The 57,671-nt window shown below is 40.9% G+C and carries 49 protein-coding genes, 2 tRNA genes, 1 other RNA gene and 1 pseudogene (2 of these 53 only partly in view); 25 read left to right on the forward strand and 28 right to left on the reverse strand.

Features of this window, described 5'->3' with window-relative positions; translation table 11 throughout:
* On the reverse strand, positions 1-983 hold the 5' portion of the coding sequence (locus tag KJA62_RS03555) for a glycine hydroxymethyltransferase (protein WP_213318646.1). The gene continues 511 nt to the left of window position 1, outside the view; 983 of the gene's 1,494 nt are visible here — the first part of the coding sequence; its start codon is at positions 981-983; the stop codon falls past the left edge of the window.
* A 323-nt stretch (positions 984-1,306) separates the two neighbouring features.
* Between KJA62_RS03555 and KJA62_RS03560 the strand changes: the two genes are divergently transcribed.
* The 3 genes from KJA62_RS03560 to rnpB all read left to right on the forward strand — a co-directional run bounded on the left by KJA62_RS03560 (position 1,307) and on the right by rnpB (position 3,389).
* The gene (locus KJA62_RS03560; protein ID WP_213318647.1) at positions 1,307-1,987 is read left to right on the forward strand and encodes a uroporphyrinogen-III synthase; all 681 of its coding nucleotides are present in this window, start codon (positions 1,307-1,309) and stop codon (positions 1,985-1,987) included.
* 229 nt (positions 1,988-2,216) lie between these two features.
* On the forward strand, positions 2,217-2,978 hold the full coding sequence (cdsZ, locus tag KJA62_RS03565; protein WP_213318648.1) for a zinc ribbon domain regulatory protein CdsZ: 762 nt from the start codon (positions 2,217-2,219) through the stop codon (positions 2,976-2,978).
* Between the two features lie 7 nt (positions 2,979-2,985).
* Positions 2,986-3,389: RNase P RNA component class A (rnpB, locus tag KJA62_RS03570), an RNA gene on the forward strand.
* A gap of 1 nt (position 3,390) precedes the next feature.
* On the opposite strand, the gene KJA62_RS03575 is transcribed toward rnpB, so the two are convergent.
* The 6 genes from KJA62_RS03575 to KJA62_RS03600 form a co-directional block, all read right to left on the reverse strand.
* Positions 3,391-4,395 carry a KpsF/GutQ family sugar-phosphate isomerase gene (locus tag KJA62_RS03575; RefSeq protein ID WP_246481893.1) on the reverse strand — a complete coding sequence of 335 codons (1,005 nt, stop codon included), beginning with the start codon at positions 4,393-4,395 and terminating at the stop codon, positions 3,391-3,393.
* A 26-nt stretch (positions 4,396-4,421) separates the two neighbouring features.
* A complete protein-coding gene (locus KJA62_RS03580; protein WP_213318649.1) occupies positions 4,422-5,645 on the reverse strand; it encodes a dihydrolipoamide acetyltransferase family protein in 1,224 nt (407 codons plus the stop codon).
* Positions 5,646-5,648: 3 nt separating this feature from the next.
* Positions 5,649-6,896, reverse strand: a complete 1,248-nt coding sequence (locus tag KJA62_RS03585; RefSeq protein WP_213318650.1) for a dicarboxylate/amino acid:cation symporter — start codon at positions 6,894-6,896, stop codon at positions 5,649-5,651.
* The gene (gene lpxK / locus KJA62_RS03590; RefSeq protein WP_213318651.1) at positions 6,893-7,978 is read right to left on the reverse strand and encodes a tetraacyldisaccharide 4'-kinase; all 1,086 of its coding nucleotides are present in this window, start codon (positions 7,976-7,978) and stop codon (positions 6,893-6,895) included. The genes KJA62_RS03585 and lpxK overlap by 4 nt, the downstream gene beginning before the upstream one ends.
* A 239-nt stretch (positions 7,979-8,217) precedes the next feature.
* The gene (locus KJA62_RS03595) at positions 8,218-9,027 is read right to left on the reverse strand and encodes a TrmH family RNA methyltransferase (protein WP_213318652.1); all 810 of its coding nucleotides are present in this window, start codon (positions 9,025-9,027) and stop codon (positions 8,218-8,220) included.
* Positions 9,012-9,839, reverse strand: coding sequence for a class I SAM-dependent methyltransferase (locus KJA62_RS03600; protein ID WP_213318653.1), 828 nt, complete (start codon positions 9,837-9,839; stop codon positions 9,012-9,014). Before KJA62_RS03600 ends, KJA62_RS03595 begins: the two co-directional genes overlap by 16 nt.
* A gap of 284 nt (positions 9,840-10,123) precedes the next feature.
* Between KJA62_RS03600 and nrdR the strand changes: the two genes are divergently transcribed.
* From nrdR to KJA62_RS03630, 6 genes and pseudogenes are all read left to right on the forward strand, one after another.
* The gene (gene nrdR, locus KJA62_RS03605; RefSeq protein WP_213318654.1) at positions 10,124-10,588 is read left to right on the forward strand and encodes a transcriptional regulator NrdR; all 465 of its coding nucleotides are present in this window, start codon (positions 10,124-10,126) and stop codon (positions 10,586-10,588) included.
* Positions 10,589-10,602: 14 nt separating this feature from the next.
* On the forward strand, positions 10,603-10,977 hold the full coding sequence (locus KJA62_RS03610; protein WP_213318655.1) for a TraR/DksA family transcriptional regulator: 375 nt from the start codon (positions 10,603-10,605) through the stop codon (positions 10,975-10,977).
* A 3-nt stretch (positions 10,978-10,980) separates the two neighbouring features.
* Positions 10,981-11,529: a signal peptidase II gene (gene lspA / locus KJA62_RS03615; protein ID WP_213318656.1), complete on the forward strand. Its 549-nt coding sequence runs from the start codon at positions 10,981-10,983 to the stop codon at positions 11,527-11,529.
* Between the two features lie 61 nt (positions 11,530-11,590).
* Positions 11,591-12,940 carry an amino acid carrier protein gene (locus KJA62_RS03620; protein ID WP_213318657.1) on the forward strand — a complete coding sequence of 450 codons (1,350 nt, stop codon included), beginning with the start codon at positions 11,591-11,593 and terminating at the stop codon, positions 12,938-12,940.
* Between the two features lie 156 nt (positions 12,941-13,096).
* Entirely contained in the window at positions 13,097-13,450 is a 354-nt protein-coding gene (locus tag KJA62_RS03625; RefSeq protein WP_213318658.1) for a hypothetical protein, read from the forward strand.
* A gap of 25 nt (positions 13,451-13,475) precedes the next feature.
* Positions 13,476-13,682: pseudogene (locus KJA62_RS03630) on the forward strand (YtxH domain-containing protein); the annotation flags it as partial.
* A gap of 30 nt (positions 13,683-13,712) precedes the next feature.
* On the opposite strand, the gene KJA62_RS05235 reads toward KJA62_RS03630, so the two are convergent.
* Positions 13,713-13,841: a hypothetical protein gene (locus KJA62_RS05235; RefSeq protein WP_425513841.1), complete on the reverse strand. Its 129-nt coding sequence runs from the start codon at positions 13,839-13,841 to the stop codon at positions 13,713-13,715.
* A 205-nt stretch (positions 13,842-14,046) separates the two neighbouring features.
* On the opposite strand from KJA62_RS05235, the gene KJA62_RS03635 reads away from it, so the two are divergent.
* The 4 genes from KJA62_RS03635 to KJA62_RS03650 all read left to right on the forward strand — a co-directional run bounded on the left by KJA62_RS03635 (position 14,047) and on the right by KJA62_RS03650 (position 24,068).
* The gene (locus KJA62_RS03635; RefSeq protein WP_213318660.1) at positions 14,047-16,863 is read left to right on the forward strand and encodes a polymorphic outer membrane protein middle domain-containing protein; all 2,817 of its coding nucleotides are present in this window, start codon (positions 14,047-14,049) and stop codon (positions 16,861-16,863) included.
* A 204-nt stretch (positions 16,864-17,067) separates the two neighbouring features.
* On the forward strand, positions 17,068-17,658 hold the full coding sequence (locus KJA62_RS03640; protein ID WP_213318661.1) for a hypothetical protein: 591 nt from the start codon (positions 17,068-17,070) through the stop codon (positions 17,656-17,658).
* Between the two features lie 78 nt (positions 17,659-17,736).
* The gene (locus KJA62_RS03645) at positions 17,737-19,131 is read left to right on the forward strand and encodes a hypothetical protein (protein WP_213318662.1); all 1,395 of its coding nucleotides are present in this window, start codon (positions 17,737-17,739) and stop codon (positions 19,129-19,131) included.
* Between the two features lie 164 nt (positions 19,132-19,295).
* Entirely contained in the window at positions 19,296-24,068 is a 4,773-nt protein-coding gene (locus KJA62_RS03650) for an autotransporter domain-containing protein (RefSeq protein WP_213318663.1), read from the forward strand.
* 14 nt (positions 24,069-24,082) lie between these two features.
* Here KJA62_RS03650 and KJA62_RS03655 read toward each other — a convergent pair.
* Positions 24,083-24,169: transfer RNA gene (locus KJA62_RS03655), tRNA-Ser, on the reverse strand.
* Positions 24,170-24,499: 330 nt separating this feature from the next.
* Between KJA62_RS03655 and KJA62_RS03660 the strand changes: the two genes are divergently transcribed.
* The 3 genes from KJA62_RS03660 to KJA62_RS03670 are packed head-to-tail and all read left to right on the forward strand — an operon-like array spanning position 24,500 to position 26,872.
* Entirely contained in the window at positions 24,500-25,321 is an 822-nt protein-coding gene (locus KJA62_RS03660; RefSeq protein ID WP_213318664.1) for a metal ABC transporter solute-binding protein, Zn/Mn family, read from the forward strand.
* The gene (locus KJA62_RS03665; protein WP_213318665.1) at positions 25,318-26,025 is read left to right on the forward strand and encodes a metal ABC transporter ATP-binding protein; all 708 of its coding nucleotides are present in this window, start codon (positions 25,318-25,320) and stop codon (positions 26,023-26,025) included. Before KJA62_RS03660 ends, KJA62_RS03665 begins: the two co-directional genes overlap by 4 nt.
* A gap of 10 nt (positions 26,026-26,035) precedes the next feature.
* Positions 26,036-26,872: a metal ABC transporter permease gene (locus tag KJA62_RS03670; protein ID WP_213318666.1), complete on the forward strand. Its 837-nt coding sequence runs from the start codon at positions 26,036-26,038 to the stop codon at positions 26,870-26,872.
* Here the strand turns inward: KJA62_RS03670 and obgE are convergent.
* From obgE to KJA62_RS03690, 4 genes are all read right to left on the reverse strand, one after another.
* A complete protein-coding gene (gene obgE / locus KJA62_RS03675) occupies positions 26,830-27,834 on the reverse strand; it encodes a GTPase ObgE (protein WP_213318667.1) in 1,005 nt (334 codons plus the stop codon). The genes KJA62_RS03670 and obgE overlap by 43 nt on opposite strands.
* 103 nt (positions 27,835-27,937) lie before the next feature.
* Positions 27,938-28,195, reverse strand: coding sequence for a 50S ribosomal protein L27 (rpmA, locus tag KJA62_RS03680; RefSeq protein WP_213318668.1), 258 nt, complete (start codon positions 28,193-28,195; stop codon positions 27,938-27,940).
* Positions 28,196-28,212: 17 nt separating this feature from the next.
* On the reverse strand, positions 28,213-28,536 hold the full coding sequence (gene rplU, locus KJA62_RS03685; RefSeq protein ID WP_213318669.1) for a 50S ribosomal protein L21: 324 nt from the start codon (positions 28,534-28,536) through the stop codon (positions 28,213-28,215).
* A 142-nt stretch (positions 28,537-28,678) separates the two neighbouring features.
* Positions 28,679-28,751 (reverse strand) — tRNA-Phe (locus tag KJA62_RS03690).
* A 253-nt stretch (positions 28,752-29,004) separates the two neighbouring features.
* On the opposite strand from KJA62_RS03690, the gene ispF reads away from it, so the two are divergent.
* Complete coding sequence (gene ispF / locus KJA62_RS03695; protein ID WP_213318670.1) at positions 29,005-29,520, forward strand: 2-C-methyl-D-erythritol 2,4-cyclodiphosphate synthase; 516 nt, start codon at positions 29,005-29,007, stop codon at positions 29,518-29,520.
* Here the strand turns inward: ispF and KJA62_RS03700 are convergent.
* The 6 genes from KJA62_RS03700 to KJA62_RS03725 all read right to left on the reverse strand — a co-directional run bounded on the left by KJA62_RS03700 (position 29,517) and on the right by KJA62_RS03725 (position 35,114).
* Positions 29,517-30,581 carry a ferredoxin reductase domain-containing protein gene (locus KJA62_RS03700; RefSeq protein ID WP_213318671.1) on the reverse strand — a complete coding sequence of 355 codons (1,065 nt, stop codon included), beginning with the start codon at positions 30,579-30,581 and terminating at the stop codon, positions 29,517-29,519. The genes ispF and KJA62_RS03700 overlap by 4 nt on opposite strands.
* A gap of 29 nt (positions 30,582-30,610) precedes the next feature.
* Complete coding sequence (gene rpsJ, locus KJA62_RS03705; RefSeq protein ID WP_213318672.1) at positions 30,611-30,928, reverse strand: 30S ribosomal protein S10; 318 nt, start codon at positions 30,926-30,928, stop codon at positions 30,611-30,613.
* A gap of 10 nt (positions 30,929-30,938) precedes the next feature.
* On the reverse strand, positions 30,939-33,023 hold the full coding sequence (gene fusA, locus KJA62_RS03710; protein ID WP_213318673.1) for an elongation factor G: 2,085 nt from the start codon (positions 33,021-33,023) through the stop codon (positions 30,939-30,941).
* Positions 33,024-33,050: 27 nt separating this feature from the next.
* Entirely contained in the window at positions 33,051-33,524 is a 474-nt protein-coding gene (gene rpsG, locus KJA62_RS03715; RefSeq protein WP_213318674.1) for a 30S ribosomal protein S7, read from the reverse strand.
* 62 nt (positions 33,525-33,586) lie between these two features.
* Entirely contained in the window at positions 33,587-33,958 is a 372-nt protein-coding gene (gene rpsL / locus KJA62_RS03720; protein WP_213318675.1) for a 30S ribosomal protein S12, read from the reverse strand.
* A gap of 151 nt (positions 33,959-34,109) precedes the next feature.
* A complete protein-coding gene (locus KJA62_RS03725) occupies positions 34,110-35,114 on the reverse strand; it encodes a hypothetical protein (RefSeq protein WP_213318676.1) in 1,005 nt (334 codons plus the stop codon).
* A gap of 203 nt (positions 35,115-35,317) precedes the next feature.
* Between KJA62_RS03725 and KJA62_RS03730 the strand changes: the two genes are divergently transcribed.
* Positions 35,318-35,605, forward strand: coding sequence for a hypothetical protein (locus KJA62_RS03730; RefSeq protein ID WP_246481894.1), 288 nt, complete (start codon positions 35,318-35,320; stop codon positions 35,603-35,605).
* A gap of 138 nt (positions 35,606-35,743) precedes the next feature.
* The gene (tsp, locus tag KJA62_RS03735) at positions 35,744-37,687 is read left to right on the forward strand and encodes a tail-specific protease Tsp (protein ID WP_213318966.1); all 1,944 of its coding nucleotides are present in this window, start codon (positions 35,744-35,746) and stop codon (positions 37,685-37,687) included.
* Positions 37,688-38,085: 398 nt separating this feature from the next.
* On the opposite strand, the gene KJA62_RS03740 is transcribed toward tsp, so the two are convergent.
* Positions 38,086-39,750: an OmcB family cysteine-rich outer membrane protein gene (locus KJA62_RS03740; protein WP_213318677.1), complete on the reverse strand. Its 1,665-nt coding sequence runs from the start codon at positions 39,748-39,750 to the stop codon at positions 38,086-38,088.
* Between the two features lie 173 nt (positions 39,751-39,923).
* Positions 39,924-40,181: a small cysteine-rich outer membrane protein gene (locus KJA62_RS03745; RefSeq protein ID WP_213318678.1), complete on the reverse strand. Its 258-nt coding sequence runs from the start codon at positions 40,179-40,181 to the stop codon at positions 39,924-39,926.
* 267 nt (positions 40,182-40,448) lie between these two features.
* Here KJA62_RS03745 and KJA62_RS03750 point away from each other — a divergent pair, with 267 nt between their 5' ends.
* Entirely contained in the window at positions 40,449-40,727 is a 279-nt protein-coding gene (locus KJA62_RS03750; RefSeq protein WP_213318679.1) for a hypothetical protein, read from the forward strand.
* A 13-nt stretch (positions 40,728-40,740) separates the two neighbouring features.
* Here the strand turns inward: KJA62_RS03750 and gltX are convergent, their stop codons facing one another.
* The 6 genes from gltX to KJA62_RS03780 all read right to left on the reverse strand — a co-directional run bounded on the left by gltX (position 40,741) and on the right by KJA62_RS03780 (position 52,317).
* On the reverse strand, positions 40,741-42,234 hold the full coding sequence (gene gltX, locus KJA62_RS03755; protein ID WP_213318680.1) for a glutamate--tRNA ligase: 1,494 nt from the start codon (positions 42,232-42,234) through the stop codon (positions 40,741-40,743).
* A gap of 166 nt (positions 42,235-42,400) precedes the next feature.
* On the reverse strand, positions 42,401-42,940 hold the full coding sequence (locus KJA62_RS03760; RefSeq protein WP_213318681.1) for a helix-turn-helix domain-containing protein: 540 nt from the start codon (positions 42,938-42,940) through the stop codon (positions 42,401-42,403).
* A gap of 445 nt (positions 42,941-43,385) precedes the next feature.
* The gene (locus tag KJA62_RS03765; protein ID WP_213318682.1) at positions 43,386-44,981 is read right to left on the reverse strand and encodes a CPn0927/CPn0928 family alpha/beta hydrolase fold protein; all 1,596 of its coding nucleotides are present in this window, start codon (positions 44,979-44,981) and stop codon (positions 43,386-43,388) included.
* 7 nt (positions 44,982-44,988) lie between these two features.
* The gene (gene recJ, locus KJA62_RS03770) at positions 44,989-46,731 is read right to left on the reverse strand and encodes a single-stranded-DNA-specific exonuclease RecJ (RefSeq protein WP_213318683.1); all 1,743 of its coding nucleotides are present in this window, start codon (positions 46,729-46,731) and stop codon (positions 44,989-44,991) included.
* Positions 46,732-46,813: 82 nt separating this feature from the next.
* Complete coding sequence (gene secD / locus KJA62_RS03775; RefSeq protein WP_213318684.1) at positions 46,814-51,046, reverse strand: protein translocase subunit SecD; 4,233 nt, start codon at positions 51,044-51,046, stop codon at positions 46,814-46,816.
* 125 nt (positions 51,047-51,171) lie between these two features.
* Positions 51,172-52,317: a hypothetical protein gene (locus KJA62_RS03780; protein WP_213318685.1), complete on the reverse strand. Its 1,146-nt coding sequence runs from the start codon at positions 52,315-52,317 to the stop codon at positions 51,172-51,174.
* Positions 52,318-52,695: 378 nt separating this feature from the next.
* Here KJA62_RS03780 and uppS point away from each other — a divergent pair, with 378 nt between their 5' ends.
* The 5 genes from uppS to argS are packed head-to-tail and all read left to right on the forward strand — an operon-like array spanning position 52,696 to position 57,418.
* Positions 52,696-53,472 carry a polyprenyl diphosphate synthase gene (gene uppS / locus KJA62_RS03785; protein WP_213318967.1) on the forward strand — a complete coding sequence of 259 codons (777 nt, stop codon included), beginning with the start codon at positions 52,696-52,698 and terminating at the stop codon, positions 53,470-53,472.
* A 3-nt stretch (positions 53,473-53,475) separates the two neighbouring features.
* On the forward strand, positions 53,476-54,387 hold the full coding sequence (locus KJA62_RS03790) for a phosphatidate cytidylyltransferase (protein ID WP_213318686.1): 912 nt from the start codon (positions 53,476-53,478) through the stop codon (positions 54,385-54,387).
* A 36-nt stretch (positions 54,388-54,423) separates the two neighbouring features.
* Positions 54,424-55,071, forward strand: coding sequence for a (d)CMP kinase (gene cmk / locus KJA62_RS03795; protein ID WP_213318687.1), 648 nt, complete (start codon positions 54,424-54,426; stop codon positions 55,069-55,071).
* On the forward strand, positions 55,071-55,715 hold the full coding sequence (locus tag KJA62_RS03800; protein WP_213318688.1) for a lysophospholipid acyltransferase family protein: 645 nt from the start codon (positions 55,071-55,073) through the stop codon (positions 55,713-55,715). The genes cmk and KJA62_RS03800 overlap by 1 nt, the downstream gene beginning before the upstream one ends.
* Positions 55,715-57,418, forward strand: a complete 1,704-nt coding sequence (gene argS / locus KJA62_RS03805; RefSeq protein WP_213318689.1) for an arginine--tRNA ligase — start codon at positions 55,715-55,717, stop codon at positions 57,416-57,418. The genes KJA62_RS03800 and argS overlap by 1 nt, the downstream gene beginning before the upstream one ends.
* A 43-nt stretch (positions 57,419-57,461) precedes the next feature.
* On the opposite strand, the gene murA is transcribed toward argS, so the two are convergent.
* Positions 57,462-57,671, reverse strand: partial view of a UDP-N-acetylglucosamine 1-carboxyvinyltransferase gene (gene murA, locus KJA62_RS03810; RefSeq protein WP_213318690.1) — the final stretch only. 1,143 nt of this gene lie beyond the right edge of the window; only the last 210 of its 1,353 coding nucleotides appear in the window; its start codon lies beyond the right edge, outside the window; the stop codon is at positions 57,462-57,464.

Raw genomic sequence — 57,671 nt, forward strand, 5'->3', positions numbered from 1 at the left:
GCTTTGGCTGCGATAACATGAGGCAAGGGACCTCCCATCATCATGGGACATGCTTTATCCAAAGTAGAGGCAAAAGCTGCTTTAGATAATACCAGCCCGCCTCGAGGCCCTCTCAAAGTTTTATGAGTGGTTGTTGTCAAAATATCTGCATAAGGCACAGGATTCTCTCCCCCAGAAAACACGCCCCCGGCAATTAACCCAGCAAAATGAGCCACATCAGCAACAAGAACTGCCCCTACATCATCTGCTATCTGCTTAAGAATGGAAAAATCTAAACGACGGGAATACGCTGAATAACCGGCAATCAAAATCTTCGGTCTTACCTCTTTAGCCCTACGAGCTATCTCGTCATAATCAAAACGTTCTGTCTCTAGATTTACCCCATAACATCTGCATTTCACAAGTTTAGAAATGATATTCAATCGAACATCTCCATGGGTCAGATGCCCTCCAGAATTCATTGAGGGACCCAGACAAACAACGTCCATTAGCTCCCTACGCAACCTATCATACTCTTCCTCGGAAAGATTATTGACCGTCTTATAACCCAACCTAGATACAATATCTCCTTGAACCCTATCATTTAGAATAGCCATAACAGCCAAGAGATTAGCATCAGCCCCACAATGTGGCTGCACAGATGCGTACTCTGCACCGAACAACTCCTTAGCCGTTTCCGCACAATCCCACTCAATAGCATCTACATTTTCGCAACAAGAATAAAAACGCCTGAAGGGGCTTCCTTCCGAATATTTATCCGTTAGCAAATTTCCCATAGCGAGCTGAACGGATAATGAAGAATAATTCTCAGAAGCGATCAGCTTCAAACGTGATCTCTGAGCCTTTAATTCATCGATGATTTTCTTCCCAACGGATGGAACATGCTGCAACAAGTGATCTAAAGAAGCTAAATACGCTAGAGCTGCCATTTTATCCTTCGGGACAGATCCTTTATCGAAAAAACCTTTCAAAAGAGTAGACATGTTGCATCCTCCAAAGTGAAAACACGAAAAATCCCGACACCGCCCATAGGGACAAAAAAGCAAAGCCCCACCAGCAAGCTAGACCTGCCTGCCCTGACTCACGAAAGGACGAAACAACCCCCTCGAACAGCTTATAGTCCAATTTCTTTCAGCCTAACGTCATGAACTCAGCACTTGAGTGCCAGATCGGAGCATCTTACTGCATATTCTTTTGGTTTTGCAAACAAAAAAAATAACGATTTTCGTCTTAATTTTTATTCCAAAAATTTGAATGCTTAGCTTTAATCCAGGACCAGAAAACAAGAAAATCCTCCCCTGTTGCTATGCCAAAAACCTCGCATTTTTCAAGACAAAAGCCTAGAAAACTCTACTTAGGACAAAACCGACATACAGCCTCATCTTTAAATGCTGCGTTCTTCCCTATCCTCTCCGTAAAGAAAATGGCTCTTTCCTCACCAAAAACTCGTCGCTTGTTTAAGAGTATTCCCTATTCAACCCACGTTCTGATAACTAGCCCTTCCGCAGCTAAACTTTTTGCCAAAACTGCTATAAGCTTGGGGTATCAGTACTTCATTAAAAAACTCCAGTATCTATCGATAGGTCAAACTACATCCAAAGTACTGAGAACCTACATCTCTCAATCCATCTCTATTAAAGAATCAGAACATCCTATAGCAGAAAGTCTTGCATCATTACTCCCAACGCTATCCCCTAACTCTTTAGTTCTTTATCCCTCCTCCTTTTTAGCTAGAAAAATTCTTTTAAACACCATGGCTACGCATAGCATCCCTCATAAACATTGTTTCCTCTACAGCATGCTGCCTAACAAACTACCTAAGCATTATCTAGACTTCTACCAAGAATTCTTGTTCACTAGTCCCTCCGGAGTTCGAGCATATGTCAGTCAACATCCCTTCATAGAAAAAAAAAGATATTCCTGTATTGGTGAAATTACTGCTCGAGAACTCCAAAAATATCACGAAAATTTCTCCTTATTTAAATAAAAAATATTAACCCTTAAAAAAGACAACTCTACTCTTCCTTTTCCCAAGCAAAGAATTTTTTGATTGCTTGCAAGCTAGAAAAAGCTTCTTTACTTCTTAGAAGAAAAGAGCTAAATTAGTCTTTTCTCTATATTACCACGGTTGATGGGAGGGGTTTTTCGCGTGACAAAGCGATCGAGAAGCTCCGCTAGGGTTATCACTAAGCTGGCTTATTTCAGAAGGAAGGAAAATGCAAGACGCTTTTCAAGTCATTCTAAGTATTCAAGAACTTGATATCAAAATGATTCGTCTCATGCGGGTGAAGCAAGAACACCGCAAGGAGCTGTCGAAGGTTCAGTCCTTGAAAATGGATATTCGAAGAAAAGTTTCCGAAAAAGAAGAGGAAGTCTCTGTTCTCCGAGAAAAGATTAGAGAAGGTGAAGCTCGCATTCAAGAAGTTTCTGAACAGATTAACAAATTGGAAAGTCAACAAGCAGCTGTGAAGAAGATGGATGAGTTCAACGCGTTAACCCAAGAAATGACCAACGCCAGTAAGGAACGTCGATCTTTGGAGCATCAGGTCAGTGACCTCATGGATAAGCAGGCTGCAATCGAAGATCTGGTTGTTTCTCTAAGAGAAAGCTTACAGTCCACGGAATCTAGCAGCGAGTCCATTGAAAAAGAAATCACTGAAAGCATCCGGAAGATTAATGAGGAAGGCCGCTCTCTTTTAGAACAGAGGTCTGAACTGACTCAACAAAGTAATCCAGAACTGTTTAAGATATATGAACGGTTGCTGAAAAACAAATTAGATAGGGTTGTTGTACCAATAGAAAATCGTGTGTGCAGTGGTTGCCATATTGTGCTTACACCTCAACACGAGAACCTTGTAAGAAAAAGAGACCGGTTAATTTTTTGCGAGCACTGCTCTCGAATTCTTTATTGGCAAGAATCTTCAGAAAATCTTCAAGAAGGTACAGCAAAACGTCGCCGCAGGAAATCTGCTGTTTAAAAGTTATCGGAAGAGAAAGGCAATCGCTGCTCCTGGAAGGGGGTTCGCCTCAGTTAAGGGAGGAGAGGAAAGTCTGGACTTCAGAAGAGAGGATACCAGAGAAATTCTGGGGACCGCAAGGTTACGGAAAGTGCAACAGAAAACATTCCGCTTTTAGCGGTTTCTCCGCTAATAAGACAGGCTGAAAATTCTGATTTTGAGAATCGGAGACATCAAGGTGACTTGGTGTGCATGCAAACCCTATCCGAAGCAAGGGAGGAGGCTATTGTTTCTGCGAAAGCTTGCTTTTCGGGCAAGCGAGCCTCTGAGAATCGCTTGAGGAATTCGGCGACGGATTCCCTAGATGAATGATTGCCCATCGAAGGCTGAGGCCTTCTTTGACAGAATCCAGCTTACTCTCTCTTCCGAATTTTTATAATAATAAAAGCCCATGACGAGCTAGTGTGTGCATATGAAGAAGTCCCACTACCTGACGTTTCTTTAGGGAGTCCACGACAGGCAGCACCGTAACTGGCGAGCCGGCTTCCATGTCTTCCAAGGCATCATGTATAGAGGCTTCTCTCAATACTAGCCGAGGATTTTTAGTCATAACCTCGGTCACAGGTAGGTCAAGAAAGTTATTGCCCTTTTCTCTCAAATTCCTACGCAGATCTCCGTCCGTAAATATGCCTTCCAAAGTTCCCTCAAGCCCCAAAACAAGTACACAACCAAAACCTCCAGAAGAAATAATCTCCAAAGCTTTTCTGACGGAACAACCAGTCGAACAGATGGGCACACATGATAAGGGAGACATCACATCCTCAACTTTCGCATTGGCCCGAAATCCGATAGTCCCCGCAGGGTGATTATTCCCATAATCCTCAAAGGAAAGCTTACGAACCCTAGCAACTGTTGTAGCCAGGAAATCCCCTAATAAAAGCTGATATTGTGTGGAAGTTGTTGGAGCTAAATGAAAGGCATCTATCTCTCTTGCAGAAGGAAGGGTAATTACAAAATCCGCCAGAAAAGCCATTCTAGAATAAGCTCCCGAGGTAACAACGAAAACTTCAGAACCTTTATTTTGGAAATACGGGATCTGCTTTACTAGTTCTTCCGTTTCGCCGCTGTTAGACAACAAAACAACGATATCACCTTCACGAACTGCTCCTAAATCTCCATGAAGAACATCTCCCGCATTCAAGAAAAAAGCTCTTTCTCCGAATGACTGGAACGTAGCTGCAATTTTTCGAGCAATAAACCCACTCTTTCCTACCCCAGAAAAAAACAAATTTCCCGAACTTCCTAGAATCTTTTCTACCAGCGGAGAGGCAAGGCTAAGGTCAAAAGAGGAGAAGAAGTTGTCCATACCTGATTTTTGCAAAGACAAAACTTCTTTCATAACTAGGTAACAACACCCCACGCCTCTGTTTTCAGACATTAACCACCCTTGTCAGTGAACCCTCACTAGCTAATCGTAACAGACTCTATACGATTTTTCAATGCCGTTAAAAATTCACTGCCATAAATGCCATCAATGACTCTATGATCGAAAGTTAGCGTAATGTACATCATCTTTCTAATAGCCAATGAATCATCTTCCTTGACCATCACTCGTTTTTGTATTGTTCCAATACCTAAAATTGCTATTTCTGGATAATGGATTATGGGCATGCCTATAAGCGCTCCCGTCATTCCAAAATTAGTCAAAGTTACGCTGCCGTCTTTTACTTCAGAAAGATCGAGTTTGTTTGCTCGAGCCCTTGCAGAAAGATCTGCTAATGCTTTTGCAATACTAACAAGGCCTCTCTCCTGACAATTTCGAATAACTGGAATGACTACACCTTCTTTGTTGAGATTAACAGCAATCCCCACATTGATAGACTTTTTAACAACAATAGTATCCCCTTCCATGGAACCGTTGAGCAAAGGAAATTGCTGCAAAGCTTTTGTTAAGCACTGAACGATAAAACTCGTGACAGTCAATTTGACACCATGAGCTTCCATGAACCGTTCTTTTTCCTCTGCTATTAAGTTGACCATACCCGTAACATCAACGTCCACAACCAAAGAAGCATGGGGAACCTCATCCGATGCTTTTACTAATGAAGAGGCTATAGCCCTTCTTAGGGGAGACAAAGGTATTCGATTTTCATCTACAACAGGTGCGCCATCAGAAGAGCCACTGCTTACTTGCTCCTCTTTAGAAAGAAGATAGCTTTCTACGTCTTTCCTTGTAATTCTTCCATCTATCCCTGTTCCCACAAGCCCCCTGAGCTCCTCGAGATCTATCCCGGATCTTTCGGCTAAACTTAAAACAGCAGGAGAAAACCATGCAGAGATGCCTTTCCTTGAAGAGGATTTTAACGTCTTAACCTCTGATAACTTTTGTATATCTTGATCTTGGCTCTTGGGACAAACTGATTTGCTATCTGACACATCTTGAATTTCCGCAGAAGTTTCGATATAAGCAAGCACTTCAGAAACGCCAACTTCTTTACCCTCTTTGGCCAGAATGGTAACAAGTTTCCCTGAAACAGGAGAAGGAAGCTCCGTAGCAATCTTGTCTGTAGAAACCTCTAACAACGGTTCATCAGAACAGACAACATCTCCTTCCTGTTTGAACCATCGAATAACGATTCCTCCGGAGGAGGTTTCTCCTATTTTGGGAAATTTGAACAAAAAAACCATACGTTATTGTCCTTCTGCTAAACCTATCATTTCTGACTCACAAGTTTCCTTTGAACTTAAAGAAAAGTTATCTTGATTTTTCTCTCCGGCATGAACGCAAGCTGCAACCACAGCATCTCCTAAAATGTTCATTGGGGTACCCACAATATCTCTCAACCTATCGATGCCAGCCAGGATAGCCACCCCTTGAACAGGAAGCCCTACTGAGGCTAACACCGAGCCAAGAGTAATCATACCCCCCCCAGGAACACCAGCACTTCCTACAGCAGAAAAAGTGGCCGTAATGACTAACATGACTAAACTATAGAACGACAGAGAAAAACCGTACACCTGAGCAATAAATACGGCCGCCATACCCTGAAAAATAGCCGTTCCATTCATATTCACTGTAGCACCCAAAGGCAAGACAAAGCCCGTAATTTCTTTGGAAACTCCTATGCGATCAGAAACACATTTCATAGTGATAGGTAGTGTGGCGGAACTGCTAGCCGTGGAAGCCGCACAAACAATGGCGTCCATCATACCTCGTAAAAAACCTGAGAAAGAACTGCCACAACGAAAACGTATCAAACTACCAAAAACTAGAACAGCGTGAACGAAACAAGCCAAATAAAATACAGCTAAAAATTTACCGAGTTGTAACAGGATACTAACCCCATGTATTCCTGATATCCAAGCCATAGAAGCCGCTACTCCAAATGGAGCAAACTCCATAACCAAGTTGATCATCTGCAACATAACTTCAGAGGCACTGTTGAACAATTTTTCAAGAGCTAATCCCTTATCTCCAGCCAAACGAATAGATATTCCTAAAAACAGAGAGAAAATAATAATTTGTAATATATTCCCTTCAACAAAAGACCGAACAGGATTGGATGGAAAAAGATTTACAATAACTTCTGAAGCTCTGGCACTCGCTTTTGGCGCAACCCAAGAGGCGACCTCATCAATCACACAACCGCTCCCGGGCTTAAAAAGACTAGCAAAAATCAAACCTATAGCTATAGCTACAGCCGTCGTTAGCAGGTAGAGACTCAGACTTTTAATCCCTATACGCCCTAATTTTTTAAGATCACTAATAGAAGCTATTCCAACAACCATGGAGGCAAATACTAGAGGGTACACCACCATACTTAAGAGATTCAGGAAAACATCCCCTATGGGTTTCACTAGAACAGCCTTATCTCCAAAAGCCAACCCGGAAATAACGCCGATAAGCAAACCTAGTAGTATTTTCATCCATAATTTCATTTTTTTCTCCTTTCGCATGAGCGACAGATTTTTTTAAGGAGATCACTTAAAAATTTCTGATTCCCATCAACATTTGCTTTCGAACAAACTACTCCTATAGGTAGTAGATTCTTTTCTCCAGAAAGATCTGGCATCTTGACGAAATCTTTTTCCGTGCAAAGCAAAATTTCGCCCTTGCGTAAAGCTGTTTTCGCTGAAAGAAATCGTAATTCCTTTTTAGTGATCGGTGAATGATCAGGCAGAACATATTTAACCAATATTTTAGCTCCACATTCTTCTACAGTACGAATGAAGCTTTCTGGAGAACCCAATCCGCAAAAAACACTGACACCAATATTTTTCAACAAATCATTACTATTACCTTTGTTTTGCAATTCACCATGCACAATTAAAAGTTTATCGAAGACCTGTCGAAAATAAATTCTAGGAATATTTTTAAAATCCTCTAGCGCACGTAAAGATTCTTCCGAAGTTTCACCATTAATGGCTATTAGGTCTGCCGATCTTAAGGCCTTGGGGCGATCTCTCAGACGACCTTTTGGGAAAAACTTTCCGCCTCCTAGAGGATCCTCTCCTCTAACAACAATAATATTCGCTTGCTTCTCTAAAGGAAAGTACTGCAACCCATCATCAAGAATGGCCACATCACATCCTAACTCTTCTGCTTTCTTGACTGAAAGCAAGCGATTTTTTCCTACAATCACAAAACCATTTGTGATTTTTTGCGATAACATAAATGGCTCATCTCCCACCTCTTGAGCCGTATGCAGAGATGGATTGACTAGCACAGACTTTGATCTAGAGGACAACTTTCCTTTGTACCCTCTGGATAAAACAGCGCAACGAAGCCCTTGGGAATAGAAAAACTCCGCGAGATAAGCTACCATGGGAGTCTTGCCCGTACCTCCAATAGCAATATTTCCTACTGAGACAACAGGGATACCCGCTGCTACCTTTTTCCTAAAGATAGAAACAAAGCGATGAAGCCCAGAGCAAAAAGCAAATATTGAAGAAAGAATTGCAAAAAACACCGAGGGTCTTCTCCTTTGCAGCAATCGCAAACACAGCGTGCGATAAATCATAAACAAAGAAGAAGGAAACTCTTTACTTATATTCTTCGGAGTCACTCGTAATTACCTCCCAAATCAGAAAGTCCTTGTTCGGATGACCGCACAAGGTAAAAGTCGACCGATTTTCCGAAATAGGAAGATCCCGTTTCGCCAAGCATCGCAAAAAAAACATTAAGTATCAAGAGAGAAAAATTTAATTTACAACTCAAAAAAGCATAGAATAAAAAACAAAATAAAAAAAATAATTTTAATTATAAAACTCTCTGACGAACAACCTCATAACAAATCAACGTCACAGACATCGCTAGATTCAACGAGTCTACAGCCCCCGCCATAGGAATGACAGCCTTACGGCTCTTGGAATTCAACCAAAACGAAGACACCCCATCTTTTTCGGAGCCAAAAACCAAAACCGTGGGCAAAGTGTAATCATAAGAAAGGTAACTTTTATCTGCTGATGGGGACGTAACTATCACTTGACATCCCATATCCTCAAATGTTTTAAAAGCTTCTTGGGAGTCCACACTCCATATAGGCACCGTGAAACAAGTTCCCAGAGAAGATCTAATAACATTGGGATTATACACGTCTACGGGGGAATCACAAATAACAACGCCGTCGACGCCTGCAGCATCTGCTGATCTAAGAATAGCGCCAAAATTACCCGGCTTTTCTACACCTTCAATCAGTAAGTAAAAAGGTTTTTTTTGCTTTCTTTTCCTAAAAAACTCTTCTTTCAACAAGGGCCTCTTCCTAGCTATAGCTATAACTTTGTCTCCGCTATCCTTGTAGGCCATTGACCCCATAACATCTGAAGAACAACGAACAATCTCTATTCTACTATCCATCTTGCTCAACCAATCGCTTTCGCCTTCCTTCAGAGAAACTTTATCGACAAAAAGTGTCCTGATCTCTATTCCGGCACCTATAGCTTTTTCCACTTCCCGGATTCCCTCTACCAAGAATTCTTCGCTTTCCTTACGCAAGCGACTCTTCCTACGTAATCCAACTACCTGTTTGACCCTAGTATTGTTCTTAGATGTTATTAGAACTTCTTCCATGCAGCAAAACACCCTGAGGGCACTTTATCGAAGCCCTCCCCTAAAAAACTTTCTCCGGAAAAAAACTCCCCTTCTCTACGGATGGCGCTTCTTACTAATCTTTCTACCAAAGCTGGCGTATGCCCAGGAGTATGTGACGAAGCTAGCAACAAGCTGGCCCGCGAAGACAGTAATTGATTACACATTGTCAATAGAGGGAAAAAATGTTCTTCAATGCGAAAAATTTCTTTGTTTGTACCTCGACCATATGTGGGCGGATCCAAAATTATTACATCGTAGACACTCTTTCTACGAATTTCTTTTTTTAGAAAAGAGAACACATCTTCTATGACCCAGAATATTCTTTTGTTAGGAAAACTATTCTTCAAATAATTCTTCTCCGCCCACCGAACAGCTGCTTTAGAAGCATCTACATGCCTAACAATAGCGCCAAGCTTAGCAAAAAACAATGATGCAGCTCCTGTATATGCAAACAAATTTAACACGCGACACTCAGGAGCATTCGCGATTACTTCAGCGAACAAAGGCCAAAAACTCATGTGTTCTGGGAAAAACCCTAGATGACCAAATGGAGTGCATTTTAGTTCAAAAACAAGTCCTTCCACTTGAAAGTCCCAATTGAAGGAACTCTGTTGAACCCCTTTCCAAGTCCCATCCTCTCCACTCCTGACAAATTCTGCAAAAACTTGTCTGCCCCACATATTTGGATTTGTTCTTGGCCAAATAGCAACAGGACACGGACGAACAACAATCTTGGAGCCAAACTGCTCTAATTTCTTACCTTCTCCGCTATCCAAAAGGTGATAACCCACGCTTGCTGAACCTTATGTTTAAGTCAAGGAACGATCTTTGAAAGCTATAGATGGTACCAATTTCTCTTAAAACCCGCAATTTCAGTCAGCATGTCATAAACAGAAAACCTTATTGAAGGTTACCTACAATGGCCTCTTCTAAAAAACAATGTTAGAAGAACAAATGCCAATAATTCAAAAATTTTATTACATATTTATTATATTTTGTTTTAGTCTCTGTAAAATTTACTTTGATTACAAAGGCTCTTTTTCCATAAACTGCCCTAAACGAGGAGATCTTGGGAATGAAATGTCCCTTTTGCAACCACGGAGAAATGCGGGTTATTGACTCCAGAAATTCTCCGGAATCAAACGCTATCAAGCGACGTCGAGAATGTTTGCATTGTGGGCAAAGGTTCACTACCTTCGAGACAATAGAACTTGTTATACAAGTACTCAAACGAGACGGCCGCTACGAAAATTTTCAAGACTCAAAACTAATAAATGGACTCAATGCCGCTTCTTGCCACACAAGTATTAGCCAAGAGCAAGTTCATGCGATAGCATTTAACGTGAAAGCTGAACTATTGAGGAAGCAAAATAGGGAAATTTCTACCAAAGAAATCGGAGAACTAGTAATGAAATATCTTAAAAAGACGGATATGATCGCCTACATCCGATTTGCTTGTGTCTACCGAAGATTCAAAGATGTCGGAGAACTCATGGAAGAGCTCTTATCCGCGTCACCTGAAGTAGAAAAAAATCTTTGAGGAGCTATAAACCAATGCCTTTGTCTGAAGAAGAAATTTTGTTTTTTAAAGAGCGTCTTTTAGAAATGAAATCAAGACTGTCGCACACCTTAGAGGGAAGCGCGCAGGAGGTAAAGAAGCCCAACGAAGCTACAGGATATTCTCAGCATCAGGCTGACCAAGGCACAGAAACTTTTGATCGTACAATCAGCTTAGAAGTGACTACTAAAGAATATGGCTTACTTCGACAAATTGAACGCGCTTTAGAAAAAATTAAGGAAAACACTTATGGGATTTGCGACGTTAGTGGGGAGGAAATCCCCCTCCAAAGACTTAAAGCTATCCCCTACGCAAACATGACCGTCCAAGCCCAAGAGAAATATGAGAAAGGGCTCCTTTCAGGAAACTAATCTATGAAAAAACGATCTAAGGCCGAGCAAAATGTGCTCGTCTTTCTTCTCTTTCCCATGTTTGTTGTTTGCATGCTCTTCATTGACTGGGGATCCAAGTTCTGGGTCCTCTACTCTCAGCAGCAGCACAAATCTCTGTTTGGGTTTTTCCAAAAACCTCTGTACTCCTCCTCTCTCTGGAATTTTACATTAGAAATATCTCCTACCTTTAATGAGGGAGCTGCCTTCGGGCTCTTCTCTTCCTACACGTACCCTCTACTACTTTTAAGAATAGCTATCGTAATTGGAATTGGTGCTTTTATAGTATCTCGCAGACATCTGGTCTCCAACGCCAACCTTTTTGGCCTTCTCCTTATCCTCAGTGGAGCCATCGGAAACATCGTAGATTTAATTTACTACGGAAAAGTTATCGATTTTATTAGTTTAAGTTACGCGAAAGCCCACTACTTTCCTGTGTTTAATTTCGCAGATATGCTTATATCTGCTGGAACTTTTATTTTATCCGTCAAGCTTTGTTTTTTCCCCAGAAAGGAAAGAAAAATAAACGCTTAATTTCCTCTAAAAGAACCACATTGGTATAATTATTGTCTTTTTCCTCAGCTTTGGAGTTTTTGTGGGTCGTTTTTTAGCCTTTCTTCAGTCCTTTGATGACTTCTTTTGGTCCTACGTAGCTTTCGCTATCATTATGACAGTGGGAGTTTGTTTCTCTCTAAAATCTAAATTCTCCCAAATAACCCATTTCCCCGAACTGTGCCGAGAATTTTTTTCCGCCTTTAAGCAACGATCCTCTCAAGACAAGAAAGGCGTACACCCTATCAAGGTTTTTTTTGCATCTACAGGCGGAAATATCGGCATAGGTAATGTCGTTGGAATCGTAACTGCGGCTTGTATTGGTGGACCAGGAGCCATGCTCTGGGTTTGGATTGCTGGGATCCTCGGTTCTATAGTTAAATATGCTGAAGTTTACCTAGGTGTTAAATTCCGCGTCCTAGGCAAAGATGGTGTTTTTTACGGGGGGCCTATGTACTTCCTCGAAAGAGCCTACCGAACACCTTTAATCCCCATAATCGTAGCCGTCTTGTTATGCATCTACGGCGTAGAAATCTACCAATTTTCTGTCATAGCCGATAGTGTGTCTCACTGTTGGTCAGTGCCCAGGTTAATCACCATTGCTTCTCTTCTCTTCGCCGTAATCTACGCCGTCCTTGGAGGCTTGCAGAGAATTGGTAAAATCTGCTCCTTAGTATTGCCATTCTTTATGGTTGTCTACTGTTTTATGGGCGTTTCCATCCTAGTCCTAGAAGCTTCAAAATTGCCAGAACTTCTCAAAGCGATTTTTCACTCAGCATTCACAGGACACGCGGCTATTGCGGGGTTCGCTGGAAGCTCTTTGGCCACCACTATTCATCAAGGAATATCCAGAGCTGCCTACTCTGGGGATATTGGAATAGGATTCGATTCCGTTATTCAAAGTGAAAGTTCTGCAGATCGGCCTGAAACTCAGGCAAAACTATCTATAGTAGGTATGGCTGTGGATAACTTCATCTGCACAATAAGTCTACTTATGGTGCTGGCCTCCGGATCTTGGCTTTTGGGATTGGAAAACGCCTCTCTGACAGTGGAAAAAACTCTCTCAACATACTTTCCTTTTGTGAAAGTTTTTCTCCCTCTATTCTTGTTCGTTACGGGATATACAACGATTACTTCATATTTTCTTGTAGGTAGTAAGTGTGCCGCTTTCTTATACCCAAAACATGGGAAAAAACTGTATCTGGCATATGGAACAATAGCTCTTCCCTTATTCTGTTTCCTATCTCAAAATACTGCGCTTCTCGTGATGTCCGTTTCCGGGGCTCTGTTGCTTTGTTTTAACTTGCTTGGAGTGTTCCTTCTTAGAAAAGAGGTTCGATTTCCTGGAAAAGTTCAACTTCAAGAGACTCAGTTAGAGCCTTCTACTGATTAAATGAGTTTAGATCTTCTAAAGAACGCAACCAGCTATTAGCAAACCAGTTGCGTTTTATTTTTAAAAACAAAGAAAAGAAATAGAAATTAACTTCTATCTTATTATCCAATTAAAATTATAAAATAAATTTATAAAATTAAGTGTTTTATTCTTTTTATGGATAATTGGATACACATAACCCTTGCAGGATGCGGAATTCTTGTCTCTGTAGGCATGATGACTTGTATTTTCCTAGCAATTAGTGTCTTATTGAAAATAAATAAGATCTCTAAATTGTTTGTTAAAATAATGGGGATTATCAACTTTGAAACAAAAATACTGGCTCCTTTGCTGATGGGGAAACGTATTTTCGATTCATTTCTAAAAAAGCGAGAGAAATCTTCTGAGAAAGAATGTATTACATTGGTTTCCCAAGAAGAAGGTTCCCCCAAAAAACTTCCTTGCTTAGCTAAATGGATCGTTCTTGGGTTAGCTATCTGGAAAATCTGTAAACGGAAAAACAAACATTAATCAACTGTTTTGGAAATGAGGAAGTATGTTTAGCAGAAAGCCCCAGAAATGCAAAAGGCCTACAAAACATTTTAAATGGCTAAGAGGAGCCCTATTTGGTGGTTTTGTGGCAACAATAATTACACTTCTTTTTGCCCCCAAAAGTGGAAAACAAACTCGAAGACGTTTCAGTAAGATCCGTAATTCAAGTCAACATCAGGGCAAAACATTAATAAAAAATAGTAAAAACCATGCTCGTGTTTTTGCTAACCACGCAAAAGTTTTAGCAAAAAATCTTTCCAAAGAAATCAAAATCTTTGCTAAATCCATCTCCAATTCTGATCAATAACTCCCTAATCATCAAAACAGACTCAACTTCTTCATCTAACTCAGGAGAAGTTGATTTCTGCATAGTGAGACCCCCTCTAATAACCAACAACAAAAAGATAATGCCCAAAATTCATCCCGAATCGAAAATGGATTAAAAAAAAATTATCATTCACAAATAACTTTATTTTAAGTTCATCTAGATTTTTCATTATGTTATGCTTCCGAGGAGCGACTTCGATTTGAGATTTAGTCCAGAATTAATACGAAAACAGAACTAGGGGTACACCATGACAAAACCGATCTCTTGGAAATCTTTGCTCCCCGTACTATTGTCTTTTTCCAATCTCCATGCATCAACAATAATCCAAGATGCTATTCCCCTAGAAGGCGTTAAAGAAGGCTCTGATCCCTTATTTTTCACTCTTTTAACAACCTCTTCTGAAGGAACAACTTACAGCTTAACCCGAAAAACGATTTTCAAAGACTTCTTATCTACTGACGATAAGAACCACGGCGGAGCCTTCAGAAATATCGAAGGACCCTTAACTTTCTTAGGAAATTCTAGGCTATCATCTATGGCCTTCCACTCTCTTCGTTTAGAATCCGCTTCAGGATCTTCTATTTTCTCAGAAGGCCCCGTTTCTATCTCAAAGATGCGCTCGGTTTCCATTGAGTCTAATGCTTCCAAGGGAGGTGCTATCTTCTCCAAAAATACAGTAGCCTTCGTGGATTCTAATAAACTTTCGTTTATAGGAAATACGGCTAGTGGAAGTGGAGCTGTTATCCTCGTCGACGGTGGGGAACAAACTGGAGCAAAATTCGAAAGAAATTTTGGATGCATTCGATTTGGCAGCAACTCCTGCAGCACCGACGATCTAGAACCCCTAAGAAACCTCAATGGAGCCAATGGAGGAGCTATAGCCGTACTATCCAATAATGCTCTGATTCTGTTTAAAGACAATGATCAAGGTATGATTTTTGAAAACAATCGAGCAGAGAAAGGAGGAGCCCTTTACAATAAGACGGGTAGAACCGATTTTGAAAGCAATTCTGGAGAAATTTTTTTCCACAAAAACACGGCCCATACAGGTGGAGCCATAAATTCTATTTGTTCTTTCTCTAAAAACAAGGATTCCATCCAATTCCTAGAAAATTTTGCCCAAATCAATGGAGGCGCCATAGCTGGCAACCACTGTTCTTTCCGCGGCAACGTAGGCAACATATCATTCAAGGATAATAGCTGCCTGGGCAACGGCGGGGCTATTTGTTCAGGTTCTTTGCTACTAACGGAGAATAAAGACGTTTGTTTCATTAACAACCGATCAAAAAAACACGGTGGAGCTGTCTTCATTGATGCAACACAACCAACCCGCCCCGACATCATCTTATCTGCCGACGAAGGAAGTATTATCTTTAATCAAAACAAAGCCTTGTTTTCTGAAAACAACCCTGAAGCTTCCATTAGGAATGCTCTATACACAGAAGGTATCCCTAGCCAATTTCTGATAGGCGCCAAGAAGGATCATAGTGTCTTATTTTATGATCCTGTTTGCTCTTTAGGAAAAGGAGGTTCTGTAATTATTAATCCATTCGATGCTCAAAAAGGCATCGTTGTTTTTTCTGGGAAGACTTTAACCAAGCAGGAGCAAACAAATCCCGCAAACTTTTCTTCTGTTTTTGAGCAAAGCATGGAATTGGTCCAGGGCACCTTACGTTTGGAGAAAGGGGCTTCCCTATCCGTAAAATCTTTTAACCAAACGGGCGGAGTTTTGAGCCTTAGCTCTGGAACAACTTTGCAAACAACGGGATCCGAGGGTTATTTACTCATCCGAAAATTATGCCTAAACCCTATCGAAGACTCTTCTTTGCCCGCCGTAATAGCCGTCAAAGAAGCTGGCAGTATCACTCTATCGGGAACTCCTGACGTTAAAGATCCTTACGGTATTTTCTATGAAGATCACAAACTAGCCTCTTCTCCTAAAGAAGTTAAAGTTTTGCTTCTAGGAGACTCTATAAACACGGACAAATTCTATATCGATAACATTCGGGTCAATGCTAATCGTTACGGCTACCAAGGATATTGGACTTTTTCTTGGGCGGAAAACAAGTCCAATTCTAGGGTTTTGCAAGCAATCTGGCATCCCTCCGGATATTTCTCCGCCAGCCCCCAAAAATGTGGAGATTTCGTGCCAACAACCTTATGGTCTCTCTTCGACGGCTTGCAAACGATAGAAAAAACTTTTGTGAACAATTACTTAAGCAATAATCATTTGTTTCCATTGCGGTGCATATCGCTTACTTCCTCCCTCAAAGGTTCCATGATGTTCCAAGGAAATTCTTCCAAGATTGCAGGATTTTCTCTTGGGCATATTGGCGGTGATGCTGTCGTGCAGATTCCTTTATCTCCTTCAACAGTCATTTTGGGAAGTATTTCCAAACTTCTTGGGACAATGGAGTCTGGAAGATTCCCAACCAAGAGTAAGAATGATCTATTAGCTGCTACCGTAGCTATTGAAAGTAATGACTGTGCCATAGGGTTACACTCTTCCCTATCCTATGGAGAAGAAACACACAATTCTGAAGATTCCTATTGTTACCGAGGAGTAACAAAAGGCACATGGAAAAATACCGGGTGGAGGGGTTCTACCTATCTCTCTTACTCATACCCTAAATGCTTACACTGGATGAAGCTCACTCCTTTTATTGGGGTGGAATGGTTCAAGGGAATTCAATCTCCTTTTGTTGAAACTGGTTATGACCCAAGAAGATTTTCGCGATCTTGCTTGGAAAACCTTTCTCTTCCATCAGGGGTTGCTATAGAACTACGAAGGTTAGGAAAAAATTGCTCTGCTATGACAAGTTGTAAACTCTATTATAACAGAGAGTTTTATCGTAAAGATCCTGTTTGTGACGTTATCCTTTCTTTGAACAACAAAGAATGGAAAACTAAGGTGTGTGCTGTAGGAAGAGAGACTCTCTCTTTCGAATCGAGCACGATCTTGGCTTTTGATAATCTGTCAATTTCTTTCAAAGGCTCTTCTTCCCAAAGAGATTCTGGCGGCATTAGTCTCTTTGGAAGCGGTTCTATTTCAATTCGATATTAAGTCATCTTTACTTTTCTTCTATAAAGACTTCCTAACAAAAGGGGGTCTTTTTTTCTTTTTTATAAAAAGATCTTAACAAAATAAAACTAAAATATCCCAATTATCAACTAATTTTCATTTTTATTTTAAAAAATAAAATCAAAATAGTTGAAAGGTGATAGAATTTATGTCTCGAAAGTATATCTTTTACATTTTGAGGTTTTTATGAGTATGGGAAATGTTTCTTTTGGCAACAACCCAGGAATTCAAACTCAATCAGGAAATACGACAAATTTGAAAAATGCTTCCGCAGAGGAAAAAAATAGGAGAGTTGCTAGAATTGCCAAGCAAGTTTTAATTATCCTAGCTTCTATTGCAGCAATAGCAGCAGGTATCGCAATTACTATAACTACTGGAGGGGCTGGAGCTGGGGCCTTAGCTTTCTCAGCCCTTGGTCTGGCCGCTTTAGCAAAAACTATGGTCGACGTGGTTAAGGATTCTAGACAGTCTAGAAATCAAGAAATTGTAGAATCTACACAACCTCTCCTAAGGAGATCTTCCTCCTCAAGCTCCCATAGTGGTGGCCACTCTGAAGAAGTTTCCAGATCCGCTAGTAAGAAATCTAGGGAAGAGCAAAAAGCTCGTTGGGAAAAACAAAAAGCTGACAGAGCAGCTAGGGCCGAAGCTAGAGCCAAAAAAATGAGTGAGCTAGAAGAGAAGTCTGGCGCTATGGCTGATGCTGCTAAAGATTTTTCTGATACTGCTAAGGCACTCGCAGATAAAATGCAGAAAAAAGGTAAAAATAAATGGCTTTAACTTTTTAAATTACAACAATGAGAGTAGCCCTTAGAGGGTTACCCTCACTTTTCAAATCTGTTACTTTTAGGTGTATACATGTCCTCTATACAACACTTAAGGAACCCATCCATACCTGAAAACAATCAAAAAAACGAATCATCTCCAGTAGAGAAAAGTATTACTCATCAAAGAATCCTGTCTATTACGACCATAGCATTGGCTGTTTTAGTTGGAGCAGCTACCGTTGCCGCTTCAGCTATCCTGTGCCCCACCACTCCATTTATCATCCTTACCCTGGCTGTGGTTTCATCCTTGATAACAATAACTCTAGTTTGCTCTGTGTTAGATCACCAGAGACGTTCTTATGTTCCTATAGAACCACAAAAACCAGTAGAAGAACCCAAAGCTGTCCCTATAAAACAGACGGAAGAGGAAGTCCGTAAGCCTGTACTCCCAGAAATGCGGGTAATTCCAGTCCCTGAGGCCGAAGTAGAGGAGGAACCTGAAAGATTTAAGCTTCCTGAAAAGCTTAGAGTGGTCTCAGAAGAATCAGAAGCTGCAAAGATTAAGTCAGAGGAAGGCCCTGAAGTTATACATCCTGTCGTAATAAAACTTCCTACCGGAGGAGAGCCAAGATTCGATTACACTACTATCCAAGAACTACTAAATACTGGGTGGACCTTGGAACTTACTGAACAAGATGTTCTCTACAAGTCTTCTCAAAATAAAAATTTGCAGTTATTAACCAAAATATCCTCTGTACACGATCCAAGAGCGACCTACGAAACTCCCGAGCAAATCCGAGAGCTACAAAACTTTGTCGTGTGGGTGCAAGAAACCCGTGCAACCCCGAATTTAGGGAGAGGCAGCAAAGATGTATCGCCAGAGTTTCCGAAAAACATGGATGCTATCCGTATCCCTGTAAAAATGAAGGAGGCTGTTTCCGAACTATGTACAGCAACCCTGAAATCTCCTTGGTTAACCTCAGGACAGACTGTTTCTCTTCCCTATGTTGATATTTCTCCATCTCTCCCTGGACCAAAAGCTATGACGTTTACCAGATTTGTAAAAACACCGGAATCTCTTTCTGAAGTTGAAACCTCATCCTCTCTGTATACTTCTCAATACAAGTCTATTATAGAAAAAAGTTTACAGGCGCTGTCTTCTGATGATGAAACAGAGTCTGGTAGAAAGCGAACCATCCGTCTACCGGTGATGGGCTTACCTTCTCCTGGAGACCCTATTTACAGAGATGAGAAAACTGTGGAAGCTATAAGTTTTATGACTCGGATAGCTCTCTTAAAAGCACTCTCTGAACTTCTTAAATCCCCTGAATCACTTTTAAACCAAACTACTCAAAAATGCATAGTCTGTATCGAGCTTTGTGACGAAGATAACCTTCCCTTAGGAGAGGTTAATGAAGGCTCCCCGTCTTCTCCATCCGAAGAGTCATGGACTGAAGTTAAAGTAGTAACACAACCGATTTCATAAAAACCAAAAACCAGCTTGCGATCTACGAAATCCAGGCTGGTTTCTTTCTTTTCTCTCTTAGCACTTTGTCGATTTTCTACTAGTTTTTACCCTTGCCTAATTTCTCTCGGTATTTTATTTAGACAGTCTAATAGGCAGTTAAATCGATAAAGAGTTCCCTAATTATGAAGTGGCTTTCTGCTACGGCTGTTTTCACCGCAGCACTTCCTTCTCTGATTGCACTTGGAGAAACCAGTGTCACCCTGAACAAGAATAAAACTGGTCTCTCTGTAACAGAATCTACGAATAATTTTACTCAAGTCGCTGACCCATCCGGAACTATATACACGATAGACGGAGACGTCACACTTTCCAGTTACAACTCTGTTCCTCCCCCAACTCCAACTCCTCAACCAGACACAAGTCAAAGCTCTTCTGGTGCCTCTGACTCCCAATCACAACAAAATCAACAATCTGAAACAACAGGAACAACCCCCGCAGTTAAAACAGCAAATCCTGACAGCAAAAAGTATACTCAGGGTGGAGCGTTTCGTAACCCATACGATTACGCTTCTATGGGCATAGTCACAGATCCAGACACTCCAGGATCTTTGACCATTTCTAAAGTCACTGTTCCTGATGAAGGCGGAGGTATTTATTCGAAAGGACCTCTTACTATTGAAGGACTAGACAACCTTACATTCACTGGAAACTCATCACAAAAGGAAGGTGGTGCTATTTTCTGTGAATCAACAACTACAATTGCAGATATCATAGATGCCATCACGTTCACTGGAAACTCTGCTATCGTCCCCACTCCTCCGGCCTCGGAGGGTGCTCAAGCTAACGTCGTTCTAGCTGATCCTCCCGCACCAAGGGGAAATGGGGGCGCCATATCCTCCAAAGGGAAGTTGTTGATAGAAAATTTTGGATCCATGAACCTCAGCAAGAACACAGCCTCTGGTTCTGGGGGAGCTTTTTATTCTGATGGTATCATAGAAATCTCCGGATCACCCGGATCTACTTTTGCCAACGAGAATGCTTCTGGCAAAAATGGAGGAGCTCTAGCTTCGGCGTCCGACATTATTTTACATGACTTGGATTCTGCCAAATTTAGTTCTAACAAATCAGAAGAAAAGGGCGGAGCCATCTACGCTGGAGGATCTGTAACCATATCCGGTGATAAGGGATCTTCCTCTGTTTTCTTTTCAGCCAATAGATCAAAACAAGACGGAGGCGGAGTATATTCTAGTAAAACCACAGATTTCCGTGATGCAAGCGAAATTAAATTTCTTGCAAACACAGCTGGAGTTGTAGCAACCCCAGCTGAAGAAGACGTAAAATCAACTTCTGCGGAGAAATTAGCCAAAACACTTCTGAAAAAAGTAAGTCTACAACTTGCCTCTGAAAAAGATTCTTCCGAGGGCTCCCCAGGAAATGGTGGGGGTCTCTATTCCACTGAAGATATCACAATATCTGGGATACTATCGACAGTCCTATTTCAAGGAAATACTGCAACAGGAGATGGTGGAGGGGCATACGCTAACAAACACTTTAACTGCCAACACACTCGGCGATTACAGTTTGCTAACAACACTGCCACTAAAAGTGGCGGAGGTTTATATTCCAAGGAAAGCATCTCTTGGTCAAATTTATCAGGAACTACTTTATTTAGCTCTAACGTTGCAAGTGAAAAAGGCGGAGGAATTTATGTCGGGGACAGCAAGTCCGTCACCCTTACAAATCTGGAGAAATTAGAACTTTCTGGGAACCAAGCTTCTTCTGGAGGAGCCGTATATGCCCCAGAAGGTTTCACCATTACTTTTGATCCATCTACAGCAACAATCTTACCAGAAACTCCTCCCTATGCTCCGAAACCTGACATCTCAGCTTTTGGAGATGTAATTATCTCTGGGAATAAAGCCACTACAGTCCAGAATTCTCCCGAACAAGTAACCGCTCTACAAGTATCCCAGCCGACCGAGAACCAGGGGGGAGGGATTTATTCCAAAAAAGTTTCTTTCTCCAATCTAAACTCAGTGTCTATTACAGGAAACTCTGCTCAAAAAGGTGGAGGAATCTATTCTACGGAATCCGTTAATTCTCACTCCATTCAAACCCTATCCACAAAAAGGCAAAAAGCTGTTGCGATTAAGGGAGGAATTTCTAGAGAAATCCCCGAAGATTTAAAATCTTCTGATGTGTTATTCGACTACATAGGATCTGTTTCTCTGGCTTCCAACTCTGCTACAGACAGCGGTGGAGGAATTCATGCGAAAGCCGTTTGTTTCAATAATCTCGGGAACCTTTCTCTAACTGGGAATACTGCTCAAGTTTCAGGTGGAGCTATTTACTCCACAGAGAAATTAAATGTGAAAGGAATTACTAACGTATCCGCTTCCAACAACAAAGGGCTCCAATCTGGAGGGGCCATTCATGCAAAAAGTTTTTCTTTAGACACATGTAGAAACGTAAATTTCTCTGGCAATACCGTCACGGTTGCTAAACAAGCTGTTAAAGAATCCTCTACAGACTATGGCGGAGGTGCTATTTATGGAGAAACAGTTACTATTTCTTCCTCCCTTGAAAGTGGCGTATCATTTTTAGAAAATTCGGCCAAAACATTGGCTAGCGCCCAAGAGATTGCTGCTCTTCCTGCGTCTAGCACAGTTGCCTACGGAGGCGGAATTAGCACAAAAACTAGCCTAACATTGAGTGGTAGAACTAACTTTTCTAGCAACGTTGCAGATCAAGGGGGAGCTTTAGCTAGTCAAGGAACAATTGACATTAGCGGTTCTTCCAATTTTTCTGAAAATAAAGCATTAACTGGAGGTGGTGGAGCTATCTATTCTGCGGGCAATTTAACCTTAAAGGGAAGCGCCGTATTCTCCGGGAATACTGCCAAAGAAAAAGGAAGTGCTATCCATTTAAAGTCTTCCCAATCTAACAGTACAACTTCTTCGATTACTGCCACTTCAACTATCTTATTTTCTGATAATATTTCAGCTCCTTCTACGGCTAAGCGTTCTTCTGCAAAGGTTAAGACTGCTCCTTCAGGAGCTGCTATCTTTGGAGAGAAAAACGGATCCTCTACGCCCCCAAAGTTAACATTAACTGCTGACTCGGGCGATATTATTTTTAGAAATAATGCTATAGGGAACACAAGTGATTCTTCTAAATTCTGTAGCATTGGCGGAGATATCGATTTAACCCTTAATGCAAATAAAGGCTCCATTTATTTTTATGATGCGGTAAATACCTCCGGGAGCACTTCTAACACCTGCGAAATAAATAAATCTAATAGCAGTTCCTACTCAGGACAAATTATTTTCTCTGGAACCGAGCACAACAACAAGTCTACTATTGGGCAAAAAGTAGAACTTTGTTCTGGAACATTGATTCTTGACAAAGCAGAGCTAACAGTAAATTCCTTCACACAGACTGGAGGGAACCTAGTAATGGGAGCAGGTAGCGCTCTCATAGCCAAAGGTCCTTCGGCAAATTTTTCTCTTCTTTCAAAGGAAAAAGAAAACCAGAAATTTTCGACCAAAGCTGAAGTTATTCACTCTAGCCATCCACCTGTAAGTCCAAAAAATGCAGGAGCTAATGGAATCACTATTACCAACTTATTTATCGATATCAGTGGATTGATCAATGGAGATGGACAAACAAATGCCCCCAAAATTGATATAGCAGCAGAGAATAGCGGGAGTTCTGTCGACCTATCCAATGCCTCTATCACTATAGTTGACCCAAACGGAGATCTGTACCAAAACCCTGCCCTAGGAAAAAATCTTAATCTTAAACTAATTGACCTTCCCGACAATCATGGAGCAATTACGGGCCTCAAATTATATGGGGATATTAAACCATTGAAGGGTTACATGGGTACATGGGCTCTAAAGACTGGCAGCAATAATCAAATTACTGCTGAGTGGACCTTCGACCGTTATCAGCAGTGGGCATATGTTCCTCGAGAAAGCTCTTACTACTTAAACTCTTTAGTTGGAGCTAGAGCGTCTCTTGTAGCTGTCAAACAAGGGATTTTAAACAACTGCTTATCTTCGGCTCGATTTGATGATCCTTTATACAATGTTGTGTGGACATCAGGAGTAGGAACATTCTTGCAAATTGAAGAACATGCTGGTGCTGCCGCTCTCAACTACAGCTCAAAAGGATATATTGCTGCCTTAGATTCCAAACCCAATCCTGATCTTATCTTAGGGGCTGCGTTCTCTCAAATGTTTGGTAGAACAAAAACAGAGAAAATGCACAAAGATTATGACTATTATAACTCAGAGCACTCCTACCAGACTACGTTCTATGCGGGATGCCCAGTTTATCTACTTTCGAGAAACTATAGAAATAAACGACCTGTTCTCTGGCAAGGGGTTCTAAGTTACGCATACATGAAACACCGTTCCAGAACTTTCTACCCCTCTATATGGGACAAAAACCTTGCTGACTGGCACGACAGAGCCTGGGTTTTGGACAGCCGACTAACTTTCGACTTCCGAGAACCCACTGTAGATTCTTCTGCAAGACTATCCGCATTTTTGGGATGTGAATGCATATCCCTCAGACAGTCTTCTTTCGAAGAAAGTTATTACAACCCAAGAAAATTTGATTCCACCTCATATAGGTACATAGCCCTACCTACTGGTTTTGCTATGGAGGGAACTTTACTTTTGGAATACGCGCTTCTATACAATAAAATGATGGTTGCCTATACCCCTGCCATCTTCAGAAACGAACCTATGGCTAGGTACAAGGTCTTATCGGATGGAACAAAAGGTGTCGTCAGAGGAAACGTACCCCCTAGAAACACAGCTCGTATTGAGCTTCACAACAACACGCAGTTTGCCCCCTGTTGGAGTTTATACGGCTCCTATACCATGGAGGCGGGAGAAAACTCCTTTGTACAGATGCTCAACCTTGGATCTAGGATGGTATTCTGATCCCCGAGGGGAAACGGAGAGGGCGGGATTCGAACCCGCGGTACGCGTTAACGCACACACGCTTTCCAAGCGTGCTCCTTAAGCCACTCGGACACCTCTCCAACGTAGACTCCTATGAGGGACAATCCTTCACAAGGACGCCCAAGCCAACCAAGATATCTCAGCGTTTCATTTTAATCAATACTCCTTGCCTCTAAGGATTAATAATTGTTTCTTAGATCGCCTTCATGGTTTCTGAAAAATAAAAAACTTTCCCTGGAAGATACTTTTTTTTTGAAACGGAAAAGATGACCACTAAACTAAAAAATTTTTATTAAAAGAAAACAAACTTCTCCCTTTATTAAAATTAACCCTCAGTAGGATAATATGCTGACTCAACCCCAAACTTCGTATTCCTAAGAATGTTAATACGAGCTTTTTATATATTCTTGATGTTTCTATTCCTTCCTTCAGTCTCTTTCGGAGAGTCTCCGAAGAAACCGTTGGTTTTGGTAAGCGTTTCCCCTTATAAATTTTTAGTTCGTTCCCTGGCGGGGGATCTCGTAGATGTGGAAGCTGTTGTCCCTGTACCTGCAGACCCTCACAGCTACGAGCCAACGCTCAAACAGGTACAAAAGATGCGCTCGGCATCTTTATGGTTTCTTTCAGGAGAACCCTTTGAAACATCTTGTGCGAAAGCAATTATTTGCAAATCGGTTAATATCAATGACAATGTGAGCGTCATTCCTTTGTCTAATGAAACCCCTTGCAAACACCACAGGCACCTTCTTTATGATACTCATACTTGGTTGAGTCCTAAAAATCTGAAAAAACAAGCCCAACTCGTGGCAGAGAAACTCTCAGAGCTTTTGCCTGATAAGACAGATATAGTGAACGCCAACTATCTAAAAATAATTGCGGAATTAGATTCTTTGGATGAAGAAATCACTCAGGTGACTGCTAAAGCAACCAACCGTTCTATTCTGGTTACTCACCCTGCATTCACATACTTCTGTCACGATTATGGGTTTCGCCAAATACCCATAGAGCACCCCCATAAAAAGGATATCTCCCCCAGAGATCTTGTGAAATTGCTGCAGATTATAAAAAGTAACAATCTTTCTACTCTCGTTTTTTCTCAGCGATCTGGGCACAAAAAAAGTGGACACTTGTTAGCTAAAAAACTCAATATTAAGGAAATTCATCTAGACCCTTATTCCGACGACGTGTTAGAAAATCTGAAATTCATTGCCGCTGAGTTTTCTCATCTATGAGTATTTGTATTTCCGTAGAAAACCTATCTTTTAGTTACACAGATGCTCCTGTATTGGAAAATGTCTCTTGCTCTGTTAATTACGGAGATTACGTAGGTGTTCTGGGTCCTAACGGAGGGGGGAAAAGTACTTTTCTTCTTCTTATGTTAGGGTTATTGAAACCTTCTTCAGGCACGGTAACTATTTATGATCAGCAAGGACAAAAAAATCCCCAGTCTATCATAGGGTGGGTCCCTCAATACTTTTCTTTTGATAAAGCTTTCCCTATTTCCGTTGAAGAAGTTGTGTTAACAGGTCGTATTACTACTCTGAAATGGCATGGACAATACACCAGAAAAGATTATCAAGCTGTAGAGGAAGCCTTAGATCTAGTCGGGCTATCTTCTAAAAAACATTCTTGCTTCTCACATTTATCCGGAGGACAAATGCAGAGGGTCCTGTTGGCTAGAGCCCTATGTTCCAATCCTTCCATTCTTATCCTTGATGAGCCAACAACTAATATTGACACGAAAACTCAAGAATACATTTATTCTATTCTCGTGGAGTTAAATCAGACGCAAACGATTGTAATGGTGACTCACGATCTGCATCATACAACTAAATTTTTCAATAAAATGTTTTATTTAAACAAGACCCTCACACCACTATCACAAAACGATCAAACGGATTTGTATCGTTCCCTACGTTGTTGTAATAACGAGTAGAGGTTTTTGCATGAAATTAGATTTTTTTAAAGAGATGTTCAATCCTCTATTACTAAACTCTTTCTTGGCTGCCCTAGGGGCATCCATATCGGGAGGTATTGTAGGCACATATATTGTGGTTAGACGCATAGTGTCTATTAGTGGTAGTATCTCTCATTCAATGCTTGGAGGAATAGGTCTGACTTTATGGATACAATATCACCTTAACTTAGATATCTCCCCTGTTTATGGAGCTTTGGTGGGTTCCATTTTTCTTTCTATCTTTATCGGCAAAATACACTTGAAGTACCGAGAAAGGGAAGATGCTCTTATAGCCATGATTTGGTCCGTAGGGATGGCTGTAGGTATTATATTGTTTTCTATGATTCCAGGATTCAATTCAGAGCTTATAGATTTTCTTTTAGGAAATATTCTTTGGATAAATGGGAAAGACTTAAAAACCTTGTTTATACTAGACGCCGTGATCATTATCACGACAATATTCTGCCACAATAGATTCAAAGCTTTCTGCTTCGATGAAAAATATATGACCCTTAGAGGTCAGTCTCCACAAAAGTGGTATTTCCTACTTCTGACCCTTGTAGCTGCAGCCATCGTACTTCTCATTTACACTATGGGTATTATACTCATGTTAAGCATGCTCGTCCTACCAGTAACTATAGCATGCAAATTCTCCTACAAGATGACAAGAATTATGATTGTATCTTCTCTTCTCAACATAATTTTTTCTTTTTCAGGCATTATCGCTGCCTACTTTTTAGATCTTCCCGTAGGCCCTACTATAGCTTTGTTAATGGGAATTTTCTATGGATTGAGCCTCTGTATTAAAACTTCTGTCAAAGCCTGAATACCTTGCCCTGTCTTCCCAGACACAAGGATAAACTCAAAGCTAGGAAACTCTTTGGCAAATAAGTTCATCGTGGCTTCTTCTTCATCTTCGAGTAATTCATCTACCTTATTCAAAGCCACAATAGCATCTTTTTCTAAAAGTTCAGGATTATAGAGTCTCAATTCTTTCCTAAGAGTCTTTAAATCTTCCACAGGATTCTTTCTTTCAAAACAAGATACATCCACAACATAAAGAAGTAGGCCCGTACGCTCAATGTGTCTTAAGAAATCTAGCCCAAGTCCTTTGTTATCGTGAGCACCCTGAATAATTCCTGGAATATCGGCTACAATTAAAGGTTTTTGATACTGATTAGTACGGGTAAGAAGACCTAAAGAGGGTCTGAGAGTCGTAAAAGGATAAGCTCCAACTTTTACCTCTGTATATGTCATCGCATTAAGTAATGTTGATTTTCCTGCATTGGGAAAACCTACAAGCCCTATGTGGGCAATCAATTTTAGTTCTAATTCTATGCGCAAAATTTCACCCGGCCTACCTGGGGTACACTGTGTAGGAGCTCTATTGGTAGAGCTTTTAAAATGAGAGTTTCCCTTCCCCCCTCGACCTCCTCGGCAAACAATAAGCTCTTCACCTTCTCGGACAAAATCTTTGATAAGCTCCCCAGTTTCTGCATTTTTTAATAAAGTGCCTGGAGGGACGGCTAGCACTAAATTCTTGCCGTTCCTGCCAGACCTATTATTTGAAGCCCCGGGTCGTCCATCTTCAGCTTTTAAAAATCGCAAGTTCTTATAAGCCTCGAAACAATAAACATGATTATCCGTACGTACAATAACAGATCCCCCGTTACCTCCGTTACCCCCATAGGGTCCTCCCTTGGGTAGGTACTTTTCTTTACGCCAAGCAACAACGCCGTTGCCACCCTTCCCAGCGCGAAGCTCTAAAACAACCTTATCAGTGAACAAGACCAAACCTCAAACCATAGAAAACAAAAAACCCCGTTCAACCAAGGAGATGGAAACAACGGAGTTCAGTAAGAAAACAAAAAGTGTGATTTTGTTTAGCTTTTTACTTGCTAGCAGCTGGTAAAACGGAAACGTAGGTACGGTTCGTTTTTTTCATAGAAACGAACCCATCAACTAAAGCGAACAGAGTGTCGTCCTTACCTCTTCCAACATTTTTGGAAGGTCTCCACTTCGTTCCTCGCTGCCTAACTAAGATACTTCCAGTAGTGACGTATTGACCACAACCAACTTTCATTCCCAAACGCTTTGACTCGGAATCTCTTCCGTTACGGCTGGCTCCCTGTCCTTTCTTATGTGCCATCTTACACTACCCCGATTTTACAACGACAACTCACGGATCTTTACTCTGACATAGTTTTGTCTATGACCAAGTTTCCTATGACAATTCTTTCTTTTTTTATACTTATAAGCAGTCACTTTTGGACCTTTTACACAACCCAAAATATCTGCTATAACGCTAGCCTTCCCTAGAAGAGGGTTTCCTATTTTGACCTCTTTACCATTACAGGAAAACAATACTTCGGAGAAAACGTGAGTCCCAGAATCCACTGCAATGTCACTGGTCATCTCTACATCCACAACATCCCCAGCAGAAACTTTGTATTGCTTACCGCCAGCCTGAATTATAGCATAAGCTTCCATTCCTAAATCCCTATTACTGAATCAACCGCAAACCCGCTACCACTAAGAATACTTAGGCCAAAAAACCCCAACGGACTTAAACCTACTTATTGCGGGTCTGAAAGACGAGCTTTACTTCAAATTTGAGATCTTAACCCCAAAATGGCCAGAGCCGGGATCGAACCGACGACACAAGGATCTTCAGTCCTCTGCTCTACCAGCTGAGCTATCTAGCCACAGAACTCGGAAGCACAATAATAAGAAAACGTTCTGATTATTGGCAATCAAATTCCCAATAATTATTGACAAAGTTGTTATCTAAGATATTATCTCTTCCCGAAATTTTTTTTACTCCGCTATTAGCATTTTCTCTCTCCCATAAACCATTAGATGTAAAATTCTTTTAAAAAAGAAACCGATGGATTACCATCACTAACTCTAGAGAGGACTGGCGGATAGGTTTTCGTTTAAAAATTGAGGCTTTTAAATATGCAAGGTAATCCCGAGTGGATAGTTAGGACTGGCATGGGCCAGGATAGTCATCGTTTCCTACCTGAGGGCTCGACTAAGCCATGTATCCTTGGAGGAGTTATTTTTGAAGATGTCCCCGGATTTCAGGCTAATTCTGATGGGGATGTGATTTTTCATGCTTTGTGTAATGCGCTCACTTCAATCACTCAAAACATTATTTTGGGCAAAGTGGCAGATGAACTGCTCAATTCTAGAGGCATCACGGATAGTGGGGTTTACCTTGAGGAAGCCGTCAATAGTCTAAAACCTAACCAGCATATTTCCCATGTAGCTATAACCCTAGAAGGCAGTAGACCTCGGTTTCTCCCAAAGGCCTTGCTTGTAAGAGAAAGTGTATCTTCTGCTCTAAAAATTCCTTTGGAGTCTGTAGGAATTACAGTCACCTCTGGAGAGGGGCTAAGCGACTACGGCTGTGGTGATGGGGTCTTGTGTTTTTGTATTGTTACGGTTATGGAGAAGGTGGAAGATTCCTAGTAAACATCTGCTACAAAGCGTTTAGTTTTCCTGAATTCTTTAAACGTCTCTTTGCCGAGAATTATCTCTAGAGTTTTCCTTATTTCTGCTCCCATAAGCTTGCTACCGCAAACGAAAATGTGAGCACCAGAAGCGCATGCGTTCTGGATTTGGGTGCTCTTTTCTAGGACTTTATCCTGCACATATACTTTTTGATCATTTTCTCTAGAAAACGCCAAGTGGACCTCTAACAATTCTTGATCACAGCATCTTTGCCAAAAATCTTCGTAATAGAAATCGCTGTTACGCTTGCGCTCCCCAAAGAAGAGATAATTTTTAGCGCGCTCTTGAAGATACAATCTTTCCTGCATGAATGCTCTGTACGGAGCTATTCCTGTTCCTGCCCCTATCATAATTAGAGGCTTTCCTTGATTGTTTTCGTTTAAAGTAAAATGTTGAGTAGGACTGATGTACCCCTGTATCTCTTCATTTTCTTGTATTCTATTACAAATATAGGAAGAGCAAACACCTGGCCACGAAGAATGCGCTCCTTTAACGAGAATAGAACGTACAGTAAGTTCTAAAGAATCTCTGTCCCATAATGGAGAAGATGCTATCGAATAAAATCGAGGAAGTAATGGAGAAAAAAGTGAAGTGACATCCTCTAAACGTATTTTTGGTCGATATTCGAGAAGCAACTCCCTCAAAGAGACTTTCCTTCCGTCTTTTTGGACACAACTCTCTTCAGAAAACAAGCTCCTAGAAAATTCTGAGAGCCTATCCAAGTCAGCTCTTTTGGTAAGAAAGGTTTTTGCATCAAAAACTTTATTCGTTCTAGGATCGAGAAGAGGGCTTTCCCCTCGCAAAGAAAGGGCATCCAAGAGAGCGTCAACAGCCTCGGGATCATTTTCGGGGAGTATTGCTAAAGAATCCCCTACGCGGTATTGAAGCGCCCCAACATTTTTTACGGAAAACTTAAGAGAATATACCAACTCCTCATTCCCACTTACTTCGTCCCTTTTTGTCAATAAGGAACGCTCTTTCAAGACAAAACCCAGGAGAGAAGCATCTCTATCGCTCATAAATGCTAATTGGCAGTAAACAAACCTTATTAGGAAGCTTTAATCTTAATATCAACTCCAGCAGGCAAAGAAAGCGTCTTGAGAGCGTCTATTGTCTTCCCGGTAGGAGCTAAAATGTCAATAAGTCTCTTGTGTGTTCGAATCTCAAACTGCTCTCTAGACTTTTTATCTACATGCGGAGATCGCAAAACAGTATAGACTTCTCTTTTTGTTGGCAAAGGTATAGGCCCGACGATTACAGCTCCGGTCCTTTTTGCTGTCTCAACAATATCAGCCGTGGAGCGATCCAACTGAGTCTGATCAAATCCCTTCAATCGGATTCGAATTTTTTGTTTTTGCTGCTTCATGAATACCCTTCTATTTCTTTGTAATCTCGTCCTGGAGCTTTTGAGGAACCTTTGAAAAGAATGCAGGCTCCATCGTAGAGGTTGCTCGACCTGATGTTAAAGAACGCAGAGAAGTTGTATAACCAAACATCTCGCTCAAAGGCACTTCAGAACCCACTTGAGCCATTCCTTTGGAACTCTCTTGCCCCAAAATCTTTCCTCGACGACGGTTTAAATCTCCGATAACATCTCCAAGATTATCCTCTGGGGTTACAACGGTCACTTTCATAATTGGTTCCAAAATGACCGGCTTAGCTTTACGACAAGCCTCCTTCACAGCCATAGAACCACATATTTTGAATGCCATCTCACTAGAGTCTACCTCGTGATAGGATCCAAACACGATACTCACTTTGACATCGACCAAACCATAACCAGCCAAAACACCACTGGATAGCCCCTCTTCTATTCCTTTGATTACCGCAGGAATATACTCCTTAGGGATAACCCCTCCGACAATCTTGCTAACAATCTCGTTACCCTTTCCTGGCTCATTAGGTTCAATTTCCAAACAGACGTGAGCATATTGTCCTCGCCCTCCAGACTGCTTAACGTATTTGGTCTCACTGCTTCCTGAAGTGGTAATAGTCTCTTTGTAAGAAACTTGAGGCCTTCCAACATTAGCATCTACTTTAAATTCTCGGATCATCCGATCTCGAAGAATATCTAAATGCAACTCACCCATTCCAGAAATGATAGTCTGTCCAGTCTCTTCATTCGTCGAGACGCGGAACGTAGGATCTTCCTCCGAGAGAGCGCTCAAAGCCTGTGCCAACTTCTCTCTATCCCCTTTGGATTTCGGCTCAATAGCCATATCTATTACGGGCTCAGGAAATTCTATTTTTTCTAGAACTATCTCGTCGCCCTCACTACATAATGTGTCCCCTGTAACGGAAAATTTCAAACCTACACAAGCTCCGATGTCCCCAACAGTAAACTCTTCTTTGTCAGTTCTCTCGTTCGCGTGCATTTCCAGCAACCGAGATATTCTCTCTTTTTTGTCCTTTGTAGAATTAAGAACTGTAGAACCTTTTTTAAGAGTTCCAGAATAAATTCTTAAGAAGGTAATCCTACCTACGTAAGGATCACTCATAATCTTGAAGGCCAAAGCAGCCAAAGGACCGTCAGCTCTGGGCTCTAAGAGAATTTCTTCTCCCGTTTCTAGATTAATACCACGGAGCTTACCCCTGTCTAAAGGAGAGGGCAACCACTTGACAATCACATCGAGCAATTGCTGAACACCTTTGTTTTTAAACGCACTCCCACAAAGAACTGGATTGATCTTGTTTGCAATAACCCCTTTTCTCATCACTGCATGTATCTCATCCTCAGTGATGGAGTCTGGATTCTCCAAAACTTTCTCCATGAACACTTCATCAGTCTCATCAACAGTAGCCAACTCTTCTAGAAGCTTCTCACGAAGCTCTTCCACCTGATCTTTTAACTCTTCTGGAACTTCTTTTTCCTCCCACTTGGCTCCTAAAGTCTCATCCAAAAAGTACAAAGCCTTTCTCGAAATAATATCGACCATTCCGACAAACTGACTCTCAGAACCAATAGGACAATGAACAGGAACTGCGTTAGCCCCAAGCTTCTCTTTCATAGACTCAACGGCAGCAAAATAGTCAGCCCCCATACGATCCATCTTATTGACAAAAGCAATCCTAGGAACCCCATACTTATCAGCTTGGCGCCATACAGTCTCCGATTGAGGCTCGACCCCAGAAACAGCATCAAAAACAGCCACCGCCCCATCCAAAACTCGGAGCGACCTCTCCACCTCAATAGTAAAGTCTACGTGACCAGGAGTATCGATGATATTGATCTTGGCTCCCAACCAAAAAACTGTGGTAGCAGCAGAAGTAATCGTAATACCCCTTTCCTGCTCTTGCTCCATCCAGTCCATAGTGGCACCACCCTCATGAACCTCACCAATTTTGTGAGTCCTTCCGGCATAGTACAATATCCTTTCGGTCGTTGTTGTCTTACCCGCATCAATATGAGCCATGATGCCGATGTTTCTTACGTCCGCTAAATCGAAATTCCCTTTACTCATCTACTTACTAACCCAACCAATTACCGACTACCATTTATAGTGCGCAAAAGCCTTATTAGCTTCAGCCATCCTGTGAGTGTCTTCTCGCTTCTTAATCGTCGCGCCCTGCTTGTTAAAGCAATCCACCAACTCTGCGGCTAAACCAACTTCCATACTTTTACCAGCCTTGGCTCTAGCATGCTTGATAATCCACTGCATAGCTAAACAGTTTCTTCTATCTGGAGCCACCTCCACAGGCACCTGGTAAGTAGCACCCCCAACTCGACGAGATCGCACCTCAAGAATAGGCCGAGCATTCTCCAACGCCTCTTCAAAAGCATCCATCACGCTCTCCGCCCCAACCTTCTTGGCAAAACGATCCAAGGCGCCATAGACAATCTTTCTGGCCTTAGACTTCTTCCCATGCAACATCAACTTGTTAATAAAGCGCTCAAGAATAACGCTCCCATAAACGGGATCCCCTGGAATTATACGCTTCTCGGCAGAATGCCTTCTCGACATATGGTAAACCTCTAAAAATTCTTCTTGTTAGAACAAACAACGCAAACTACATAAGATCGCTATTATTTAGGACGCTTCGCCCCATAACGAGAGCGACTTTGCTTCCTATTCTTTACTGCAGCACAGTCAAGAGTTCCCCTCACAATGTGATAACGCACACCAGGAAGATCTTTTACCCTCCCACCTTGAACAAGCACTATACTGTGCTCCTGAAGGTTATGCCCCTCTCCACCAATGTAAGCAATAACTTCCTGCCCATTGGACAAGCGAACCCAAGCAACCTTACGCAAAGCCGAGTTCGGTTTCTTCGGAGTCTTTGTCTTAACCTGCAGACAAACACCCCTTCTCTGAGGGCAACGCTGCAAAGCAGGAGACTTTTTCCTGCCCACTGTAGATTTTCGTCCTTTACGAATTAACTGATTTATGGTCGGCATGATCCTTATCTCGATTCAACCTTTCTATAAGCGGAGAACTATAGAGTAAGGAACGTTTGTTTGCAAGGAGTTATTTCAGGAACGATCTCTTTCTGAGTTATGAAAAAGATTGTTATAAAAAAAGTAAAAGTTCTTTTTAAAAACTTCTTTTTTACGCTAAACTCTCTTCGCTGGAAAGCGACTCGGCGCAGCTTACGCAATATTCCGATCGGGCCCCATTCAAGTAACCAAACATGAACCCAGTTCGGAACATCTCGGCCTTCTCTTGACTGGCGAAATGTCTTTGACATACCCCAGGGTTGCTCGGGTCAGAGATGAAGAATATTTTTGAATTATCATCCTTAATCACTACTAGCTTGCGAAATTTAGATAAAAACTTACACGCTTCTAGCGGAGATCCCATTCCGGTAAAAATCCCTGCAGACTCCCCGGACAAAAATATCACGTCCACTTGAGGCAGCAAACGCCAAAACCTCAATCGCAGTTCCCTTACCGCCAATTGGTCTGACATGTCAAGAATAACGCGATTCTCCCGATCCTTGGAAATCCTTAGGACCTTCTCCACGTAGTCATCATAGAAAAGAAGATGGCCATCCACTAAGGTATGTTCATTGTATCCAAATTTGGAAGAGTCTATCCCTTTCTTAACTAAATCCTCGATGCCAGTTACAGAATAGCAAGAAGCTCTTTTCCCGCTAGGGGAATATAGAGAGAGCTGTACCTTAGCTGCCTCGTTCTCCATAGGACCACGTTTTTCAAGGTGGTCCACACATAAAATCCCTAACCGAGATAACTGCTTTTTTAAATTGCTAACAGGTTCCCTCCTCTTAGAAGGTACTGGCCTATCATATTCCGATTCGTACTCCATCACAATCTTACGTATCGTAGCAATATCAGCAATGCTAGGATCTCCAATTCTAAGACCCGACCTCACAAGAAAATCTTCACTAACCTCCAAAGCAATATCGACAAAGGAGCTCCCAAAAACCATGACCCTAAGAGGCAATGGATGGAAACTTTCCTCAAAAGCTACATCACTCCTAAAAACTGACTCAAGAGAAACTTCAGCAAAAACCGAAAAAACCATACAAAGGGAAGATATCAGCAAAAATATCGGAGAACAAAAGTTCCTTATCCTTCCAAAAAACCCCGACATCTTCAAAAAAAAACTCACCCGTATTACCCTTTAACAATCAAAAAAATCAAACAAACCTTCTTATAACCAAAACACACAAAACTCCAACGGAGAAAATAAATCGACTTTTATAAAAAAGTCTAATCTAAAAACGCTTCTAACAACCCATTGAGCAAATTACCTGAAATACAGTAACATGTTTAGCATCAACCTTGATTAAATTTATGAATCTTAGTATCTCTCCAGAGAATTCTACAGCATCCTTAAAATTTCAAGATTTGTGGAACTGCGATAGCTACGCTGTACGTCGAGTAGGCTTAGTTTCTATGGCTGTCATATTTCTATCTATAGCTGCCGTCCTAATCTCCTTAAGTTTTCTACCTCCCACGGCCTTGTTCTTTAGCGGGGCTTATTTTATCCTTGGAAGTTTTTTAGCTTTCATTGCATTAGGTGTTTTGGCCATTAATTTACTCTTAGACAGCTGCTTGCTATCTTCACTCATTTTCAAGTAATTCTTTTCCAAACTTATAATTCTCTCTTCCCTCCGCACTAAAGCAACTCAATATACTCGTTTTTTAAGAAAACACTAAAGAGTTCCCGAATTCAACCGAATATACCGTTACACAATGTGCAACGGCTTCCGCTTTATGATGAATCGAATTATTCGCTCTTTCTTTGTCTTTCTTTGGATATTCCCCAGATTATGTTTATCTACATCAACACTTCTCACAGAAGAAATAGTAAAAAAAACAGCGGATCAATTAGCACAATATCATGTAGACAACAAAGAAATTTCTCCGTTAGTCCTTGCTAGATCCTTGGCCTGCTACATGAAAACTTTTGATATGAATAAAGTTTATTTAACGGAGAAGGAGTGGAAATCCAGCACACAGTCTTTGGATATTAAGAAAAATCTTGCATACAACTACAAAAATCACAATTTCTCTGTGTACCAAAAAATTAATGACACTATTAAAGAATCTATCTTTAGGGCTAGAAGTTGGCGTTGTGAATGGCGAAAAAATCCAGTTGAATTAGTCAATAAAGCCAAAGAAATCTATTCCTTCGAGAAATATGAAGAATTCTCTCCTTCTATACAGACTCTAAAAACACGTCACTTAAATTTCTTCCTTTCCTACTTGTCTGCGTACCTAGAAGAGAGCAAGGAAAATCGTTATGCAGGGAAAGAAGAACTTCTTGTTCTCCTCTGTGAAAAACAGTTGACAAACTATGAAAACGATTATCTAGGCATTAACGAGTACGGCAACCAAATGCCTGAAGAGGAAGAAAAACACTATATCCTTGTTCGTGCGTTAAAATCTATTGCCAACAGCCTCGATGCTCATACTGCTTACTTTAGCAAGGAAGAAGCCCTTGCTATGCGCATACAATTAGAAAAAGGGATGTGTGGCATAGGAGTAGTTCTTCGAGAAGATATCTTTGGAATTACTATACGAGAAATTATTCCTGGAGGTCCTGCAGAAATCTCAAAAAAACTCTCCCCAGGGGACGTTATCCAAAGTGTGAACGGGCAATCAATAGAGGGCATATCATTTAAAGGAGTTCTTGAAATATTAAGGGGAAATGAGGGATCCTCCGTGACTTTGGGGGTTATGAAAGAGGATGGAACCTTAGAATCCGTGCATCTTACCCGTTCAAAAATAAAACTATCTGACAAACGTGTAGATATCTCCGAAGAACCTTTCGGTAATGGAGTTATAGGGAAAGTGACTCTGCATTCCTTTTACGAAGGGGAAGGGCTTGTATCCAGCGAAAATGATCTGAAAAAGGCCATAAGCGATCTAAAAAAACATAATTTGTTAGGGCTGGTCCTCGATATTAGAGAAAACAATGGAGGGTTCCTGTCCCAAGCAGTAAAGGTGGCTGGCCTGTTCATGAAAAACGGTGTTGCTGTCGTCTCTAAATACTCCGATGGAAGCATAAAAAGATACCGAACTTTTTCGAAAACTAAGTTCTATGATGGTCCTCTAGTTGTTTTAGTATCCAAAGGTTCAGCCTCCGCTTCAGAAATCGTTGCTCAAACTCTTAAAGACTATGGACTGGCCATTGTCGTTGGTGACCAACAAACTTATGGAAAAGGAACCATTCAGCATCAAACGGTTACTGGAAACAGGGACGAAGAATCATTTTTTAAAGTAACTATAGGGAAATATTATTCCCCGTCAGGATCTTCAACTCAACTGGAGGGTGTAAAATCTGATATCATCATCCCTAGTCGGTACGGAGAAGAAAAGATTGGAGAAAAATTTTTAGATAATCCCCTACCTGCAGATCAATGCATCAATGTACTCGAAGATGATCTCTTAGATCTCGATGCCGCAACTAAAAAGTGGTTCCGATCTTATTATCTTCCTGATCTACAAGAACGCGAAGATACTTGGAGAAATATGCTCCCCACTTTGAGCGAAAATAGTTCTTTAAGACTAAGTACTAATAAAAACTTCCAAGCTTTTCTAAAAAACATCCGGAAAGAAGGGTCCAAAGATTCTTTTGGACTCAATGATATTCAAATGGAAGAATCTGTAAATATCCTAAAAGACATGATCCTTATCAAGCAAAGCCAAGGAAATTAGTTACTCATCCTCTACAATATTTTTTAAATAACCATCTCCTTCTGATTTCACGATTGCTGGTATGTTTCAAGAAATATTCTCAAAGAATATACTTAAAAGCCTTCCTTTGAATTGTCTTTTAGTCCCATAAAAACACCTTTTGCATTCCCTTAGTGAGGAGTACTTTGTCACCTAATTGAGAACTCTCAGAAACCCTTATCTGCCAAACCAAACAATTTCAAAGCTCAAGAAGAATTTCTATAGAGAAATGTACGTAATAGCAAAAGTATGATAGCTCTATTCCTGCCAAATCTCTGGAAGAACGTCTTAGTATTGAAAAAATAACATCCTAAGAGACAAAAAAAGCGCTCAATTTCTTGAGCGCTTTTTTATTAACCACCACAATACAAGATAGATGGTTAATAAACGTGTGTGTTTTCTATATCAGAAACTGGAGTGGATAAAGAATCAGAAGAAAGAATAGCTTCGCCTCTAGCATCCCCAGCGGATACACCTTTTAGAGTTACACAGTACTCCACAGATTCTTTAGAGCAAAGAACCGGAAGAGCATCGAAGACCACAGTATTTCCGGATATAGTTCCCTTTGTGGGCCCATTGACAGAAACAGGCTGTAACTCTCTAGAAAACTTCATGATCAAGGAAACATTAGCATCATCAGCAGATCCTCTGTTAGTGATGCAAACGCGATATACAGTCGTCTCACCTATGCAAATAGGATCATTGGTATCAAGCACACACATGTGCGTTGCAGCCAATCCCTTCCATACAGTAGAAATCTCTGCACAAGAGGTACATTTCCCACAATCAGAATCAGATTTTACCTTGATACCACTTGCGAATCTGCCTATCCCTTGAGCCTTTACAGTAACTTTAAACTGTAAAGTTTCCCCTGGACAAAGTTCTGGAATACACCATGCTGCTTTGTTACCGCAAACCTCAGCGCCTGGCGCAGAAATGATGGTAGAAGAAGGTGCTGCTGTATCTTCTAAGACAACATTATAGAGCACCAAGTCCCCTGGATTAGAAACAGTAATAGTATACTCCACAGGCTTGCAAACATACGCCCACTCAGGTCCACTTACATTGACCTGTACACAAGGCTCATTAACAGCTGTTGTAACGTTGGCTGTACATTTGTGTCCGCCACAGAAGGTTGCTGTAGCTACATTAGTATATTTTCCTCGTTTTTTAGCACTTAACTCCACATTAAGAGTTTTGCACTCACCCGGTTTTATATCACCAAGGTTAAACGTAAGAACTTTTTGTCCAGAAGAATGAGTAAGCCCCTCAGGGATAACATCTTCGACCACTACACCCTTAGCAGTAGCAGAACCAGTGTTTGTCACTTCTATCTTGTACACTACAGGACAACGCAAACAAACAGATTCGGGACCTTCTTGACGGATGCAAATAGCTGGTTGACCACAACGTGTGTAAGAACGCAGTTCAGGGCAGGCACAAACTGTGGCTGCAGTAAGGCAGCAACCTTCTTTAAGGGGCTTTACCCATACAACGATTTTTCGTTTCTCTCCTTGAGAGAGTTTGTCCAAATTCCAAACTAATTTTCCATCAGAACTGAGTTTTGTAGCTGGTTCAGAGCTTACGAACTCTGCATCGCAAGGCAACTGCTGAGTAATGACAACATCTACACAGTCTCTTTTGCCTATTGCAATAATCTCGATAGGATAAGGAGATCCTACAGTAGCAAATTCTGGAACAGATTGACATATTTCCACGTTGCTATTGTCATTGATTCTCACAGAATACATCCTGCCGTAGCAGTTTTCTTCTCTAGCGCTAAGCTTTTTATCATTATTATACTTTTTATTCTCGCTAGAAGCGCAAGAACTGTCTTGAGATAGTGTCTGCTTTTTACTTTTACGGTCAAAACGAGATTTTTTTGAAGAAACAAGCGTTATCTCTCTTTGAGAATTCGCAGAGATAACTCGGGTTACTAGACCTTTGGTTCTTAGCGAGGAGGGCTCGAACCCACTGGCAAAGCAACTACTATAAATGCTCGTCATTGCCAGAACCGTTATCACCCGTTTTATGAGTTTGGACATGGGATCTCCTAAAGCAATTTTGGATTTTGTTCATCAGCCACTGGGTAGAAATAGTCAGAATCTTTCAACCCCGAATAATTTCTTCAATAACTTCTTTAACTTTTTTTATAAAGTCACATGACAAAAGAAAGGCGAACATTATCAATTCTGTTCGCCTTAACTTACGCTACTCACTATTGAGCGTGACACTTATTACTGTTGCCACAGCAGCCTTTGGACGCTGGCTTCTCTTTGCTTTCACATCCTTTAGGGCAAGTGGGCTTAGCACAAGAAGGCAAAAGGTTGCAAGGACCACCATTTCGCTCTTTCTTCTCCTCACAAGGATTGCATGTCATGCAAGGATCTTCGAAACAGCAATCAATAATTCTGCAGCAGCTGCTTAAACCAAAAACACCAGCTACAAGTGCTGAAAACAAGATAATTTTTTTCATATATTTACGACTCCTTAAGGTCTAATTAAAAACAAACTAATTGTTTTGTTAAAACCAACGATACTTTTATTAAAAGCTCGCCCCTACAGCATTATTACAAATGAAAAACAATAAATTATCAAATAAAAAATTTTAATTTATAAACACATAGTTTTAAGCAACTGAAAATCAAAAGAAAGAATCATTGCCCAAAAAAAATAAACAAAACAAATAAGAGAAACAAATCAAAATTGATAATTAAAATCACATTTAATTACACTGATAGTTATGAAAACTTTTTTTGTTACAAAAGAAAAATCTTACCTTTTAGTAATGCTGTCGGTTTTATCCACAGTAATTAGCGGATGCTCCCCCCGCCCCCCGCAAAGAGCTTACATAATAGCAGACAGCGGCTCAGATAAACCTTTGAAAGGTAGAGCAAAAGCAATTAACAGAAGACTCGCCGAAGCAATTTTTGCTAAATCTAACAAAAAAATGCGGAACGAAGAATCCGCAAGGCCGCCATCTTCTGTAGTGTCTGAAAAGAAAAGGAAAGTCAAAAATTAACTAAAAATTTTCCTTATAGAGTACCGGCTTGCAATGCCTTTTCTAAAGCTTGCATCTTCTTATTCGTTAACCCTCCTAAGAGCGCTATGGCGCGCAATAAACGGACTCTAATTCTCGACTTTCCAATAAGTTCTGAAAGATCGAACAGAGGCAACCCTTGTTTTTTCCCTGTTATCGAAACAAAAAGCAGCTGCATTACTACTTTTTTGTGATTTACTTCAAAAAGATTAGCTATATATTTTGATCCTTCGTAAAAATCGTTTTTTCTCCACAAATCATCTCTCTCCAGGACCTTAAGATAGCAAAACAAGAGCGAGGCCGCCACCTCTTCAGAAAGGTTAGTTGGCAAAAGATCTTCCTTAGAATATTCAGGAACGATTTCGAAAGCAGACTTAGATAAATCAATGAAATCGCTAAACGTAGACATACGCGATTTACAAAGAGAAACTAAGGGAAGGAAAACCTTTCTATTTAAAGCCCACTCCTCCATGCGAGAAATGACATCTTCTTCTGAAAACTCATGATTAATGTAATGTTTGTTTAACCAATTCAGTTTATTAATATCAAACACCGCCCCAGAAGTCCCTATCCTCTTCGGGTCAAAGTTTGCTATCATTTTGGATAGAGGATAAACTTCCGCATCATCCTCCATACTATAACCCATAAGAGATAAGAAATTTATAAACGCCTCTTTCAAATACCCCGCATCCCTGTAGTAAAAAATGGACGTTGGGTTCTTCCTTTTGGATAGCTTACTCCCATCAGGGTTAAGCAACAAAGGCATATGTCGAAAAATTGGAGGCTCCCAACCAAAAGCTTCATAAAGAAGCAAGTGCTTAGGAGTAGAACTTAGCCATTCCTCCCCACGAAAAACGTGGGTGATTCCCATGAGGTGATCATCAACGACGTTTGCTAAATGGTACGTAGGAAACCCGTCAGATTTTAACAACACCTGATCATCAACGTCTGCCCAAGGAAATACCACTCTTCCCCTACCTAAGTCATTAATGACACACTCCCCGGTGAGAGGCACCTTTAATCGAACAGTGTAAGGCTGTCCCGCAGCTTCTCTTTCTTGAACTTCGTCGGCACTTAAAGATCGGTATCTACGATCGTACCCACCCTTGTATCCGAGTTTGCTAGCAACTGATCGCATCTCTTCCAGTTCGCTAGGCGTAGCAAAACACTTGTATGCATACCCCTTCTGCAATAGAATTTCTGCGTGTCTCCTGTATATCTCTGTCCTCTCAGACTGACGATATGGCCCATGAGGTCCTCCTACATCTGGTCCCTCATCCCAAGTGATTCCACACCACCTGAGAGCATCAAAGATATTCCTTTCATAATCCTCTCGACTACGAGACCTATCAGTATCTTCTATTCTGAGGATCATTTTACCGCCAAACTTTTTGGCAAAAATCATATTGAAAAGAGCCATATAGGCAGTACCTACATGAGGATCTCCTGTAGGGGATGGCGCTATACGAACACGAACATCTCGAAACACGTCTTCTCTCTGGATACTTAAAAAGAACAAAAAGGCGAATTAATACCTGTAAATAAGTATTAATTCAAGTGTTTTATGCTTCGAAAATTATATGTAAATAAAGAAGGCTTTTCAGCCTTCTCCAAGAGGTTTCAAGACCAAGAAATTATTCCGAAGTTCTTGAGAACTAATTGTTAGCCATGGGATCTACCGTTACTGACGACGAAGAGAACTCTCCGTCTTTCATTGACAAAGAATGCTTCTTACTCAAGTACTCTTCCTTGTAGCGAGCTATTTCAGATTCATGGATAACCCAGGCGGCTCCCTTTCTGGATCCCGTAATGGCCCCAGTCCTTGTTGCATAATAAATTTTTTGAACGGGAACACCCAGCATCTCAGCTACTTGGTTTACGGAGAAATACCCTTTCTCATTATCAAAAACAAGCTCCCCATTATACAGGGACTTCTTTCTAGAGTAACGATTCTTCTTATATTCTTCTAAATCTTTAAGATCTATTTCCCACCTAGTGGTTTTAGTAGCTCTTAACTTCTTTTGCTTAATAGCCACATAAATAGCCTGCCTGGTTACGCTATTCAACTTGGCGGCTTGAGTAATAGAAACAAGCCCAGAAGCCGCAGCTGTTTCTTCGTTATGATCTATGCTTCCTGCTTCGTCCAAATGCACCGAGCCTACAATTCCAATTTGATTATCTTGTTCGCATGCCATATGCCTGAAACCTCCCCCCATCAGCATGTAATTACTTTGATAACGAACTAAAAGTTAGTTGAATCCTAGTTTTAAGAAAAAAACTGAAGCATTCATTTTTCCAAGAAAAGTATTATTAATCAAGTTTTTAAGACTAACTATCTTTAAGAGATTTAAGAACTTATAACTATAAAAAACACAAAAAAATACCCCACAACATAAAGTAGGGGCATTTTAATTAAATTTCTAACCGACCCTAAAGCCGAATTATTTTTTTGATAACAACAAGATATCTTAACAAACCCCTTAAAAACCACAGACCAATCCTCCTTATTTGCATACACAAACACCTCACTTCCTAACCCAAATTAAAAGCAAAAGAACAGCACATCTGAGAACGGGAGAGAAGAATCTTTCACTTAAAAAAGTTTGATTGGAAAATAAGCGTAAGATGTCAAAAAACTTCCTAGGAAGAACCTTCAGCCCCTTGAGAACCCTGAGAAAAACCTTCAGCTTCCTGGGAGGAACTTTCAGCCCCTTGAGAACCCTGAGAAAAACCCTCAGCTTCCTGGGAGGAACTTTCAACCCCTTGAGAACCCTGAGAAAAACCTTCAGCTTCCTGGGAGGAACTTTCAACCCCTTGAGAACCCTGAGAAAAACCTTCAGCTTCCTGGGAGGAACTTTCAGCCCCTTGAGAACCCTGAGAAAAACCCTCAGCTTCCTGGGAGGAACTTTCAGCCCCTTGAGAACCCTGAGAAAAACCTTCAGCTTCCTGGGAGGAACTTTCAACCCCTTGAGAACCCTGAGAAAAACCCTCAGCTTCCTGGGAGGAACTTTCAGCCCCTTGAGAACCCTGAGAAAAACCCTCAGCTTCCTGGGAGGAACTTTCAGCCCCTTGAGAACCCTGAGAAAAACCTTCAGCTTCCTGGGGAGATAAAACCGTGCCAAAAAATCCATGTATTGCATCGAAGACTTCGTCCATACACATGTAAGACAGAGGCGCTGCGTGTGATACGTGAGGCTCTTTTACCACACGAACATGACCTGTACTTTCATAATTTTCCGACAAACACCTCGCTCCCAAAGAAACATCCACATCAAAAAGATGGTCAGAAGCCGCCTCCCCATAACCATCCACCGGGCAAATGATGATCTCAGGGATTTTTGAATTTTTGACTAAATTAGCCAGGTTAACTTCCCAATTAAAGAAGGTTAAAATTCTTTTAGCCATAGGGATCACTCTGGCCAAACTGTCGGCTGCTTCACCCATAGAAGCAGGACCCCTGTCTTTGATTGCTATATACTTAACGTCTTTTCTCATAGGATGCTCAGACAACGACCTTCCCTGAACTACTGTACCCAAAGAAAAACCGTAACAGTAGATGTGAGAAGGGCGGTAACGTTCCAAAAACTCCAAACACGCCGAGTGGGCTTGAGCCAATTTTGCCATAGTAGGGGTTCCTGTACTCTTCCCTACCCCCGGATAATTGAACATCATAACATTCGCTTTTAATCTCTCAGCCAGATAAAGAATTTCCTCTCGACAACCGCCTTCTATAGCTTCACTATTCCCTAAAGCAACTAAAACCCAGGGTCTAGCACATTTTTCATCAAAAGCCTCTCTTCTGTCTTCAACAAAAGACATCACAACAGTATCAATGACGCAATCTGAAGCAACGGCAATGGGTATTCTGTAGCAATGCCTAACACCACTTTTCCACAAAATGCGTATGTTCTGCGTGAGAAGCTTTGATTTACTAGGGCTTAAAGACCCCATCACCTGGTTGAAGAAAAATTTGCTCGAAATAGGCAGAACAGCATATTGACAGCATTTTCCTAAAATCCAAAGGACCCCCAAAGGGAAAAGCACAATGTAAAGCAAAACTTTAAGAACTATCTTAATGATTCGAATTATGCAGCTTGCTGCACTACAAACCCTTGAGTAACAACCACCTTTCACACCTGGGTAAAGAGGCTCGTAAATAACATCGGCATACGACGAAACCATCTTTAACAAATTCTGAGTAGATTGCTTGGACAAAGATACGGACCCCGTAGACATTGCAAACCTAAAAAATAAAATCCCGGACCAGCAATTGTACTACCTCTCCCAAAAAAGGAGAACAGATAATTCTTGGCGTATAAGCTACTTTTAATTCACTGAGCCCAGCATTCTTAAGTTCTTTTAGACGATGTTCCATGGAGAACGCTATTCCCTCAAAATGCTGTCCATCCTTTTCCAAAAATAATTTGATGTGAGAACCCGAAACTAACTTTGGAGAACGATACTGCCTAGCGGTGGTAAAAAATAGCGGGGAAGGGTTTCCTCTACCAAAAGGCTCTAATAGTTCTATAGAAGATAAAAGCTCATGGTCCAAAGCTGAAAAGTCCACTTCTGCATCCAGAAATAAATCCTCTTTCCGATGTTTGCAATGAGTAGAGGATTGGACTAAGTGTATAAACTTTTTCTTAAAAGATACAAAATTTTCTTTTCGAATCGATAAGCCTGCTGCAAAATTATGTCCTCCAAAAGAAAGGAAATGATCAGAACATTTTTTAAGCACTTTTAACAAAGGGAAATTCATGTATGTCCTGGCTGACCCTTTGCCAATCTCCTCGGAAAAAGAAATTATGATTACTGGTTTGTTATACTGTTTCGAAAGCTTTGCGGAGATGATCGGAACTATCCTAGGATGCCATAAATCTGAAGATAAAACCAATGCCGCCTTTTTTGTTTCACTTGGATTATTCTTCAAAAATTTTTCTATATCACAAAAAACTTTCCTCTCTAGCTCTTTTCTTTCCCTATCAATTTCAAAAATTTTCTTAACCAATTGAAGGGATTTTATACTATCTATAGACAGTAATAATTCCACCCCTTTAGCTGGATCAGATAACCGCCCCAAACTGTTCAACTTTGGAGCAACTCTCAATGCTATGTCAGAGGCTGTTACCCTGCTATAGTCTATCTTCGAAATTTCTAGCAACCGCCTTAACCCCAGCCTTTTCCCTTCACGAATTAATGAAATACCATGGCTAACAAGAATTCGATTCTCTCCTGATAATTCCCCGAGATCAGCAATCGTGCCTAAGGCTACTAGATCCAAAAACTTATATATATCAATGTGATCTTCTTGGATTTCTTTGGATGCTAAAAGAGATCGAAATACTGCCATCGCTAGCTGAAAAGCTACTCCTACTCCTGTCAACTCTCTATTAGGATAGTTCTCGAAGAATTTTGGATTGACAATGGCCACTCCCTTAGGAAATCTTCCTGTAGGCTCATGATGGTCTGTAACAACAACATCTATACCCATTTTTCGTATGTCTTGAATCTCTTTGACAGCCGTAGTCCCCCAATCTACCGTGACCACTAGACGAACACCCTTTTCCTGTGCCTCGTTGGCTAAGTGTGGAGAGGAATGCTGATAATTCAAAGGTAACCGATTGAAAGCATATTCCACGTCGATGTGAACCTGGTGAAAAAATTCCGTCAACAAAGTTACCGACGTAATACCGTCCACATCGTTGTCTCCGTAAACTAGTACCCTTTCCCTATTGCGTCTGGCACGCAAGAGCCTTTCCACAGCCGCCGCCATATTGGGGATCTGCAAGGGATCTAAACATTCAGACAATCTAGGATATAAGAAGCCACGCGCGGAGGACACATCCCTTATTCCTCGTGCAACTAAAACCTTTGAAAGGACCGGATGAAGCTTAAAAGCCTTACACAAGGCCCTACAACGGGAGATATCTTCCTTGGGAAAAATCCAACACACCTCCCAGTCTCTAGCTCCCATAAAAAGCCCCATGCTCTGCTCTAAGGGTAACAGAAGATATTTTTGAAATCCACTTCTACCTTGTGAGATCTCCTTTAATAAAACACAACCACCCCTATTGAGAACTATTAGGTTGACCTCTTTTCTGCAGCATAAATAGCAAAAGGGGCGGAGCAACATACAAAGATGAGAGAGTTCCTAGAACAATTCCGACAGTCATAATGAAAGCAAAATTAAAGATAGCTCCCCCTCCAATGAACAACAATACCAACAATACTGAGAGGGTCGTAGAGGTTGTCATTACTGTCCTACTAAAAGTTCCCCGCAATGCATTTTCAACTACGGCCTTCGATGAAATAGAAGAGCCTACCTTATAATCTTCTCGAATCCTGTCAAATACTATCAAAGTGTTATTTAATGAATAACCAAGGACAGTCATCAAGGCTCCGACAGCTTGCAGATCCAACTGGACCTTCTTCAAGAAAAAGTGCACAACAGCTAACACAGAACACGTAGCAAAAAGATCATGAACTAGCGCTACCACGGCGCTAACAGCATACTTCCACTCAAAACGCATAGCTATATAGAAAAGAATAATTACTAGTGCAGAAAAAAGACCTATTACAGCTTGCTGACACATACGTGTTGAAAACTGACCACTTACCTGAGACCACTCTTTCCCTATGATTGCAGCTTCATTTTCCGCGAACAATCCAGTCCGTTCCAAGAGAGATCTAGCAGAATCCAAAGGATTTTGTTCTAAGGTTTTTTTTGTTTTTTCGAGAGACCTGGAACTTAGGTATACTCTAATTTTTTGCGATCCACCAAAAGTCTTAATACGAAAATCACCTCGAGAAATGCCCGCTGCTACTAATCGTTTTCCAACTTCCTCCCCGAAAGATGTAGCTTGAACAACATCTAGCGTAGTATCCGAGGGATCTAAGGCAAAACTATATCCACCTTTGAAATCAATCCCAGGAAGAGAGTCCATGGCTCCGCAGGATAGAGCTATTCCTCCGCCCAAAAGTATGAGAGTAGAAATTGCCCAAGCCTTGCGACAGCCGCCTAAAAAATTATGATTCACTCGAGAAAATCTCGACATCATGTTCAATTCCTTGCTGCCAGTTTTTTCCATCCAAATAGAAAAGAAAAACTTGGTCATAAATAAAGAGGTAAACATGGAAGAAAAAATTCCAAGAACCAAAGTTAATGCAAACCCTTTAATAGGACCTGTATCCATGAAAAACAGCAACAGGGAAGCAAGAATTGTTGTTAAATTAGAATCAAAAATTGCTCCAAAAGCTTTTTTATATCCCATTTCTAAGGAAGCAGCTAGATCACTATTTTTAGCATACTCTTCTTTCACCCGTTCAAAAACAAGCACATTAGCGTCCACGGCCATACCCATGGCCAAAACAACACCCGCAAGCCCAGACAAAGTCATTGAGGCATCCATGTACTGCAGAGCCGCCCAAATTAAAATGAGGTTCAATAAGACGGCTACAGAAGCAATGATTCCCCCAAAGCGGTAGTAGACACACATTAGAACCATTAAAAGAACTACTCCCACGGCTGCAGAAATAAGCCCTTGAGATCTCTGTGCTTTACCCAATTCAGGAGCTATAGTCTCTTCCGATAAAATCTCGGGAGAACAAGATAATGTCCCAGCCCTTAAATCATTAGCCAAACGATTAATTTCTCCGTATGAAAAGTTACCCGTAACCCTGGCTGACTCCTTCAAAGGAGCATTTAAAGCTGGGAAACTAATGCCTTCTCCATTGACAACAACCGCCATGCGCCATCCCCGACCATGACTGTCTGAGGATTTCTGAGATCTCTGCACGGCTTCCTTACAAAATGCTGAAGTCCATTCGTGTAGCAAATCAGAGGGATTACTCACTGAGCCATCTTCTCTAAGCAATCTTTTCTTAACAAAGAAATTCAAGGAGTAACCATCGCTGGAGGAAAAATCCGTAGAAATATCAGAAAGAGCGGAGCCTTCTAAAGCAGGAGTACTAAAGACTATAACCAAAGGGTTTATCCCTTCTTCCACATCTTTTGCTACAATAACAGCCGAAAGCTGCTCGTTTACATCCCCGGATTTTAGCTCTAACCCACTGGAAAATTTCAGTCCTGAAGTTTTTAGCTCTTCAATAACAGACTCCAAAGATTGGGGAACAGTTATCTCTCCTGAAAAAATTTTCCCAGCAAGCTCTGTGATCTCCTTAGAGGAGGTCTTATTTTCAGCAAGAGAGCGATACCTGAGGTAATCTAAGAAAATACTGGCTTTAGCTCCACAACTTCCCGAAGAAGAAAATTTTTCATTCACAACATGGAAAGTCATGGAGGAAAAACCTAGAATCTCTTTCGCAGAAAGGGTTGAGCACCCCGGAACACTTAAATGAATATTGCTACCTTCTCTGCGCATCTCTATTTCAGACACGCCTAACTTATTCAATCGAGCGTACAGTTCATCGTAAATACGAGATATCTCTTCCTTATCAACAATTGCTTCCCCTCGATGATCTCTGAAAGCTAACTTTATATGTTTTCCGCCTGCCAGATCTACTCCCCACTTTAAAACCTTTTCTCCTCGCCAATACTTCCTAATATTCAACTTACAATTTTCATAGAAAACATTGCGGTGAGGAGTTGCCGTACAAAAAATTTCTTGCAAATTACCAGAACACTTAGCTTTCTCGTACCGCTCTTTCCAAAGAAGGAGTTCTTTTTGTCTAGACGTTTCGATCTTACTTTTGCTTGCTAAATATTGCTGCACACTAGTTAAATCCAAACAAGCCTGCTCTCCATAAGTAGAAAACGCTTCCTCCGAAGAATCCAGGATGGAAGAAAAAGGTTCTCTAACTTCAAACACCCTATCTTCGCCAATACCAGCCACAGACACATTTAAATGGTAGAAACATCTTAATAAAGATCGGACATCTTCATCAAAATTCTTTCTTTCTTCTTCGTTTTCGATCTGACGATATTTTTCAATAAAGGCATTTACACCTTTCAAAACAATGTACAGCCTCCCCTTACGAAAATGTCTACAACTTTCTTTTGGGAAGAATACATAACATCCAAACTGATCTCTTTCTAAAGGTTCCTTATCGCTGACAGGAAAGACTGAGCGAGAAAAATCAGTGGATTTTGGGGCCCAATTCCTAGAAATTAGCCCCAAAATGTGTTTTTTATATGACTCCAAAACAGAGGAACCATCAAAGATAATATGCCCTTTGACTTCCGGAGAGGAGAACAATGAAACAATGAACCCCTTATCTCCCTCAGAAACGGCAAGACCAGTAATGTCCGCTATGCGTTCCTTCTCCTTCTGCAACATGCGATTGATAGAAGTTATTTTATTTAGATCCTCAGAAGAATTTTTTGGATTATCAAGAATCTCAAGAATGCCTTTGTCGAGGTTAAACAATATCTCCCCTTGAGAGTACAAAACTTCAACAGAGCTGAACAATGGATGTTTGTGTCGGCAATCGAAGTAACGAGAAGTAATATTTGTTGGTTCCCTATGAAAGAATACTCGTTCTTTTTGAATTTTCTTCAAAAGAGCGGCACAAACATTCTGATCTTCCTTAGATGCTGTTGGGTCTTTAGTAATTTTATCTAATTGTCTAACAAAACTTTCTAACTCCCTATTTTCCCTTAAGGAAAAAGCTACTAGCCTGGAGGTCAATACTTCTGGCAGACAATCCAATTGTTCCGATAAAGTTTTTGCAAAGGCCAGAGCAAATTCTCTAGCTCCGGGAGAAGACAATGGAGAGAGATACCCACAGCAAGAAGCGGACTCATTTTCTTGAAAAACTTTGGCAGCAATATCGCTAGCAGTTCTTAAAATTCCCCGACGATACTCGGAAGAGTCTGGATTTCGCGTTATGAAACGAAAATCTTGAGAAGAGACAGGGCTCAAAATTGCCGAAGCCACCTGTACACAAACCTCCCCACTTTCTTCCTGCACACCCACTACATACAGTCTCTGGGAAGAAAAAGGCACGGAGCGCTCTGCTAAGGCAATTTTATCTGCAAATAAATCAGCATCGTCCTTCTTTTTAAAAAAAACATCTATCACCCCAGGAATCCGATCATTTCTCTTTATCCCCTTTGGACTAACTTGAATTTCTCTAGTGATACCACGAATCCGTGCAAAAGAGTCCCTATAGGTCTTATCTACTTTACGGACGATCTCTCCCACCAAATTTCTAGACTCTTTAGGTCCAAATTCCTGACCAACAGGGCGAGAATAGTAAAGACAGGTCGGCAAGACATTGTAAAGAGCAAAGCCGAACACAAAAATAATGAAATACCAATGATTTCTTCTATATCTCTTCATCCCAACACTCTTTTCGAAAATCTAGCCTCTCTAAGGTCGGGAAAATACCAAGTATTGAGAAAATCTGTCAAACTTAAGAATATCGCAATCAATCAGATTAAAAAAAATTTTACTCTCGAGCAAAACTAGGCCAAAGAAGTCGAAGAAGCTGAGCTTCGTCTTCCGTCAGGATCATCTCCCAAAGACAAAGAAACAGTTATCTGTTCCAAACATGCATTAGAGCTCCTGCCTTCAGAAATATTTACCTCATTGTTCAAAGTTTCAACAGCGTCCAACATAGCCAACATTAACAACCAATGTTGCGAAGAAGCCTCACTTTCTACAAACAGATCAGGGATGGTGACATTTAAGACTATTTCCTTGGCGTCTTTGAAAGAAGACTTACCCAAGGAAACGCCCTCTTTCAACATTCCTAGAAACATTTTTGAAAGGGGAAAAAAAGCTACTTGTAGTTCTTCTTCGGTGTATCGCCCTCCTGCAAAGAATCTTCCAACAACGATTTCTAAAGGCTTGAATAATGTTTCCGACTGGCTTTTTATGTTCTCTTCATCTGAAACATCATCCAAATCACTTGCTAAGCCAAATTTTCCGACAGGCTCTGAAATAATCCCAACAGAGTTAAGTTTATCTAAAGCATTGATCTGAGATAAAAACCAGTCAGGAATGTCACCTTTCCCTCTAAACACTTTTCTTCCAGCCACTTCAGCCATAAGTTCGGAAGAAATACCGCAAACTTCTATGGAAAAACTTCCTAGAAACATCTCTCTCAACCTAGATTCCTTTCCCATAAGAAAAGAAACTCTTGAGTTCTTTTTGATAGGCTTCCACCTCCCAACATCCTCAGATCTTTCTTCTACTACAAATTTGTTTCGAAGTTCCTTGTGAAAGGTCTCTTCACTAAACGGGCCAAAAAAATGTGTTTTACTTCTGAGAAATGAAAACAAAGACCCAGGAATCCGAATAATGTCAAAAGCTTCTCGCTGAAAAAAAGAGGTTAAACGGAGAATGATGCAGGCGACGACCAAAGTGATAGACCCAACAAGAGACAAGACTAGGTAAGCAGGGTTAACAAAAACCATAGAACAGATCACCCCAGAAAAAAAACCAGAAAAGCCCAACATGCACATAGCAAAAAAAATCTTCGTTCTCAAGCTACCCCAGTTACTCTTTTGTCCGGAAGGCATTGCAGTCTCTCGAACCCCAGGAGAGAGTGTTACGGACTGGATAAAACCAACTCCTTTTTGTCTAGAAAAGAACGAATGTACACTCATAAAAACCCCAGATATAAAATCAAAAAAGCAATAATGTAAAATAACTATAAGTCAAATAAAGAAATCTAAATAGATACATTAAAACATGCTTTAAAATAAATTGAAAAACCATCTCTGAATGAGTTTTAAGAGGGATCTATCCCCCCATTTCCTTAAAACAATAAAAAAATACTCCAATTTGGCAATGGTTCTGGCCAATAAGAAACCTTAACCAACTAAAAGCTGGTATCTCTTGTAAAGATATCACTGTATCCTATACGATCTCCTCCCAAGAATTTCCTTAAAGTTTTAAGCAGCTGTTTTAAAAGACTTAAGACAAACGCTCTGAAAATCTAAATCTTTTGCAATATGTAGCTCATGTCCACTTCTACGATCCCTATGCCATACGCTGAGAACCCCAAAAAGTCTCAAATCATTGCTTCTCTCATTTCTCGCTTACGCAGAAAGAGCATCCCTAAGCACGTCGCAATTATTATGGACGGCAACAGGCGCTGGAGTTGGTTGAATTCTCCAGATTTAGCCAAAGAGGGTATCTTCGAAGGTCACCAAAAAGGTGCTGAGGTTCTTTTGGATTTGATACCCATCGTTAAAGCATTAGGCATAGAAACATTAACGCTTTATGCATTCTCTACAGAAAATCGCAACCGCCCTCCCAAAGAAGTTTCTCAAATTTTTTCTCTTGTTTGTCGCTGTATCGATGAAAAAAAATCATGGATGAAAGAGCAAGGCATCAGGTTTAAGTGTATAGGCAACCTAGAAGGACTTCCGGAAGAGGTACGAGAAAAAATTATCGACATTTCAGAGGAGACCAAAAATCAGGAGTACTTAAGGCTAGCTTTGGCTCTTAACTATGGAGCTAAAGATGAGCTAGTTCGTGCATTTAAAAAAATACATAGAGACCTGCTGGCGAATAAAATTGCCTTACAAGATCTTTCAGAAACTCTTGTCAGCTCTTACCTTGATACTGCAGAGTTTGGAAACCCTGACCTGTTAATTCGAACCGGAGGGGAAATGCGTGTCAGTAATTTCCTTTTGTGGCAAATAGCGTATACAGAGCTTTACATGACTAAAGTCCTTTGGCCCAACTTTGGTGCTCTGGATTTTATCAAAGCCATCTGGGCATTCCAAAAGCGTTCTAGAAGAGGAGGTTTATAGGTTATGAGTAAGGAGAAAAGTTTTGGACATGGAGATCTTTTTCAGAGAGTGGTCGTCCATTCCTTAGTACTCACTTTCCTAGTTCTCTTGCTTTATACTTCTCTCTCTCATGTAGGGTCGTGGACGGTAGGTTTAGTTCTCTCTCTTTTGGGCGCACTGGGGACCCAGGAGTACTGTTCAATGTTAAAAAAGAAAAACAAGTTTAAGCCTACTTATCACCCTGTCCTAGGAACCTTTGGTACTTTACTTCTCTCTTTCTTGGTAATTCGGTGGCAAAGTTCACTCCCTGCTTACTGTCGGACGCTACCTAGCATTTACATCTTCACTTGGACTTTATGGACTCTGTTCTCTTTTTGCTCTCCAAAAAAATCCCCACTAACAACAGCCGGAACTAGTGTATTTTCCGTTCTTTACGTTACAGTGCCCCTGTATCTTTTTTTAAAAATTCTTTATGGATTTCTTTCCTCTCCCCAGCCCTATTTGGGAGTATGGTGGACAAGCTTCCTAATAGCGACTACAAAAGGTGCAGATATTTTTGGATACTTTTTTGGAAAAGCATTTGGTAAAAGACAAATTTCTCCGAGCCTAAGCCCCAACAAAACTGTTGCTGGGTTCCTAGCTGGATGTCTGGGGTCTGTATTCATTGCAGCTTTGTTTTGCTTCCAAATCCCTCCAAAATTTGTTCCTTTTGTGGCTCATCCAAGTTTTCTGCTCCCTTTTGGATTAATTCTGGGCATTTGTGGGTTCTTTGGTGATATTCTAGAATCTAGTTTTAAACGAGATGCAGACATCAAAGACAGCAATAAAATTCCCTCTATTGGTGGCATCTTAGATAATTTAGACTCTTTACTTCTCTCAACGCCTGTCTTATACTTCTGCCTTTCTCTCACACAAAATGGAGTGTTTGGGGCATAAGTAGCCGAATACATCCAGAAGGTAGGCTATCAAAGAATGCTTATAACCATAGATGGACCGTCAGGAACAGGAAAGAGCTCTGTAGCTAGGGCTTTAGCAGAAGCCCTAGCTTTCAACTATTGCAATACAGGGGCTATGTATAGAACATTAGCCTATGCCTATCTAGAAACGAATTGTCCTGACTCTTCCAAGTTGTTGGCCGAAAAAGATTTGTTTTCTTTTTCATTTTCCCCAAATCAACCTTTGCTGTCTTTCTTCAAAGGGCGCCTATTATCCCCAGAAGATTTGTCTGAGTCTAAGGTTACAAAGGCGGCTTCCGACTTAGCTAAAATTCCTGAAATAAGAGAGTTTATGCAAAAGTTGCAAAGAGAGTATGCGACACTTGGTGACTGTGTTTTCGAAGGTAGAGATATGGGGTCCGTAGTATTCCCTCAAGCACAGGTAAAAATTTTCTTAACAGCATCTCCTGAAGTCCGAGCTCGTCGCCGACTTAAGGATTATCTGCCTAACTCTGTCTCCTACGAGGAATTAAAAGCTGCTTTAATAGCTAGAGATCGAGAGGACTCTGAACGAAAGAATGACCCTTTGACAATTCCCGAGGGAGCCATCGTAATTGATTCTTCTGAGCTTACCGTACAGGAAGTAACTCAAAAAATTCTTCAAATAATCTCAAGAGAACCATAATGCTTTACTACATTGCTCGTCCTCTATTCGCTTTGATATTTTTCCTTTTCTATCGCATCCAAGTTTACGGAAAAAAGAATTTATCCGAAAAAGGAGCAGTCGTTACCCCTAATCACGCCTCCTATTACGATGGCATAGTAGTCCAGTTGTCGATCAAAGGGCCCGTATATCATTTTGTTAAAGCTTCCCTTTTCCGATCGAAAATTTCTAACTTTCTTATGAGATCTGTTCACTGTCTTCCTATCGAAAGGAAAAAAAACAATCTATCCTCTATCAAGGAAGCTGCAGCAGTAGTCAAAAATGGGAAAAAATTAGTTATTTACCCAGAAGGAACTAGAACACCAGATGGGAACTTGCAATCGGGACAATCGGGAGCAGGAATGCTAGTCATATCTTTAGGGGTACCTGCTATTCCTGTTTATGTGGCTAATACCTACGCTATCTTTAATCGCCATATGAAAATACCTAGGATTTTTAAAAAAATCCCTGTCATCTTCGGCTCCCCTATTCACTTCGATGATATTCGCAATGACCCTTCTCTGACACATAAAGAAGCCTATCGAAAAGCTATCGATAGGATCATGCATAAAATTGCACTTTTAAAAACGTGGTACGAAAACGGCTGTAAAGGAGATATTCCCTAATGACATATTCTTTTCAAAGGCTGCGACCTTGGTTAGAACAACTATGCAGTGAAGCCTTTCAAAAAGCCTATCCAGAACTGGGCAAGATTCAGCCAGAGGTCACTCTGGCTACCAAGGAAGCCTTTGGACACTTCCAGTGCAACGAAGCGATGAAACTGGCCAAATTTCTCAAGTGCGCGCCCGTAACTATAGCTAATAAAGTTTTGTCTCATTTGCCAAAAGAGTATTTTTCAACCATCGAAGTGGCTGGGGCAGGATTCATTAATTTCACACTTTCCCAAGCATTCTTAGAAGAAAGTCTATTACACCTACCATCTCTACTGACTCCTGGGTCCTTAGTGGAAAAATTCCAACGAGTAATTGTAGACTACTCCTCTCCAAACACAGCCAAAGACATGCATGTAGGACACTTAAGATCTACAATTATCGGAGATTGTCTGGCTAAGGTTTACGCATTCTTAGGACATGAAGTTATCAAGCTCAACCACATCGGAGATTGGGGGACAGCTTTTGGGATGTTAATCGCTTACATTCAAGAAAACAATCTCCAAGACCAAGGTGATATAGAGAACCTTACCTTGTTATATCAAAAAAGTCGGGCGCGCTTTGATGAAGATGAAGACTTTAAATCACAGTCCAGAAAAAACGTAGTTCTTCTCCAGGCGGGAGATCCAAAAATCATAAAGATTTGGGAAAATATTTGTGAAGCATCCAGGAGAGCTTTTAATAAAATTTACTCTCTCCTTGATGTATCCATAGAGGAGCGTGGAGAATCTTTCTATAACCCTTTTCTTGCTGACGTCGTCTCCGATCTTGAAAATAAAGGACTTGTAACCATATCTGACGGAGCAAAATGCGTTTTTCATGATAATTTCCCCATCCCTCTTATGATCCAAAAAAGCGATGGTGGATACAGCTATGACACTACGGATATTGCTGCCATGCGTTATCGGGTAGAATGCGATCGAGCGGATAAAATCATTATTGTCACAGATGCGGGGCAATCCTTACACTTTAAACTAGTTGCTGCTACTGCACTAGCAGCTAACTATCTGTCTTCGGAGAAAATTTTCACTCATGTTGGTTTTGGTCTAGTACTAGATTCTCAAGGAAAAAAGTTTAAGACTCGATCAGGAGAAAGTATCAAACTAGCAGACCTTCTGTTGACTGCTGTAAATAAAGCTATGGCAATTTTACTAGAAAGAAATCCCCAAATATCTCCAGAGGAAGCGCAGAAAAAAGCTCAGATCCTCGGCATTAACGCAGTTAAATACGCAGACCTTTCCTGCCACCGAATCAGTGACTATGTATTCTCTTTTGATAAAATGCTAAGATTCGAAGGAAATACAGCCACATTTATTCTCTATGCCTACGTTCGTATTCAAGGAATTAAAAGGCGATTACAACTGGATAAGCTTTCCAGTAAAGGACGACTTATTCTTAAGGCCTCAGCGGAGCAGGCCCTGGCTTTTAAACTCTTGTGCTTCCCCGATGTACTACTTAAAGTTGCAGAAGAACTCTTCCCTCATCTGTTAACAGACTACCTGTATGATTTAGCCGAAAAGTTCAACATCTTTTTCCGAGACTGCCACATAGAAGGCTCTGAATACCAAGAGTCTAGACTACACCTATGCCTATTGACAGAACAAATTCTATCGGTGGGAATGTCCCTATTAGGACTTCGGACGTTAGATACCCTCTAAAAACTCGAAGGGCCCCTCAGTTTCATAAGGGGCTAGGCTATACTTAACAAAAAGCGTATTCTTGAGTTTTTTTCGTGAGATTCTTAGAAACGCGGATCTTTGCTCCCAAGGACTCCAAGTTTGCCACTAACTGATTATACCCTCGATCCAATAACTCAGCACCTCGAATAATACTTTTTTCTCCTTCAGCTATCAACGCTGCCATGACATAAGCAAAGCCGGCCCTTAAATCAGGAATGCATACTTCTGCTGC

It is taken from the genome of Chlamydiifrater volucris (genome assembly GCF_902806995.1).
Lineage (GTDB): Bacteria > Chlamydiota > Chlamydiia > Chlamydiales > Chlamydiaceae > Chlamydiifrater > Chlamydiifrater volucris.

Coding starts and splice junctions, on each gene's coding strand:
- KJA62_RS03560 (WP_213318647.1), top strand. CDS start 1,307: ATGCCAAAAACCTCGCATTTTTCAAGACAAAAGCCTAGAAAACTCTAC.
- cdsZ (WP_213318648.1), top strand. CDS start 2,217: ATGCAAGACGCTTTTCAAGTCATTCTAAGTATTCAAGAACTTGATATC.
- KJA62_RS03575 (WP_246481893.1), bottom strand. CDS start 4,395: ATGTCTGAAAACAGAGGCGTGGGGTGTTGTTACCTAGTTATGAAAGAA.
- KJA62_RS03580 (WP_213318649.1), bottom strand. CDS start 5,645: ATGGTTTTTTTGTTCAAATTTCCCAAAATAGGAGAAACCTCCTCCGGA.
- KJA62_RS03585 (WP_213318650.1), bottom strand. CDS start 6,896: ATGAAATTATGGATGAAAATACTACTAGGTTTGCTTATCGGCGTTATT.
- lpxK (WP_213318651.1), bottom strand. CDS start 7,978: ATGATTTATCGCACGCTGTGTTTGCGATTGCTGCAAAGGAGAAGACCC.
- KJA62_RS03595 (WP_213318652.1), bottom strand. CDS start 9,027: ATGGAAGAAGTTCTAATAACATCTAAGAACAATACTAGGGTCAAACAG.
- nrdR (WP_213318654.1), top strand. CDS start 10,124: ATGAAATGTCCCTTTTGCAACCACGGAGAAATGCGGGTTATTGACTCC.
- KJA62_RS03610 (WP_213318655.1), top strand. CDS start 10,603: ATGCCTTTGTCTGAAGAAGAAATTTTGTTTTTTAAAGAGCGTCTTTTA.
- lspA (WP_213318656.1), top strand. CDS start 10,981: ATGAAAAAACGATCTAAGGCCGAGCAAAATGTGCTCGTCTTTCTTCTC.
- KJA62_RS03625 (WP_213318658.1), top strand. CDS start 13,097: ATGGATAATTGGATACACATAACCCTTGCAGGATGCGGAATTCTTGTC.
- KJA62_RS05235 (WP_425513841.1), bottom strand. CDS start 13,841: ATGCAGAAATCAACTTCTCCTGAGTTAGATGAAGAAGTTGAGTCTGTT.
- KJA62_RS03635 (WP_213318660.1), top strand. CDS start 14,047: ATGACAAAACCGATCTCTTGGAAATCTTTGCTCCCCGTACTATTGTCT.
- KJA62_RS03640 (WP_213318661.1), top strand. CDS start 17,068: ATGAGTATGGGAAATGTTTCTTTTGGCAACAACCCAGGAATTCAAACT.
- KJA62_RS03645 (WP_213318662.1), top strand. CDS start 17,737: ATGTCCTCTATACAACACTTAAGGAACCCATCCATACCTGAAAACAAT.
- KJA62_RS03650 (WP_213318663.1), top strand. CDS start 19,296: ATGAAGTGGCTTTCTGCTACGGCTGTTTTCACCGCAGCACTTCCTTCT.
- KJA62_RS03660 (WP_213318664.1), top strand. CDS start 24,500: ATGTTTCTATTCCTTCCTTCAGTCTCTTTCGGAGAGTCTCCGAAGAAA.
- KJA62_RS03665 (WP_213318665.1), top strand. CDS start 25,318: ATGAGTATTTGTATTTCCGTAGAAAACCTATCTTTTAGTTACACAGAT.
- KJA62_RS03670 (WP_213318666.1), top strand. CDS start 26,036: ATGAAATTAGATTTTTTTAAAGAGATGTTCAATCCTCTATTACTAAAC.
- rpmA (WP_213318668.1), bottom strand. CDS start 28,195: ATGGCACATAAGAAAGGACAGGGAGCCAGCCGTAACGGAAGAGATTCC.
- rplU (WP_213318669.1), bottom strand. CDS start 28,536: ATGGAAGCTTATGCTATAATTCAGGCTGGCGGTAAGCAATACAAAGTT.
- ispF (WP_213318670.1), top strand. CDS start 29,005: ATGCAAGGTAATCCCGAGTGGATAGTTAGGACTGGCATGGGCCAGGAT.
- KJA62_RS03700 (WP_213318671.1), bottom strand. CDS start 30,581: ATGAGCGATAGAGATGCTTCTCTCCTGGGTTTTGTCTTGAAAGAGCGT.
- rpsJ (WP_213318672.1), bottom strand. CDS start 30,928: ATGAAGCAGCAAAAACAAAAAATTCGAATCCGATTGAAGGGATTTGAT.
- fusA (WP_213318673.1), bottom strand. CDS start 33,023: ATGAGTAAAGGGAATTTCGATTTAGCGGACGTAAGAAACATCGGCATC.
- rpsG (WP_213318674.1), bottom strand. CDS start 33,524: ATGTCGAGAAGGCATTCTGCCGAGAAGCGTATAATTCCAGGGGATCCC.
- rpsL (WP_213318675.1), bottom strand. CDS start 33,958: ATGCCGACCATAAATCAGTTAATTCGTAAAGGACGAAAATCTACAGTG.
- KJA62_RS03725 (WP_213318676.1), bottom strand. CDS start 35,114: ATGTCGGGGTTTTTTGGAAGGATAAGGAACTTTTGTTCTCCGATATTT.
- KJA62_RS03730 (WP_246481894.1), top strand. CDS start 35,318: ATGAATCTTAGTATCTCTCCAGAGAATTCTACAGCATCCTTAAAATTT.
- tsp (WP_213318966.1), top strand. CDS start 35,744: ATGAATCGAATTATTCGCTCTTTCTTTGTCTTTCTTTGGATATTCCCC.
- KJA62_RS03740 (WP_213318677.1), bottom strand. CDS start 39,750: ATGTCCAAACTCATAAAACGGGTGATAACGGTTCTGGCAATGACGAGC.
- KJA62_RS03745 (WP_213318678.1), bottom strand. CDS start 40,181: ATGAAAAAAATTATCTTGTTTTCAGCACTTGTAGCTGGTGTTTTTGGT.
- KJA62_RS03750 (WP_213318679.1), top strand. CDS start 40,449: ATGAAAACTTTTTTTGTTACAAAAGAAAAATCTTACCTTTTAGTAATG.
- KJA62_RS03760 (WP_213318681.1), bottom strand. CDS start 42,940: ATGGCATGCGAACAAGATAATCAAATTGGAATTGTAGGCTCGGTGCAT.
- KJA62_RS03765 (WP_213318682.1), bottom strand. CDS start 44,981: ATGTCTACGGGGTCCGTATCTTTGTCCAAGCAATCTACTCAGAATTTG.
- recJ (WP_213318683.1), bottom strand. CDS start 46,731: ATGGGGCTTTTTATGGGAGCTAGAGACTGGGAGGTGTGTTGGATTTTT.
- secD (WP_213318684.1), bottom strand. CDS start 51,046: ATGAAGAGATATAGAAGAAATCATTGGTATTTCATTATTTTTGTGTTC.
- KJA62_RS03780 (WP_213318685.1), bottom strand. CDS start 52,317: ATGAGTGTACATTCGTTCTTTTCTAGACAAAAAGGAGTTGGTTTTATC.
- uppS (WP_213318967.1), top strand. CDS start 52,696: ATGCCATACGCTGAGAACCCCAAAAAGTCTCAAATCATTGCTTCTCTC.
- KJA62_RS03790 (WP_213318686.1), top strand. CDS start 53,476: ATGAGTAAGGAGAAAAGTTTTGGACATGGAGATCTTTTTCAGAGAGTG.
- cmk (WP_213318687.1), top strand. CDS start 54,424: ATGCTTATAACCATAGATGGACCGTCAGGAACAGGAAAGAGCTCTGTA.
- KJA62_RS03800 (WP_213318688.1), top strand. CDS start 55,071: ATGCTTTACTACATTGCTCGTCCTCTATTCGCTTTGATATTTTTCCTT.
- argS (WP_213318689.1), top strand. CDS start 55,715: ATGACATATTCTTTTCAAAGGCTGCGACCTTGGTTAGAACAACTATGC.